The organism is Pseudoalteromonas sp. AWM4_233 (assembly GCF_056158285.1).
The window spans coordinates 1-57,671 of the sequence record NZ_JBSWSZ010000001.1; the positions used below are offsets into that span (position 1 = coordinate 1).

At 43.5% G+C, this 57,671-nt stretch carries 45 protein-coding genes, 4 tRNA genes and 3 rRNA genes (1 of these 52 running past the window's edge); 24 read left to right on the forward strand and 28 right to left on the reverse strand.

The features are described from left to right. Nucleotides 1-435 precede the first annotated feature (435 nt). From ACXAC4_RS00005 to rrf, 5 genes are all read left to right on the forward strand, one after another. Nucleotides 436-1,968: ribosomal RNA gene (locus ACXAC4_RS00005) — 16S ribosomal RNA — on the forward strand. A gap of 75 nt (nt 1,969-2,043) precedes the next feature. Then, nucleotides 2,044-2,120: transfer RNA gene (locus tag ACXAC4_RS00010), tRNA-Ile, on the forward strand. 43 nt (nt 2,121-2,163) lie between these two features. Continuing rightward, nucleotides 2,164-2,239: transfer RNA gene (locus tag ACXAC4_RS00015), tRNA-Ala, on the forward strand. A 269-nt stretch (nt 2,240-2,508) separates the two neighbouring features. Next, nucleotides 2,509-5,389 (forward strand): 23S ribosomal RNA (locus ACXAC4_RS00020). Nucleotides 5,390-5,507: 118 nt separating this feature from the next. Then, nucleotides 5,508-5,621: ribosomal RNA gene (gene rrf, locus ACXAC4_RS00025) — 5S ribosomal RNA — on the forward strand. The 16S, 23S and 5S rRNA genes sit together here with 2 tRNA genes alongside, the layout of an rRNA operon. Nucleotides 5,622-6,405: 784 nt before the next feature. On the opposite strand, the gene ACXAC4_RS00030 is transcribed toward rrf, so the two are convergent. From ACXAC4_RS00030 to ACXAC4_RS00050, 5 genes are all read right to left on the reverse strand, one after another. After that, complete coding sequence (locus ACXAC4_RS00030) at nt 6,406-6,777, reverse strand: hypothetical protein (RefSeq protein WP_475158188.1); 372 nt, start codon at nt 6,775-6,777, stop codon at nt 6,406-6,408. Between the two features lie 11 nt (nt 6,778-6,788). Then, nucleotides 6,789-7,310 carry a hypothetical protein gene (locus ACXAC4_RS00035; protein WP_475158189.1) on the reverse strand — a complete coding sequence of 174 codons (522 nt, stop codon included), beginning with the start codon at nt 7,308-7,310 and terminating at the stop codon, nt 6,789-6,791. A gap of 244 nt (nt 7,311-7,554) precedes the next feature. Continuing rightward, a tRNA-Ser gene (locus ACXAC4_RS00040) sits at nt 7,555-7,647 on the reverse strand. 17 nt (nt 7,648-7,664) lie between these two features. Beyond that, nucleotides 7,665-7,755 (reverse strand) — tRNA-Ser (locus tag ACXAC4_RS00045). Nucleotides 7,756-7,919: 164 nt separating this feature from the next. Then, nucleotides 7,920-8,063, reverse strand: coding sequence for a hypothetical protein (locus ACXAC4_RS00050; protein ID WP_171040822.1), 144 nt, complete (start codon nt 8,061-8,063; stop codon nt 7,920-7,922). A 227-nt stretch (nt 8,064-8,290) separates the two neighbouring features. Here ACXAC4_RS00050 and ACXAC4_RS00055 point away from each other — a divergent pair, with 227 nt between their 5' ends. Then, the gene (locus ACXAC4_RS00055) at nt 8,291-9,109 is read left to right on the forward strand and encodes a diacylglycerol/lipid kinase family protein (protein WP_475158191.1); all 819 of its coding nucleotides are present in this window, start codon (nt 8,291-8,293) and stop codon (nt 9,107-9,109) included. A 61-nt stretch (nt 9,110-9,170) separates the two neighbouring features. Here the strand turns inward: ACXAC4_RS00055 and ACXAC4_RS00060 are convergent, their stop codons facing one another. Next, entirely contained in the window at nt 9,171-9,959 is a 789-nt protein-coding gene (locus ACXAC4_RS00060; protein ID WP_475158192.1) for a YggN family protein, read from the reverse strand. Nucleotides 9,960-10,230: 271 nt separating this feature from the next. Here ACXAC4_RS00060 and ACXAC4_RS00065 point away from each other — a divergent pair, with 271 nt between their 5' ends. Further along, on the forward strand, nt 10,231-10,413 hold the full coding sequence (locus ACXAC4_RS00065) for a PA3496 family putative envelope integrity protein (RefSeq protein WP_138480097.1): 183 nt from the start codon (nt 10,231-10,233) through the stop codon (nt 10,411-10,413). Between the two features lie 145 nt (nt 10,414-10,558). After that, a complete protein-coding gene (locus ACXAC4_RS00070) occupies nt 10,559-11,206 on the forward strand; it encodes a cytochrome b/b6 domain-containing protein (RefSeq protein WP_475158193.1) in 648 nt (215 codons plus the stop codon). Between the two features lie 73 nt (nt 11,207-11,279). Here ACXAC4_RS00070 and sthA read toward each other — a convergent pair whose 3' ends face one another. Continuing rightward, complete coding sequence (gene sthA / locus ACXAC4_RS00075) at nt 11,280-12,668, reverse strand: Si-specific NAD(P)(+) transhydrogenase (protein ID WP_475164000.1); 1,389 nt, start codon at nt 12,666-12,668, stop codon at nt 11,280-11,282. A 93-nt stretch (nt 12,669-12,761) separates the two neighbouring features. Continuing rightward, entirely contained in the window at nt 12,762-13,889 is a 1,128-nt protein-coding gene (locus tag ACXAC4_RS00080) for an acyl-CoA desaturase (protein WP_475158195.1), read from the reverse strand. A gap of 103 nt (nt 13,890-13,992) precedes the next feature. On the opposite strand from ACXAC4_RS00080, the gene fabR reads away from it, so the two are divergent. The 7 genes from fabR (at nt 13,993) to ACXAC4_RS00115 (ending at nt 20,922) form a co-directional block, all read left to right on the forward strand. Continuing rightward, nucleotides 13,993-14,619, forward strand: coding sequence for an HTH-type transcriptional repressor FabR (gene fabR, locus ACXAC4_RS00085; protein ID WP_058028411.1), 627 nt, complete (start codon nt 13,993-13,995; stop codon nt 14,617-14,619). A gap of 445 nt (nt 14,620-15,064) precedes the next feature. Next, nucleotides 15,065-16,612, forward strand: a complete 1,548-nt coding sequence (gene leuA / locus ACXAC4_RS00090; RefSeq protein ID WP_475158198.1) for a 2-isopropylmalate synthase — start codon at nt 15,065-15,067, stop codon at nt 16,610-16,612. After that, nucleotides 16,609-17,685 (forward strand): 3-isopropylmalate dehydrogenase, encoded by a 1,077-nt coding sequence (gene leuB / locus ACXAC4_RS00095; protein ID WP_138480089.1) that lies wholly within the window; start codon nt 16,609-16,611, stop codon nt 17,683-17,685. Before leuA ends, leuB begins: the two co-directional genes overlap by 4 nt. Nucleotides 17,686-17,736: 51 nt before the next feature. Continuing rightward, entirely contained in the window at nt 17,737-19,137 is a 1,401-nt protein-coding gene (gene leuC, locus ACXAC4_RS00100) for a 3-isopropylmalate dehydratase large subunit (RefSeq protein WP_475158199.1), read from the forward strand. Then, nucleotides 19,137-19,736: a 3-isopropylmalate dehydratase small subunit gene (leuD, locus tag ACXAC4_RS00105; RefSeq protein WP_390448628.1), complete on the forward strand. Its 600-nt coding sequence runs from the start codon at nt 19,137-19,139 to the stop codon at nt 19,734-19,736. The genes leuC and leuD overlap by 1 nt, the downstream gene beginning before the upstream one ends. 87 nt (nt 19,737-19,823) lie before the next feature. Beyond that, nucleotides 19,824-20,414: a hypothetical protein gene (locus tag ACXAC4_RS00110; protein ID WP_475158201.1), complete on the forward strand. Its 591-nt coding sequence runs from the start codon at nt 19,824-19,826 to the stop codon at nt 20,412-20,414. 91 nt (nt 20,415-20,505) lie between these two features. Beyond that, nucleotides 20,506-20,922 (forward strand): globin family protein, encoded by a 417-nt coding sequence (locus tag ACXAC4_RS00115; RefSeq protein WP_475158202.1) that lies wholly within the window; start codon nt 20,506-20,508, stop codon nt 20,920-20,922. Nucleotides 20,923-20,937: 15 nt separating this feature from the next. Here the strand turns inward: ACXAC4_RS00115 and ACXAC4_RS00120 are convergent, their stop codons facing one another. The 5 genes from ACXAC4_RS00120 to ACXAC4_RS00140 form a co-directional block, all read right to left on the reverse strand. Beyond that, nucleotides 20,938-21,297 (reverse strand): hypothetical protein, encoded by a 360-nt coding sequence (locus ACXAC4_RS00120; RefSeq protein ID WP_349285160.1) that lies wholly within the window; start codon nt 21,295-21,297, stop codon nt 20,938-20,940. 52 nt (nt 21,298-21,349) lie between these two features. Then, entirely contained in the window at nt 21,350-21,730 is a 381-nt protein-coding gene (locus ACXAC4_RS00125; RefSeq protein WP_475158204.1) for a hypothetical protein, read from the reverse strand. After that, a complete protein-coding gene (locus ACXAC4_RS00130; RefSeq protein ID WP_475158205.1) occupies nt 21,730-23,421 on the reverse strand; it encodes a S41 family peptidase in 1,692 nt (563 codons plus the stop codon). The genes ACXAC4_RS00125 and ACXAC4_RS00130 overlap by 1 nt, the downstream gene beginning before the upstream one ends. 88 nt (nt 23,422-23,509) lie before the next feature. Continuing rightward, a complete protein-coding gene (locus ACXAC4_RS00135; protein ID WP_475164001.1) occupies nt 23,510-24,121 on the reverse strand; it encodes an endonuclease in 612 nt (203 codons plus the stop codon). Between the two features lie 149 nt (nt 24,122-24,270). Beyond that, nucleotides 24,271-24,978 carry a hypothetical protein gene (locus tag ACXAC4_RS00140; RefSeq protein WP_475158206.1) on the reverse strand — a complete coding sequence of 236 codons (708 nt, stop codon included), beginning with the start codon at nt 24,976-24,978 and terminating at the stop codon, nt 24,271-24,273. Between the two features lie 242 nt (nt 24,979-25,220). Between ACXAC4_RS00140 and ACXAC4_RS00145 the strand changes: the two genes are divergently transcribed. The 6 genes from ACXAC4_RS00145 (at nt 25,221) to ACXAC4_RS00170 (ending at nt 31,958) form a co-directional block, all read left to right on the forward strand. Continuing rightward, a complete protein-coding gene (locus ACXAC4_RS00145; protein ID WP_475158208.1) occupies nt 25,221-25,601 on the forward strand; it encodes a hypothetical protein in 381 nt (126 codons plus the stop codon). Between the two features lie 256 nt (nt 25,602-25,857). Next, nucleotides 25,858-27,672, forward strand: a complete 1,815-nt coding sequence (locus tag ACXAC4_RS00150; RefSeq protein ID WP_475158209.1) for an assimilatory sulfite reductase (NADPH) flavoprotein subunit — start codon at nt 25,858-25,860, stop codon at nt 27,670-27,672. Nucleotides 27,673-27,726: 54 nt separating this feature from the next. Beyond that, a complete protein-coding gene (gene cysI, locus ACXAC4_RS00155) occupies nt 27,727-29,445 on the forward strand; it encodes an assimilatory sulfite reductase (NADPH) hemoprotein subunit (RefSeq protein WP_475158211.1) in 1,719 nt (572 codons plus the stop codon). A 45-nt stretch (nt 29,446-29,490) separates the two neighbouring features. After that, complete coding sequence (locus ACXAC4_RS00160; RefSeq protein ID WP_475158213.1) at nt 29,491-30,231, forward strand: phosphoadenylyl-sulfate reductase; 741 nt, start codon at nt 29,491-29,493, stop codon at nt 30,229-30,231. A gap of 384 nt (nt 30,232-30,615) precedes the next feature. Beyond that, nucleotides 30,616-31,146 carry a DUF4124 domain-containing protein gene (locus tag ACXAC4_RS00165; protein ID WP_475158216.1) on the forward strand — a complete coding sequence of 177 codons (531 nt, stop codon included), beginning with the start codon at nt 30,616-30,618 and terminating at the stop codon, nt 31,144-31,146. 35 nt (nt 31,147-31,181) lie between these two features. Beyond that, nucleotides 31,182-31,958: a class I SAM-dependent methyltransferase gene (locus ACXAC4_RS00170; protein WP_475158218.1), complete on the forward strand. Its 777-nt coding sequence runs from the start codon at nt 31,182-31,184 to the stop codon at nt 31,956-31,958. 27 nt (nt 31,959-31,985) lie between these two features. Here the strand turns inward: ACXAC4_RS00170 and ACXAC4_RS00175 are convergent, their stop codons facing one another. Beyond that, nucleotides 31,986-33,074, reverse strand: coding sequence for a metallophosphoesterase (locus tag ACXAC4_RS00175; protein ID WP_475158219.1), 1,089 nt, complete (start codon nt 33,072-33,074; stop codon nt 31,986-31,988). Between the two features lie 109 nt (nt 33,075-33,183). After that, nucleotides 33,184-36,210, reverse strand: a complete 3,027-nt coding sequence (locus ACXAC4_RS00180; RefSeq protein ID WP_475158221.1) for a TonB-dependent receptor plug domain-containing protein — start codon at nt 36,208-36,210, stop codon at nt 33,184-33,186. 330 nt (nt 36,211-36,540) lie between these two features. On the opposite strand from ACXAC4_RS00180, the gene ACXAC4_RS00185 reads away from it, so the two are divergent. Further along, nucleotides 36,541-38,625, forward strand: a complete 2,085-nt coding sequence (locus tag ACXAC4_RS00185; RefSeq protein WP_475158223.1) for a winged helix-turn-helix domain-containing protein — start codon at nt 36,541-36,543, stop codon at nt 38,623-38,625. A gap of 50 nt (nt 38,626-38,675) precedes the next feature. Here the strand turns inward: ACXAC4_RS00185 and ACXAC4_RS00190 are convergent, their stop codons facing one another. The 5 genes from ACXAC4_RS00190 to ahpC all read right to left on the reverse strand — a co-directional run bounded on the left by ACXAC4_RS00190 (nt 38,676) and on the right by ahpC (nt 43,829). After that, the gene (locus tag ACXAC4_RS00190; protein WP_475158225.1) at nt 38,676-38,906 is read right to left on the reverse strand and encodes a hypothetical protein; all 231 of its coding nucleotides are present in this window, start codon (nt 38,904-38,906) and stop codon (nt 38,676-38,678) included. A 74-nt stretch (nt 38,907-38,980) separates the two neighbouring features. Beyond that, a complete protein-coding gene (locus ACXAC4_RS00195) occupies nt 38,981-40,300 on the reverse strand; it encodes a trypsin-like serine protease (protein WP_475158226.1) in 1,320 nt (439 codons plus the stop codon). 249 nt (nt 40,301-40,549) lie between these two features. Further along, nucleotides 40,550-41,203 carry an XRE family transcriptional regulator gene (locus tag ACXAC4_RS00200; protein WP_475158228.1) on the reverse strand — a complete coding sequence of 218 codons (654 nt, stop codon included), beginning with the start codon at nt 41,201-41,203 and terminating at the stop codon, nt 40,550-40,552. Nucleotides 41,204-41,422: 219 nt separating this feature from the next. After that, nucleotides 41,423-43,000, reverse strand: a complete 1,578-nt coding sequence (gene ahpF / locus ACXAC4_RS00205; protein ID WP_475158229.1) for an alkyl hydroperoxide reductase subunit F — start codon at nt 42,998-43,000, stop codon at nt 41,423-41,425. A gap of 259 nt (nt 43,001-43,259) precedes the next feature. Further along, entirely contained in the window at nt 43,260-43,829 is a 570-nt protein-coding gene (gene ahpC, locus ACXAC4_RS00210; RefSeq protein ID WP_138480053.1) for an alkyl hydroperoxide reductase subunit C, read from the reverse strand. A 386-nt stretch (nt 43,830-44,215) separates the two neighbouring features. Here ahpC and ACXAC4_RS00215 point away from each other — a divergent pair, with 386 nt between their 5' ends. Further along, a complete protein-coding gene (locus ACXAC4_RS00215; protein ID WP_475158231.1) occupies nt 44,216-45,283 on the forward strand; it encodes a glycosyltransferase family 4 protein in 1,068 nt (355 codons plus the stop codon). A gap of 77 nt (nt 45,284-45,360) precedes the next feature. Here the strand turns inward: ACXAC4_RS00215 and ACXAC4_RS00220 are convergent, their stop codons facing one another. The 6 genes from ACXAC4_RS00220 to ACXAC4_RS00245 all read right to left on the reverse strand — a co-directional run bounded on the left by ACXAC4_RS00220 (nt 45,361) and on the right by ACXAC4_RS00245 (nt 50,558). Beyond that, a complete protein-coding gene (locus tag ACXAC4_RS00220; protein WP_475158233.1) occupies nt 45,361-45,915 on the reverse strand; it encodes a hypothetical protein in 555 nt (184 codons plus the stop codon). Then, nucleotides 45,905-46,126: a helix-turn-helix domain-containing protein gene (locus tag ACXAC4_RS00225; protein ID WP_475158234.1), complete on the reverse strand. Its 222-nt coding sequence runs from the start codon at nt 46,124-46,126 to the stop codon at nt 45,905-45,907. The genes ACXAC4_RS00220 and ACXAC4_RS00225 overlap by 11 nt, the downstream gene beginning before the upstream one ends. Nucleotides 46,127-46,128: 2 nt before the next feature. Further along, the gene (locus tag ACXAC4_RS00230) at nt 46,129-46,623 is read right to left on the reverse strand and encodes a hypothetical protein (protein WP_475158235.1); all 495 of its coding nucleotides are present in this window, start codon (nt 46,621-46,623) and stop codon (nt 46,129-46,131) included. A gap of 107 nt (nt 46,624-46,730) precedes the next feature. Continuing rightward, entirely contained in the window at nt 46,731-47,747 is a 1,017-nt protein-coding gene (locus tag ACXAC4_RS00235; protein ID WP_475158236.1) for a metal-dependent hydrolase, read from the reverse strand. 59 nt (nt 47,748-47,806) lie between these two features. Next, nucleotides 47,807-49,162: a sigma-54-dependent transcriptional regulator gene (locus ACXAC4_RS00240; protein WP_475158237.1), complete on the reverse strand. Its 1,356-nt coding sequence runs from the start codon at nt 49,160-49,162 to the stop codon at nt 47,807-47,809. Next, entirely contained in the window at nt 49,155-50,558 is a 1,404-nt protein-coding gene (locus tag ACXAC4_RS00245) for an ATP-binding protein (protein WP_475158239.1), read from the reverse strand. Before ACXAC4_RS00245 ends, ACXAC4_RS00240 begins: the two co-directional genes overlap by 8 nt. Before the next feature lie 323 nt (nt 50,559-50,881). On the opposite strand from ACXAC4_RS00245, the gene ACXAC4_RS00250 reads away from it, so the two are divergent. Next, a complete protein-coding gene (locus tag ACXAC4_RS00250; RefSeq protein ID WP_475158240.1) occupies nt 50,882-51,484 on the forward strand; it encodes a hypothetical protein in 603 nt (200 codons plus the stop codon). A gap of 234 nt (nt 51,485-51,718) precedes the next feature. Here the strand turns inward: ACXAC4_RS00250 and ACXAC4_RS00255 are convergent, their stop codons facing one another. Both ACXAC4_RS00255 and ACXAC4_RS00260 read right to left on the reverse strand, forming a co-directional pair. Then, nucleotides 51,719-55,009 (reverse strand): methyl-accepting chemotaxis protein, encoded by a 3,291-nt coding sequence (locus tag ACXAC4_RS00255; RefSeq protein WP_475158241.1) that lies wholly within the window; start codon nt 55,007-55,009, stop codon nt 51,719-51,721. Nucleotides 55,010-55,267: 258 nt separating this feature from the next. Continuing rightward, nucleotides 55,268-57,671 carry the 3' portion of an amidohydrolase family protein gene (locus ACXAC4_RS00260; RefSeq protein WP_475158242.1) on the reverse strand. The gene runs 950 nt beyond the window's last position, so 2,404 of the gene's 3,354 nt are visible here — the last part of the coding sequence; the start codon falls outside the window, past its right edge — the gene reads right to left on this strand; the stop codon is at nt 55,268-55,270.

The window sequence follows — 57,671 nt, forward strand, 5'->3', positions numbered from 1 at the left end:
AGTTTCGTTCAAAATACACGCGAACAGTCAGTTTTTTGCATTTTTCTTTAAAAAAGGGGTTGCGTAATTTTCTGCTCTCCCTATAATGCGACCCCACTGACACGGGGCGAGACGCTGAAAAGCAAATCAAAACGATGTCGAGTCAAATAAAACTTAATCTTAAATAACTTTTTAAAATTAAGTGTTGACATAAAAAGTGAAGCCGTTATTATGGCGCTCCACTTCGCAGCAAGGCTGCGGTAACTAACCAAGCGTTAGTTACACTGTTCTTTAAAAATATGAAGCAATCATCTGTGTGGGCACTCGTACAGATTGAGTTCTAACAGCTCTTGATTCAGGAGCGAAAAAATTTAGAGTCTCAATTTCTTATGAGTGACTATATAGTCAATTTATACAGAATTCATTGGGCACGAATCTTCGGATTCAAAAAACTTTTAATTGAAGAGTTTGATCATGGCTCAGATTGAACGCTGGCGGCAGGCCTAACACATGCAAGTCGAGCGGTAACATTTCTAGCTTGCTAGAAGATGACGAGCGGCGGACGGGTGAGTAATGCTTGGGAATATGCCTTAGGGTGGGGGACAACAGTTGGAAACGACTGCTAATACCGCATAACGTCTACGGACCAAAGGGGGCTTCGGCTCTCGCCCTTAGATTAGCCCAAGTGGGATTAGCTAGTTGGTGAGGTAATGGCTCACCAAGGCGACGATCCCTAGCTGGTTTGAGAGGATGATCAGCCACACTGGAACTGAGACACGGTCCAGACTCCTACGGGAGGCAGCAGTGGGGAATATTGCACAATGGGCGCAAGCCTGATGCAGCCATGCCGCGTGTGTGAAGAAGGCCTTAGGGTTGTAAAGCACTTTCAGTAAGGAGGAAAGGTTAGTAGTTAATACCTGCTAGCTGTGACGTTACTTACAGAAGAAGCACCGGCTAACTCCGTGCCAGCAGCCGCGGTAATACGGAGGGTGCGAGCGTTAATCGGAATTACTGGGCGTAAAGCGTACGCAGGCGGTTTGTTAAGCGAGATGTGAAAGCCCCGGGCTCAACCTGGGAACTGCATTTCGAACTGGCAAACTAGAGTATGATAGAGGGTGGTAGAATTTCAGGTGTAGCGGTGAAATGCGTAGAGATCTGAAGGAATACCGATGGCGAAGGCAGCCACCTGGGTCAATACTGACGCTCATGTACGAAAGCGTGGGGAGCAAACGGGATTAGATACCCCGGTAGTCCACGCCGTAAACGATGTCTACTAGGAGCTGGGGTCTTCGGACAACTTTTCCAAAGCTAACGCATTAAGTAGACCGCCTGGGGAGTACGGCCGCAAGGTTAAAACTCAAATGAATTGACGGGGGCCCGCACAAGCGGTGGAGCATGTGGTTTAATTCGATGCAACGCGAAGAACCTTACCTACACTTGACATACAGAGAACTTACCAGAGATGGTTTGGTGCCTTCGGGAACTCTGATACAGGTGCTGCATGGCTGTCGTCAGCTCGTGTTGTGAGATGTTGGGTTAAGTCCCGCAACGAGCGCAACCCCTATCCTTAGTTGCCAGCGATTCGGTCGGGAACTCTAAGGAGACTGCCGGTGATAAACCGGAGGAAGGTGGGGACGACGTCAAGTCATCATGGCCCTTACGTGTAGGGCTACACACGTGCTACAATGGCGCATACAGAGTGCTGCAAGCTCGCGAGAGTTAGCGAATCACTTAAAGTGCGTCGTAGTCCGGATTGGAGTCTGCAACTCGACTCCATGAAGTCGGAATCGCTAGTAATCGCGGATCAGAATGCCGCGGTGAATACGTTCCCGGGCCTTGTACACACCGCCCGTCACACCATGGGAGTGGGTTGCTCCAGAAGTAGGTAGCTTAACCTTAGGGAGGGCGCTTACCACGGAGTGATTCATGACTGGGGTGAAGTCGTAACAAGGTAGCCCTAGGGGAACCTGGGGCTGGATCACCTCCTTAACGATTTAGAACAGATTTGTTCGTAGTGTCCACACAGATGATTGTTGAATAGAATTAGAGAACAAAACATTGTTTGGGTCTGTAGCTCAGCTGGTTAGAGCGCACGCCTGATAAGCGTGAGGTCGGTAGTTCAAGTCTACTCAGACCCACCACTTTGCTTAAAGTCGGTCATAAACAATGTATTCCTAGTAATGTGGGGCTATAGCTCAGCTGGGAGAGCGCCTGCCTTGCACGCAGGAGGTCAGCAGTTCGATCCTGCTTAGCTCCACCACTTTACTACTTACTCCTCATAGATAAACACTCTTACCAAATAATTGGTCAACTGAGAGTTTTTAACTCTGAGAAGTAATTCTCTTGCTCTTTAAAAATTTGGAAAAGCTGATAATTAATTCTTTTAGAAGAAATTCTAAAAAGAGTTTTCAAAAGTAAAACAATGCCGATAAACATTCATTTGTTTATTAGCGTCTACTTTAGTATTCAATATTAACTTCTGGCGAAGTTAAAACTGTCTTTGACGATACAAACCATTTTGGGTTGTATGGTTAAGTGACTAAGCGTACACGGTGGATGCCTTGGCAGTTGGAGGCGATGAAGGACGTACTAACTTGCGATAAGCCTAGTCAAGCCAGTAAGAGGCGCTTGAGACTAGGATTTCCGAATGGGGAAACCCACCTGTTTACAGGTATCGTTAACTGAATACATAGGTTAACGAGGCGAACGCGGAGAACTGAAACATCTAAGTACCCGTAGGAAAAGAAATCAACCGAGATTCCGAAAGTAGCGGCGAGCGAAATCGGACTAGCCCTTAAGCTTTAGTGTAGTTAGTGGAACATTCTGGAAAGTTTGACGATACAGGGTGACAGTCCCGTACACAAAAACTTATCTAAAGTGAAATCGAGTAGGTCGGAGCACGTGAAACTTTGACTGAATATAGGTGGACCATCATCTAAGGCTAAATACTCCCAACTGACCGATAGTGAACCAGTACCGTGAGGGAAAGGCGAAAAGAACCCCTGTGAGGGGAGTGAAATAGAACCTGAAACCGTGTACGTACAAGCAGTAGGAGCCCTTCGAGGGTGACTGCGTACCTTTTGTATAATGGGTCAGCGACTTATATTTTGTAGCGAGGTTAACCGTTTAGGGTAGCCGTAGCGAAAGCGAGTCTTAACTGGGCGTTGAGTTGCAAGGTATAGACCCGAAACCCGGTGATCTAGCCATGGGCAGGTTGAAGGTTGAGTAACATCAACTGGAGGACCGAACCCACTAACGTTGAAAAGTTAGGGGATGACCTGTGGCTTGGAGTGAAAGGCTAATCAAACCGGGAGATAGCTGGTTCTCCCCGAAATCTATTTAGGTAGAGCCTCGGACGAATACTTACGGGGGTAGAGCACTGTTAAGGCTAGGGGGTCATCCCGACTTACCAACCCTTTGCAAACTCCGAATACCGTAAAGTAATATCCGGGAGACACACGGTGGGTGCTAACGTCCATCGTGGAGAGGGAAACAACCCAGACCGTCAGCTAAGGTCCCAAAGTGTATGTTAAGTGGGAAACGATGTGGGAAGGCTAAAACAGCTAGGAGGTTGGCTTAGAAGCAGCCATCCTTTAAAGAAAGCGTAATAGCTCACTAGTCGAGTCGGCCTGCGCGGAAGATGTAACGGGGCTAAACATACCACCGAAGCTACGGCTGCATACTTTGTATGCGGGGTAGGGGAGCGTTCTGTAAGCGGCTGAAGCTCAATTGTAAAGTTGGGTGGACGTATCAGAAGTGCGAATGCTGACATGAGTAACGATAATGCGGGTGAAAAACCCGCACGCCGGAAGACCAAGGGTTCCTATCCCATGTTAATCAGGGTAGGGTAAGTCGACCCCTAAGGCGAGGCTGAAGAGCGTAGTCGATGGGAAACGGGTTAATATTCCCGTACTTGGAATAATTGCGATGGGGGGACGGAGCAGGCTAATCAAGCATGGCGATGGTTGTCCATGTGAAAGGCTGTAGGCTGGTGACTTAGGAAAATCCGGGTCGCTAAGGCTGAGAGTCGAGACGAGCTACCACGGTAGTGAAGTTGATGATGCCCTACTTCCAGGAAAAGCCTCTAAGCTTCAGATTATTTCGAATCGTACCCCAAACCGACACAGGTGGTCAGGTAGAGAATACTAAGGCGCTTGAGAGAACTCGGGTGAAGGAACTAGGCAAAATTGTACCGTAACTTCGGGAGAAGGTACGCTCCTATCTGTGATGAGATTTACTTTCTAAGCGGACGGGAGCCGCAGTGACCAGGTGGCTGGGACTGTTTATTAAAAACACAGCACTGTGCAAAATCGTAAGATGACGTATACGGTGTGACACCTGCCCGGTGCCGGAAGGTTAATTGATGGGGTTAGCTTAGGCGAAGCTCTTGATCGAAGCCCCGGTAAACGGCGGCCGTAACTATAACGGTCCTAAGGTAGCGAAATTCCTTGTCGGGTAAGTTCCGACCTGCACGAATGGTGTAACCATGGCCACGCTGTCTCCACCCGAGACTCAGTGAAATTGAAATCGCAGTGAAGATGCTGTGTACCCGCGGCTAGACGGAAAGACCCCGTGAACCTTTACTACAGCTTGGCACTGAACATTGAGCCTACATGTGTAGGATAGGTGGGAGGCTTTGAAGTGGCGTCGCCAGATGTCATGGAGCCATCCTTGAAATACCACCCTTGTATGTTTGATGTTCTAACATAGGTCCCTTATCGGGATTGTGGACAGTGCCTGGTGGGTAGTTTGACTGGGGCGGTCTCCTCCCAAAGAGTAACGGAGGAGCACGAAGGTTGGCTAAGTACGGTCGGACATCGTACGGTTAGTGTAATGGTAGAAGCCAGCTTAACTGCGAGACAGACACGTCGAGCAGGTACGAAAGTAGGTCATAGTGATCCGGTGGTTCTGAATGGAAGGGCCATCGCTCAACGGATAAAAGGTACTCCGGGGATAACAGGCTGATACCGCCCAAGAGTTCATATCGACGGCGGTGTTTGGCACCTCGATGTCGGCTCATCACATCCTGGGGCTGAAGTCGGTCCCAAGGGTATGGCTGTTCGCCATTTAAAGTGGTACGCGAGCTGGGTTTAGAACGTCGTGAGACAGTTCGGTCCCTATCTGCCGTGGGCGTTTGAGAATTGAGAGGGGCTGCTCCTAGTACGAGAGGACCGGAGTGGACGAACCGCTGGTGTTCGGGTTGTGATGCCAATTGCATTGCCCGGTAGCTACGTTCGGAATCGATAACCGCTGAAAGCATCTAAGCGGGAAGCGAGCCTCGAGATGAGTTCTCACTTTAACTTTAAGTTAACTGAAGGGCCGTTGGAGACTACAACGTTGATAGGCTGGGTGTGGAAGTGTAGTGATACATTAAGCTAACCAGTACTAATTACCCGTGAGGCTTAACCATACAACGCCAAAGTGGTTTTAGCTCAGAAGCTAATATGAACTAGAGTAGAAGTTTTAGAAATTATCAGATTTTTTCCAGATTTTAAGTTAATTGCGAAAGCGATTAGCGCACCGAATTTCCTGGTGACTATAGCGTTTTGGAACCACCTGACCCCATGCCGAACTCAGAAGTGAAACGAAACAGCGTCGATGATAGTGTGGGCTTCCCATGTGAAAGTAGAACATCGCCAGGGCCTAATTAAAGAAACCCGTTGCAGCAATGCAGCGGGTTTTTTGCTATGTGCAGAATTTTTGCATCGATATGTAAGAGTCTCAGCGCTTGTTAAAATGGATTAATTCACCTTGCGCAAAAGAAGCGCTCTCACTGCGTTCGCTGTCGCTAATTTTGCACCATAAGCGCAATGTGAAGTGAGCAACCTTCACAGTAGTTACGCTCTTTATTCTGAAACACTTTTCACACGAGTAAATAACTAAAGCCTCAACTCCAGCTAAACTGGTTTATCTCACCTTGCGCGAAAAGAATGTAAGCGCAAGGTGAGATAAACCTTTCGCACTATAATTGCGCAAAAGAAGCGCACTCACTTCGTTCGCAGTCGCTAATTTTGCACGATAGCGCAAGGTGAAGAGAGTAACTTTCACAGTAGTTACTCTGTCCATTTTGAAACACTTTTCATAATTGTTAGTAAATAAGCCCTCAACTCCAGTTAAACTAGCTCACTTCACCTTGCGCAAAGCAAATGTACTCGCTTTGCTCGCAGTCATTAACTTTGCACCTAATTTGAAACAAGCTTAACTAATGGCTATGCTTAAAAGGTATTTAGAAAAGGTTTGATGTGTGTCGCTATACTTAATTTATTTACTTGTTATGTTTGCTTTATTCGGCACATCAGCGAGTTATTTTGCGCGTTTTATTTATCGCTACTGGGTTCATAAAGATATGGATCAAACGCTGATTTATAAAGCTGGAGGGTGCGCCCTATTGATAATGACATTGTCAGCAATAGGGGCTTTGCTATTTTAGTTACTTATTGTAAAGCTCTCACACTTGCTCTTAATACAGAGAGATTGAATAGGAAGTACTTGTTTGCAAGTTTCATCAGGGGTTTGTCTTTCGTTCAGTATTCGCTCTTGTGTAGTTTCAGCATCAGCCAAGCGTTCTACTTCATTTTCATCAACATTCTTAGTCGAAAACACAACATAATTACTTGGGCCACCACACGCTGCTCTCTCACCTACACCTATTACTTTGCATTGAAAGCTCGCATCACAGCTTAGATCAGCTACATAAGCTTTCAGGGTGTTGCTCTCTTCGAACTGAGTACCTGTTGGGGACTGACAGCCTGATAACATGAGCAGAATTGATATAACTAGGGCCAAAACTGTTTTCATGTATGTTCCTTTTATTGCGCGATATAAGTACTGTCGCTTAGTGTAACACACTTGTTATTGATACATTGTGTCGTAGGCTTAGTTAACATGGCGCAGATGCTTTGCATACCTGATTGCGCATTATAAAGACTCTCGTACTTTGTCAGTTTATCTGCAACAGTTTTGGCTGTCTCACCAGTTGTAGTTTTAGTTGAGTAAAGCATATAGTGGCTAGGACCACCGCAAGCTCGGTTGCCAGCTGCTATCACCTTACATTGTGCATTGGAATCACACTCATTGTTTTTCTCTATTGCGCTTATATCAGCTCTAAGGGAGTTTAAAGTTTCTTGAGATACCTTTTCTAAACCTAGCTCAGTTTTATCTACGTTTGAAAGCTCGGTCACTTTAGGTGCAGACGCAGGCTTATCTTCCGTTGTAGAGCTCACCTTTTCAGCGCTCTGTGGCTTTGCCTGTTCGGTATTATTCGTTTCATCAGTTTGACCACAGGCTGATAAAACGAATAAAACAGCTGTGAAGACAATGGCTTTTTGCATAACGTGTTTCGCTCTTTTTTCAATCAGTTTGCATCTTATTGAAAATTTATTCAAGCATATTGAAAATGAACCTGTTATGTAGAACAGTGACTTAATACATTAATAAAGCACTTTCTGTTTAGTCGCTTTACTCACGTTAAAATAGCTTATTGAACAAAGAAGGAATATCAATCGTTTATGGATTTAATGTGACTAAAATTCAGGCATAAAAAAACCGCTGTTAAGCGGTTTTAATACAAGTTAATGGCGGAGAAGGAGGGATTCGAACCCTCGATAGGGCTACAAACCCTATACTCCCTTAGCAGGGGAGCGCCTTCAGCCACTCGGCCACCTCTCCGGCGCAAACTTTAAATGTGGCGGAGAGATAGGGATTTGAACCCTAGATACGCTATTAACGTATGCCGGTTTTCAAGACCGGTGCTTTCAACCACTCAGCCATCTCTCCATGGGCAAAGATAATACTCAGCGATTATGCCGCTGTAAATAGCTTTTGATTTGTTTGCCTAAAAATTAACCTAAAATTAAAGAAAAAATTCTTTTTTTTAGCTTAAATGGCCACATCGGTTAAATTGTGTATAGTGAAATCAAAAAGATAAGCGCTTTAAACGGTTACTTATATTGAGCCATATGAGCTGTTGACAGTTTTTGCGCGCAGACTGCAAAAAGAGACTGCCAGCTAAAGCTTGGCTTTTTAATCGTTGATTTCTTTAAGCGAGGTTGCGTGTTGCTGCACGCCGCAGCTGTCTGGATCATGATGAGCTCCTAAGTTATGTAAGTGAGTAATGCTTGATTGAGTGTATTTTGCATTCGATTTGGTTAATTTAAAAACAATAAAAATTGCTGTTTTCGGATAAGTTTTTCTAATGGATTGTGTTTTATATTATTGTTCTTGAATAGTTATTCTTATCTATTTTTCATGGTTTAAGGGCTTTCTCGGTTCTTTGTGAATAATTATTTAATAAGCTAGGTTAATTAATTTTATGCTCGTTGTTGTAAAACCAAGTGATTCGCCTTTTATAGAAGCGCAGGTTAAATGGTTAGAAGAAGAATGTGTAAAAAGAGGGCTCAAAAATCAATGGTTTTTTACATCAGGGTGTTTTGAGACAGATGTCACCGCTATCAAGAAAAAGCTAGCAGAAGTAGAAACGGTTGTTGCAGTTGGTGGTGATGGGACATTGCATTTGGCCGCGAATGCATTGGCGAATTCACCTGTTTCGCTTGCTGTGCTGCCAGCTGGCACGGGTAACGATTTTGTAAGGCAGTTCGGGTATTCTACACAGCAATGGCGAGCCTTGGTCTTTTCTGAATCTTATAGGTTATTAGATTTGGGTAAAGTCAATCAGCGGTTTTTCATTAATGTTGCTGGTATAGGGTTTAATGCTGCAGTTGTAAAAGATATTAATACGTTTCAAACCCGTCATAAGCTGAGCTATATTTTTGCAGGCATTAAGCATTTGTTTAGCTTTAAACACACTTCATCGCATGACCCTTCTTTGATGCGTGTATTTGCAAATGGTCAGTTTTTTGCTGCAGGCCTAAAAGTGGCGCCGAGTGCTAGGATTGATAATGGTAAGCTATTAATGTTGCATTTTAGGGCTGAGTCTTTACTGAGTAGACTTTGGAGCTTTTTACTGATGCTAGTACATCAGCATGAAAAGTCATCTCATCTTGAGGTCAGTGAGTTGATGGAGTATGAAATCTCTGATCCTGATCTGTTAGTTGAAGCTGATGGCGAAATGATAGGAGAGACACCCGCAGTCGTTAAAGTCTGTCGAGGCGCACTTAAGATGAGGTTATAAAAGAGAGCTGACATTAGTCAGCTCATAAAGGGAGATAATTAATACTGTAATCTAATAATGCTTATTTAGATTTAAAGTTGAAAAGCTGATAGCCATTCATTGCTGGGATCTGTGCAACTAAATTAGTTTCTGCATGTGCAATACCTTCAAATTTATCGCATAAGCCATTTGCTTGTTCTTCAATTTGCTTTGCTTGTAACTGTACTTTTTCTTCAATTTGTTTGCCCATGTTTTCCATGCGCGATTCAAAGCTTTCCATGTCGCCGCCTGAGCTGACCATTTCAGAGCCGACCATCATTAAGATACTGCCGATTGATTCCATCATGGCTGACTCGACGGCCTCTTCTATGTGAGTTTCAAAGTGATTATCAAAATTTTCACCGAACTCATGAAAGGTCTTTTCGCCCATGACAAATGCACCTTGTTGATAGAAGGTATCACTGATCTCAACGTGTAGTTCATCCATCAGACCGTTAAGAGACTCTAGTCCTTGTAGGTTGAACGCTTGCGCTACTTCATCCAATGCAACACCAGCAAGCTTTACGCCGTCAAGAGCGATATTTGCCACTTGTGGTAGTTGTACTCTGAGTGAGTCCGCATAATTCGCTAAGGCGTCTTTTTGTTCATGGGTTAGTGTGATTGCTTGTCCATCAACATAAAGCTCACCATAGCTGTCAATCGTTAGTTGTTTATTATTCTCTGCAGTGATCTGTAGTTGATTTGGCGTGATGCGAACATCATTCTGGAAATCGACTTGGCACTGGTCGCTGCTAATTTGAATACCATGATCTTCATGTGCGATTGCTGAAGTACTTAAAATTAGCGTTGTTGCTAGCATAAACTTTTTCATAATTATCATTCCTGTTGATAGACTCGATGATTACTTATCAAGATGAATGCCAAAAATTAAAGTTATTTAAATTCATATTGTTACGTTTTTTTATTTTCTTTTTGTAAGTGTACTTATAGCTAAATTAAAAATAAAAGTGGTTTATTTAACCAATTATTACGATTTTTAACATTGTTGTCTCCATGCTAAGTCGCATCGTAAAGTTTGCAAACCTAAAAAATCGAGCTAATTATTAATTCAGTATTGTGCTTATAGTCATGAGGTTGTCACCATGCGTAATTCCTTTTCTGAAGATGCGCCTATTGATGATGAGTTTGGAGCGGAGTTAGATGATTTAAATACAGAGTCTTCTAGCATTCAAAAGCGCCGTGCTCGAAAAAGGTTAGAAGATTATTTTGAACAAAAACGCTTACGCGAATGCTTAGGTGATGATGAGTTTGGAGATATTGATTAAACAAAGCGGGCTGTTTTTAGCTAAGTTTCTTCGCTTAAGTCAAAGTCAGGGCTAGAAGTAACTCTGCGTTAAATCTCAACTATCTAGACACGCTCTTGCAGTACGTCATAATGGTGCGCATGGCATAAAATAGTTTGAGATTAATATGGGCAAAGTTAAGGTTTGGGATGGCTTTATTCGTGGCTTTCACTGGTTGTTGGTCATTGCGTTAGGTGTGCTCTATATCAGTGGAGAAGAAGGCTGGTTAGAGTTGCACTTTGTTACAGGTTACGTGTTGTTAGCATTGATGTTAGCCCGATTAATTTGGGGTGTAATTGGTAGTGAAACAGCTAGGCTAAGCAAGTTGATTAATCATCCTACAAAGGTTGTTAATGCATTAAAAGGCAAAGAAGACAGAGTTGGCCACAATGCCGCAGGCAGTCTGATGGTTGTGCTGTTTTTTGTTTTGATCCTTCTACAACTCGTCACAGGGTTATTTACCACAGATGATATTCTTGTGGATGGCCCTTTGGTACAGTATGTCAGTTATGATCTTGTTGAGTTAGCAGGGTCAATACACCACAGTAATATCGATTATATAATTGCCGCAATTGCATTACATATCTTGGCTATCATTGCCTATCGTTTTAAAGGTAAAAACCTCATCAAAACGCTTTTAACAGGAACCGTAGAATCAAGCTTGCAACAGCCAAAAATGAAGGCTGGTTGGATAGCTTATATCATCTTTGCTCTGTTCGCTGCGGTATTAACTTTCTTGTGGGGTATGGAGCCTTTAAGTCAATTGATGGCATAAGCCAAAACTTGAGTGAATAAAAAACCCGATAAACTCAGTTTATCGGGTTTTTGCATTTTTATGTGTGAGTTACTTAGTCACTCAAGCGGTTTAAGCCATTTAACGCTGCTACACGATAGGCTTCTGCCATGGTTGGATAGTTAAAGGTGGTATTAACAAAGTATTCGATGTTATTACCCGGGCCCTTTTGTTCCATAATTGCTTGGCCGATGTGAACGATTTCTGAGGCACGCTCACCGAAGCAGTGAACACCTAAAATCTCTTTAGTTTCTGAGTGGAATAACAGCTTCAAGCTACCCACTTGTGTGCCTGTTATCTGCGCACGCGCAAGGTGCTTAAACTGGGCTCTCCCGACCTCGTAAGGGATTTTAGCTGCTGTTAGCTCTTGCTCTGTTTTGCCCACTGAACTCATTTCAGGAATGGTATAAATACCTGCAGGAATGTCATTGATCAGCTTCTCGCTACAATCGCCTGAAACAATGGCTTTAGCTGCGATACGGCCCTGGTCAAATGCGGCACTGGCTAAACTTGGATAACCAATCACGTCACCAACGGCATAAATGTTATCGATTTCGGTTTGGTAGCTATCGTTAACTTTTAATTGTCCACGGCCATCGGCTTTTAGGCCTACAGCGGCAAGATTAAGCTTATCCGTATTACCGGTTCTGCCATTGGCAAATAAAATGCAGTCGGCACGTACGCGTTTTCCTGATTGCAGATGCAGTACGACACCATGCTCATGTGGTTCAACTTTAGCAAATTCTTCATTGTGACGAATAACAATGCCGCTATTCCAGAAGTGGTAACTTAGCGCATCAGAAATCTCCGCGTCCATAAACGCCAGTAATCTATCGCGGGTATTGATCAAATCAACTTTAGCACCAAGCCCTTTAAAGATAGAGGCATACTCACATCCAATAACACCGGCACCATAGATTAAAACGCGCTGAGGGTCATGCTCTAGACTTAAAATGGTGTCACTGTCATATATTCTAGGATGAGAGAAATCGACACCAGGTGGACGATATGGACGTGAGCCTGTGGCAATCACAATAATCGGTGCCGTGATCACTTCATAAGAGCCATCTGTATGAGTCACCTTAATTGAGTAACGGTCAATAAAACTGGCATCACCTTGAAATAACTCAATGCGGTTTCTGTCATAAAAGCTGCTGCGCAGATTTGATTGCTTAGAGATCACATTACTGGCATGGCTAAGAATATCGCCAAAGGTTAAACGCTGTGGCTTTTCAGTGAGGCTGAAAAGTGGGTTTTGTTTGTATTCAATTAAGCGACTAACAGAGTGTCTGAGTGCTTTTGAAGGAATCGTGCCCCAATGAACGCAACCCCCACCAACCGCTTTATGGCGCTCGATAACGGCAACACGTTTGTGGCTTTTAGATAGGTTCATGGCGGCACCTTCACCGCCAGGGCCTGAACCTATAATAATGGCGTCATACATAAATGACGCCGGTTTGTCTGTATTTGATTCTGCTTTTTGTTTGGCCACAGCCCCTCCTCAACTTGCGAGTTGGCTATCACCGAACAAATCATTTTAGGCGTTCGATAATAGCCTTGCATTAAGTGCTAACCATGCCTGTTTTTGAGCCTGCCAAGCCGCTTCTAGCTCTTTATATTGCTTAGCGATGGCCGACATATCATATTGTTCACGCATGGAATCAGCTTTTGCTTCTAATAACTGCTTTTGTGCCGCACAAAAGGTTTGTAACTTTTTTAGAAGCAAATCATATTCTTGTTGTAACAATGTAAGCTGATCTTGGGCTAAAGGCAATTTTGCCAGCTTAACTTTAGTCTTAAGTAACAAGGTTTCAGCTTTGGCTTTTTCGATACGCTCGACTGGTGTGCGTTTGAGTTTGCTGGCAAGGCCGACTGCCGCAAATGCACGGATCATCCATTTTGTTGGGTCGTAGTGGTACCAACGAATACCATTGCGATAGTCACTGGCAAAAATATGGTGGAAATTGTGATAGCCCTCACCATAGGTGAACAACGCTAAAAAGCCATTATCACGGGCGGTATTTTTTTCAGTATATGGGCGAGAGCCCCAAATATGCGCCAGTGAGTTGATAAAGAAAGTAAAGTGCTGACTTAATACCAGTCTTAATACACCTGCCAATAATAACATACCAATAATGTCACCAAACAGTGCACCTAGTAATAATGGAATACCCACATTCGTTAGTAACACAAGTTTCATGTAATGACGGTGTTGAAACATCACGATAGGGTTGCGTTGTAAGTCTCTCGCATTGCTGTAGTCGCCATAGTTTTTACCTTGGTAGTCACGCAACATCCAACCAATGTGGCTATACCAAAAGCCATTGGTTGCGGCATAAGGGTCTTTGATAGGGTCATCAACTTGACCATGGTGAACACGGTGGTCGCTACTCCAATGTAATGCGCTATTTTGCAGTGCGAATGCGCCACCTAGTGCAAATACCCATTGCACTGCTGGGTGAGCTTCGTATGTTTTGTGCGCCCATAAACGGTGGTAACCGGCGGTGATTGATAAACCGGCATAAAACATACAGGCAACAAAAGCGATCCAAGTGCTGGTTTCAAAGCCATGGGTGAATCCATACCACGGCACTAGGGTAATGGCTGCCAAAAATGACAGGGCAAAAAATAAAACATTTGTCCAAATGAGAGGGGGTTTTTTCATCTTAAAAAATCTCAGCGTACACTTGTACGCTAAAATAGTATTTCATTCTCATCACGTCAAGTATTAGACTGCACAAGTTATCGATAAACTCTAGGGAGAAAATATGTCAGGTGTTCGTGCACAACAAAAACAAAAAACCCGACAAGCCTTGATTGTAGCTGCATTTAACCAGCTCAGTGCGGAGCATAGTTTTTCTAATTTGAGTTTAAGAGAAGTGGCAAGAGAAGCGGGTATTGCACCAACTTCGTTTTACCGACACTTTAAAGACATGAATGAACTCGGTTTAACCATGGTTGATGAAGCGGGTTTAACACTGCGTCAACTGATGCGCCAAGCACGGCGTCGTATAGCGAGTGGCGGCAGTGTGATCAATACTTCTGTGCTGACTTTTATGGAGTTCATCGATACGTCGAGTAACCAATTTAGATTGTTGTTAAGAGAGCGCTCAGGCACATCAAAAGCATTTCGTGCTGCAGTCGCTCGTGAAATTCAGCATTTTATTTTAGAGCTTGCGCATTATTTAGAAGCTGAAACCCCTTGCGATGCGAATCATGCTTATATGCAAGCTGAAGCCATGGTTACCTTGGTATTTAATGCTGGTGCAGATGCACTTGATCAAGACACACAACAACGAGAAGAATTAACCGAGCGCCTGATTTGGCAGTTGCGTTATATCGCCAAAGGTGCGAACCATTACGGCACACATCAAGTAAATTCAAAGCCTTCATAAAAAAATCATATAAAAATTAATCTACTCGATTGTTTACTGTTCAAATTTAAAAAGACCCTTAACCTTTATGTTTAAGGGTTTTTTTATTCCTAATTATAACTTTTTTGGCTTTTGTGTTTCTTTGTTGATTCTTTTTATGCTGTTTGGTTGAATTATTTATGCTTGATTTCATGTGTGGAGGCATGTTAAAAATCGCATCAGTTACAGCATAAATACAAAACATGCAGATAAAGAAATGAAAAAGTTCACACAATTGTCACTGCTATTAAACCTCTTACTGATCAAGTATCGGTGTGGGGCGGTGTGCGTGTGAAATGCAGCATAACGAAAACCCCGCACATTGCGGGGTTTTTTGTTTTTACGTTGTTATCTAATGACTGATTAAAACTATTTGCTTATAGCGATGGTGTTCAAAGGGCGATACAAAGGGGTGAGGAGCTAAGGTATGAATGATAAAGTTTGGATTTTTGATACAACATTAAGAGACGGTGAGCAGGCGCTAAAGGCGAGCTTAACTGAAGATGATAAAGTACAGCTTGCACATGCCATCAGCCGCCTTAATGTGGATGTTATGGAAGTGGGTTTCCCGGTTTCAAGCCCCGCAGATTTTCGAGCAGTACAGCGCATCGCCACTGAAATTAAAGGCCCTGCGATTTGTGGTTTAGCCCGTGCTGTGGCAAAAGACATCGAAGCTTGCGGTGAAGCATTACGTCCAGCAGAGCAAAGCCGTATTCATACCTTTATTGCAACCAGCCCTTTACACCTTGAACACAAGTTACGCATGAGCCTAGATGATGCGACTGCGATGGCGGTGAAATCAATCAAGCTAGCCCGAAATTACACCGATGATGTGGAGTTTTCGTGTGAAGATGCAGGCCGTACTCCGCATTGGGATTTATGTCGTATTGTCGAGCAAGCGATTAAAGCAGGCGCTTCAACCATCAACTTACCAGATACCGTGGGCTATGTGACGCCTGATGAGTATGCGGCGATGATCCACCATTTAATGAATAACGTGCCAAATATCGACCAAGCGCGTTTAAGTGTGCATTGTCATAACGACTTAGGTTTGGCGGTGGCAAACTCAATTGCTGCAGTACAAGCCGGTGCGCGACAAATCGAATGTACGATTAATGGTATTGGTGAGCGAGCGGGTAACTGTTCGTTAGAAGAAGTGGCGATGATTATGAAGATGCGTCACGACCATTTAGGTGTTTACACCGATATTCGCAGCGAAGAGATTTACCGCGCTTCGCGCCAAGTTGAGACCATTTGTAATATGCCTGTGCAGCCGAATAAGGCCATTGTCGGTGAAAACGCCTTTGCTCACAGCTCAGGCATTCACCAAGATGGCGTGTTAAAAGCACAAAACACCTACGAGATCATGGCCCCAGAAACCGTGGGTGTACCAAACAACCAATTAAATATGACCTCGCGTTCAGGTCGCCATGTCATTGAGCATCGCTTAGAAGAATTAGGCTATCAAAAGTCTGACTATGACATGGATAGCTTATATGACAGCTTCTTAGCGCTAGCGGACCAAAAAGGCACGGTCTATGACTATGACCTAGAAGCCATGATCTACTTTAATCAGATCAGTGATAAAGACGAAACCTACCAACTTGAGTTTGTAAACTCAGCGTCAAACTCTCAATCGGTCGCCAGTTCGACTATTGGCATGACAGTAAGCGGGCAATCAAAGCAAGAAGCTGCCACAGGTAATGGTCCGGTCGAAGCCTCATTCAAAGCCATTGAACGTATAACGGGTATGGCAGTTGAAGTGATTGAATACAACTTAGATGCCACAGGCCAAGGTGCAAGCTCACTTGGTCAGGTAAATATCATTGCTAAATACGATGGTCGCCAATATCACGGCGCCGGCCTTGCTGCCGACATCGTAGAAGCCTCAGTACGCGCCATGATCCGCGTATATAACTTAATTGACAGAGCACAAAAAGTGTCTGACTTAAAACAACAAAGGAAAGCAGGATGAGCCAACAAAGTTACCAAGTCGCCGTTTTAGCTGGAGATGGCATCGGCCCTGAAGTCATGTCTGCCGCCGAGCAAGTATTAGATGCGGTTAGCGCGAAGTTTAATTTTACGCTACAACGTGAGCACCATGCCATAGGTGGTGCTGCCATTGATGAATTTGGTGCGGCGCTTCCTGACTCTACTTTAGCGGCATGTGAAAAAGCGGATGCCATTTTATTTGGCTCAGTAGGTGGCCCTAAGTGGGAGCATTTACCACCGAACGAACAGCCAGAGCGTGCATCTTTACTGCCACTTCGTAAGCACTTTGGTTTGTTCTGTAACTTGCGTCCCGCACAGCTATTACCTGCACTGAGCGCCGCGTCTCCTCTACGAGCAGATATCAGTGCGCAAGGCTTTGATATTTTATGTGTGCGTGAGCTAACTGGCGGTATTTATTTTGGTGAAAAAGGCCGTGAAGGCGAGGGGGCGAGTGAAGCTGCATTCGACACGCAACGTTATTCTCGAGCTGAAATTGAGCGTATCGCGCGTTTTGCTTTCGAAGCTGCGAGACTTCGCAGTAACCATGTTACTTCAGTTGATAAAGCTAATGTATTGGCATCAAGCGTACTATGGCGCGAAGTTGTCACCGAAGTCAGCAAAGACTACCCAGAAGTAACGCTTGATTATATTTATGTAGACAATGCAGCAATGCAGCTTGTGAAGCAACCAAGCCAGTTTGATGTGTTACTTTGCGACAACTTGTTTGGCGATATCTTGTCAGACGAATGCGCGATGATCACAGGCTCTATGGGCTTACTGCCATCGGCTAGTTTAAACCAGTCAGGCTTTGGTTTATATGAGCCTGCAGGTGGCTCAGCGCCAGATATTGCGGGTAAAGGTATTGCAAATCCGATTGCACAAATTCTGAGTGCAGCACTCATGCTACGTTATTCACTTGGGCAAGATGAAGCAGCACGCACCATCGAAAAAGCGGTAGCTGAAGCCGTCGCTGCAGGTGTGGGTACACCAGATATCTACCCTCAAGGCGGTTACACCACGCAAGACGTAGCACAAGCAATCGTTTCACGTATTTAATTTTGGCTGATGGCTGCACCGTCATGCGGCCAAGATAAGAGGATGTAGCAAGTGGCTCAGACCTTATACGATAAAATTTGGCAATCTCATGTGGTTGCACAAATCAACGAACAAACCGATTTACTTTATATTGATCGTCACTTAGTACATGAAGTGACATCACCACAAGCATTTGCGGGGCTGCGCGAGAATAACCGCAAAGTACGTTGCCCTGAGAAAACTTTTGCGACCATGGATCATAATGTTTCGACCAAGAGTCGTTCGCTAGATGCCGCAAGTGAAGTGTCTAAAAACCAGTTAATGGCGCTAGCACAAAACTGTAACGACTTTGGTATTGAGTTGTATGACTTAAACTCGATTAACCAAGGCATAGTGCATGTCATGGGTCCTGAACAGGGGATCACCTTACCAGGGACTACAATAGTATGTGGTGATAGCCATACCTCAACACACGGTGCATTCGGTGCGTTAGCACATGGTATTGGTACTTCTGAGGTAGAGCACGTATTAGCAACGCAAACACTGCAGCAGAAAAAAGCCAAATCATTGAAGATCCAAATTAATGGTGTGCTGCGTCCAACCGTGACCTCAAAAGATTTAATTCTAGCTGTGATTGGCAAGCTAGGTACTGCTGGTGGTACGGGCTATGTGGCAGAGTTTTGTGGCGAAGGTATCGAAGCGTTGTCAATGGAAGCGCGTATGACGCTTTGCAATATGAGTATCGAAATGGGCGCCAAAGCGGGTTTAATCGCGCCAGACGAGACGACGTTTGATTATCTAGAAGGGCGTCCGTTTGCACCAAAAGGGGATGATTTCAAAGCCGCCGTTGAATATTGGCAGACACTGAAGTCAGATGAGGATGCACAGTTTGACTTAGTCGTTGAGCTAGATGCGCAAGATATTCAACCACAAGTAACGTGGGGCACGAGTCCTGAGCAAGTTATCGGCATTAATGAGCGAGTACCAAACCCAGACGAAGAAGCCGATTTAATCAAAGCCGATGCCATGCGTGCCGCGTTGAAGTACATGGGTCTTGAAGCGGGCCAGAAGTTATCTGATGCAAAAGTCGATACCGTATTTATCGGTTCTTGTACTAACAGCCGCATTGAAGATTTACGTGCAGCCGCTGAAATTGTCAATGGCAAGCAGGTTGCGACTGGCGTTGAAGCCTTGATAGTGCCGGGTTCTGGTCTAGTAAAACAGCAGGCAGAACAAGAAGGCTTAGCGGATATTTTCAAAGCAGCAGGGTTTGAATGGCGTGAGCCAGGCTGCTCTATGTGTCTTGCAATGAACGATGACAAGTTGGGCGCTGAAAAGCGCTGTGCTTCGACCTCTAACCGTAACTTTGAAGGTCGTCAGGGACGCGGTGGTCGCACGCATTTAGTGAGTCCTGCGATGGCGGCAGCAGCGGCGATAGCTGGTCATTTTACAGATATTAGAGGAGCGGTGTAATGGCGGTTTATCATCAAGGTTTATTGGCACCTTTAGACAAAAATAACGTCGATACCGATCAAATTATTCCAAAGCAGTTTTTAACTTCAACCAGTCGTGATGGCTTTGATAAAGCATTGTTTTATGACTGGCGCTATTTAGATGACGGCAGTGCGAATCCTGACTTTGTGTTAAACGCTGACTGTTATCAAGGCGCTTCAGTATTATTAACGCGTGACAATTTTGGTTGTGGCTCATCTCGTGAGCATGCCCCTTGGGCGTTAAAACAGTATGGATTTACTGTGATCTTGGCACAAAGTTTTGCAGATATTTTCTTTAACAATTGTGGTAATAACCAAATGTTGTGTATCGCGCTATCGGCAGACACATTGGATAGCTTGTTTGCGATTGCCGAGCAGCATCAAGATATTCAGGTTGAAATTGATTTAGAAAATCAGCAGATCCGCAGTCAGTATTTCGATGCCATCGACTTTGATGTGCGCTCAGATATCAAAGCGCGTTTATTAAGTGGCTTAGATTTTATTGGTGAGACAGAGCAATTGAATGCACAAATCGATGCGTTTGAAGCTAACTTATCCGCTGATCGCCCTTGGCAGTAAAACTAACAACTCAGCGTTAATCGCGTTTTTTTGCATACAACCAGAGAGCTAATTACTCTCTGGTTTTTCTTTTTCAGGATAACCATAATGAAAAAATGCCTAGCCGTTCTTGCGCTACTTGTTAGTGGCTCAGCCATCGCGCGTCCAGCGCCACTGGTATCAATTCCAACCCATGATGCATTTTTCGATAAAATTGCCGCGCATTGTGGTAAAGCCTACCAAGGTAAAGTAACCCTGGATAACCAAGGCCCGAGCAAGTTTAATGAATCCAAGCTTGTGATGCACGTGCGTCGTTGCAGTGAAAAAGAACTGCAAGTGCCTTTTCACGTAGGAAAAGATGCGTCTCGTACTTGGATCATTACCAAAACAGGCAGTGGTTTAAGTTTAAAGCACGACCACCGTTTAGAAAATGGCGATGATGATCCGTCAACCATGTATGGCGGCCATACCGTTGATGCAGGCTTTGCAAACGTGCAGTCTTTCCCTGCTGATCAGTATTCAAAAGAGTTATTTGTCAGCCAAGGTATTCCTCAATCAATGGGCAACACTTGGCAGATGTATATTTACGACGACAAGTTTACTTACCGTTTAGTGCGTGAAGGTCGCGAGTTTAGAGTTGATTTTGATTTAACGAAACCGATCGCACCACCAAAAGCACCTTGGGGTTATAAAGACTAGTCTTAATTCGCTTTTTGACACTATTGCGACTAGCTTTAGAACTATCGTGATGGTGTCGAATGATTCGGCATCTGCCAACATGAGGTTAGTTATGTCGATCACCGAAAGGCAAAAAAAGCTAGTACAACGTAGCTTTGTGCAAATAGAGCCCCATGCAGAAGAAGCCGCAGAGCTTTTCTATCAAACCCTTTTCCAATACGATCCGTCACTTAAACAACTATTCAAAAGTGATATTAAAAGCCAAGGGCAAAAGCTAATGATGACCTTGCGTGTGGCAGTGAGAGGGCTTGATGACATTAATGCGCTGGTGCCCGTACTTCATCAGTTGGCTGAACGGCATGTGGGGTATGGGGTGCAGGCCAAAGACTTTACTCCAGTAGGCAATGCGCTTTTATATACTTTAAAAATGGGGTTAGGGGATGCTTGGACACCTGAATTGCGCCAAGCATGGGTTGATACGTTTCGAATGATTGCAACCGTGATGAAGGCGCATGCTTTTAATCACTAAGCGCAGTAGAGCTTATTATCTAGGCACGCATTTTACTTCGGCTTGCAGATCTGGCTGATAAGCGCGAGGGTGAGTCGGTAACCTTTCAAAGTCTTGCACACCTTTTTGTAAGGTCAGTTGTGCATTCATACCTTGGCAAAGCTTTTCTGAATGTCTTAATAAAAATACGCTCTGTCGGGTGAAATGTGCGTAATCATCTGAGCGGATCTTTAAGAAGTAGTGGTCATCGCTGAATTTAGTTTGTTCATAGTGGATTTTGTGATCAAAGTCATATATTTTTTCAGGCTTACCTAATGGTGTCGGCGTGTGATGACAAGCGGTGAGCAGCCCGGTTAATGCCCCAAAAGCCAATAATTTAATCCATTGTATTTTCATAACAGCCCCAAGATTGATGAGTTGGCGAGGTCCATACGCCTCTAAAAGCAGGTTATTCTACCATGGGTTGGCAAGGAACGCTTTTTAGTAATACAAATTGCGCAGTCTTAGGGTAGAAAAGCACACAGCCTGTTTCTCTTAGTTGTAGCACAAATCGCTGAACAGTCAGTGAATGTGCACCGAGAATAGGGTTTCCTGCATCATCAGTTGAGCGGCCATGCTCGAGCAATAATTCGCTATTGTTCAGGAAAATTGTATCAGACAACAGCGGTGCGACTCCGCCTTTAAGTGAAACGATAGCTTGCTGTAATTCCGCTTTCATGGTCGGGGTGGTGTGTTTTATAACCGCTGGAATAGGTTTTGTTGGTTGAGTGTGTGTACACCCAACCAACAATGTTACGCCCAAAAGTAGGGTAACGAGCTTGCAGTGCATTACTGCTCTTTCACCTTGATATCAACCATGCTATTGCGCATTGGGTGGAATGGCTGAGCGATATTAAGACTGTCATCTAACACTGCTTTCTGCATGCTTGGCGCACGGTTAGCGGTTTCTTTTGCCGCAACAGGACAAGCGCCAGTTTCAATATGTGTTAGCGCCGCAGCTAGCATACCTTCTTGCTTGTCACCAAGCTGTTTAGAGAAGTCATCGGCGACATTACAGCCAGGCACTCTTGCAGATAGGCCTGCTTCAGAGTTTTCGTTTTCAACTGGGATAAAGCCGTCAGCGTAATCACCAAACTCTTTGGCGTTTGCGCCTTTAAATTGCACTGTATAGTAAACTTCGCCACAGTTTGGAGTTGGGGTAAAGCCGTATGGCTTACCGCATGTTTGTCCACCAATCAGAACCACATTTACATCAATACCGCGCAAGCCATTGATCAATGATTCACTCGCAGAACAAGTGCCTGCACTTGAAAGTATATACACGGTATCTAAGCTGACGCTTGGTAAGATTTGGTTGGTATATACGCTCGCGTTCCAATCGATTTTGCGATTTTCAAACGTATAATAATCTTCTTCAGTGCTAGCAGCTTCAATTTTGTCGTTGCGCAGCGTACGGCTGAACACCTTGGCATTATTTTGAGCGCTCTTAGCAGCTCCGTTATTTTCACTCGCTCTTGTTTGCTCTTCACCGGCTACCATGTAACCAAGCTGAGCAGACATCACAACTAAACCGCCACCGTTGTAGCGCATGTCGAGTACAAGCTCATTGATGTTTTCATCTGAGAACTGCTGGAATGCTGCAACGAGCGGATCTTGACCGACAGAAATAAATTGGTTGAATTGTACATAACCCACTTTTTTGTCAGCGTGTTGTATCACTTGTGCATTTTGAACAGGGGTTGATTGTACATCACCTGCCGTCATTACAATCTCGATAGGGTTCTCTTCACCTTCACGCTGAATTGTAAAGGTGTGTTCTTCTCCGGCTTTAGGCAGTAAACCTGCATTTAGTTTATCTACACCTGCTGAATCAGAGGTATTTATATCTGTGCCATTAATAGCTATAACTGTGTCACCTCGAAGCAGGCCTGCTTTGTCAGCTGGAGAGCCGTCTTGTGTGAAAGCAGCTCTAAGTACACGAGGCGGGGTGGTACTAATGAACGCCCATCTTACGCCATAACCAGATACTACGCCTGATTGTGCTTCTTTTTTAAAGTCATCGTAACTTTCAGAATAATGGAATTGGTCTTTTGCCTTACCTGAGTCGGTAATCGCGGTCGTTTTTAACTGTGCGAAATACTCACCAACTGAATCAAATGATTTAGGGTCGTTGTCTTCTACTTCGTCATACCAAAGATAAGTTTCGTTGGTATACGAGCGTAAGAACATTTTTTCATGCATTTCAGTCCCTGCTTTATCAGGGTAAGGTGCGTTTTCGTATGGATCCGTGCCAACGCGAGGCGTTTTACATTGATTAACAAAACTGCTCGAAGGATCGTACTTATTTAGCGTCCAAGTTGGCTCTGTTACCGTTCCACCTGTACTTCCTGTATTTGTTGAAGGCGTTGTAGGTGTTGCTGTTTGTTGATTATCGTTATTTGAGCTACCACCGCCACAACCAACCAATACTGTTGCAGATAAAGCAAGCGCAATGCTGAAGCTTAATGTATTTAGTTTCATAATATATTCCTATCACATCGTGTGTGATCAAAATACCAACAAGTGTCTGTAAACACAATTGGTACAACTTGATAAAGCGAATTTAATGCTAATTGTACCCGTCCTTTTTTTGCCAAGTTGTAAATAATTGTTGCTGTTTTTTAGATAACTTCAAGCCATAAGTGCTCTGCATATAAAAGTAAGCATCTGCAATACGCTTTTTGGCAAAATCAGGCGGCTCTACTGTGCGCGCTTTAAAATCGACTTTAACAGGGCAAGCACCATGCTTTAATACGGCATTAGGCAACATACCAAAACGATAGTTACTTCTATCACCGTTTATTTCACCAATAGCAGGTGCTAAATTGTTAATATCAGCTTCCATTTTTCGAAATTTAGCGCTGACCTTTCTGCAGTTTTTCCTACCACCGTCTTGCCAACACTGCAGCTGGTGGCCAAACTCCCAAGCCGACACAATATGTTCCCATTCAATACGCGTGGCGCGGCTATTTGGTTTGCCTGCATGGGTATAGGGTTTTCTCGGCTCATAGCCACAGCTGTCTGCATCAGGGATGAGCTTCTTGCCTTTGCGCTTGATCTTACAACCGCAATAAAGCGTTGTGGCATCTTTAGGTAAGGTTTTATTGAGATATTTTTTTGCTTGTGAAAAGCTTGAAAACTCTTTGCCAGTAGTTGGTGGGCTTAGCAACAGCAAAGCCATTAACGCGAATAGCGGGCGCATTTCTCTCACCTAAGTGGACTACAGAAAAATGCACTATATCACCGCAATAAAGGCTTTGAAATTATCTTGTTGATTGCAATGGTTTTTACAAAAGTTCATGTCCTAGAAAATATAGGGCGCATGTTCCGTTAAGCTGGTTTTGGTCTGCGCTTACGCCAAGGTGGTGCTTGAAATAATAAGAACATGCCAGAGAGACAAAACAACACACTGACGACAGAAAAGCTAATGAGTAGTGGGTTATTGAAGTCTTCTCGCTCGTCATAATCCATAATGTGTAGCATCCAGAAAAAATCAAAAATACGCCAAATGGTGCTTCTTACTGTAATGATTTGCCCGCTTTGCGCCTCTAAATAGAGTGTCGTACTACACCAGTCGTTGTAAGTGACTGCCCAGACGTTTTCTCTATAGCCAATCTCTCTTGTGCCTTTAGCTAACAATTGAACAGCACTGATTTCGCCATTGCCTAAATAGTGAGCGTCGGCTTGCTTTCTAATTAAAGTTTCAGTTGGTGCAGCAAGCGCTTCGCCTGTTCTGCCGTTAAACCAAGCCGCGTTATCACCTTGCACTTTAATAATAGGCATCTCTAATAGGTGTTTGAAAGCAATGTTTGAGAGTGCATCTTGGCTTTTTATAATGACATTTAAATTAGCTGAGTAATCGGCTCGCTTAAATGGATTATCGAGCTGACGGTGAGCTAAGTGTTTGCCATGTACTTTTTCTAGTGGGATAGCACTCATGACAAACCCGCCTAATAACCAAGCGAATATTTGAATAGCGAGTAGGTAGCCAAGCCACTTGTGTATTTTTCGAATGGGTTTAAATGCTGTTTTTGTCATTATTTTTATCCAAGCAAATGAGAAAAGTGCTCAGTGTACCTAAAAAGGCTTTTCTGTCACTGCGACAAATTGTCTCAGCCTAAAAGTAGTATTAAATCTGTTTTTTCGATATTGAACAAGATTTGTTCAGTTTTAAAATGCGTTAGCGGTAGCAACCATTCGGTGAGTTAGTTACACTTGTCTATATTCAGTATCGCTTTGTTACACCTTAAAAAATATAGCTTAAAAAGAGAACAGTCATAATGTCAGAAATCCAATTCTTAAATGTAGACCTAGAGCTTGAATCAAAACAGGATATTAGTGCCTTGGTAGACGATTTAAAGAAGAAGGCTATGGTGCTGCACTATGATAAAGACGACTATCGTCATTTAGCGCGTATTGAAGCCGACGCTGATGTGGTAAGTCCTGATAAAGCGATTAATCATTTATGCGAGTTAATCGAGTCTTGTTCTAAAAGCGCGCTTAAGCAATGGTTATCTTGCTCTAAGCGTACCTTTGATATTGGCTTTAACTCAGGTACTGAACCTAAGTGTTTTTCTCAGCCAATCAGTGCCGATACATTACTGAGAATTTCGGCGATTGGTGCGGGGATCGAAATCACCATTTACCCGGTTGAAGGTTAAGCTAGCATTGATTTAACAAAAAACGCGATCTTGGGTTTCCAAGATCGCGTTTTTTTGTTTTTGAGCAAAATTTTCTTAAAACTGTTTTTAATGGTGTTTTTGCTCTTTGATAACCAAATGGAATAACAAAGCAGATCTAATTCTTTATCCTTGGCAACGCAAATCAGTATGCTTCAGCCTTAGAAAACCTTACTTCGAGTAGAAGTAATTCAGCAAGCAAACTAAGCAGACGGTTTAGGGTTAGGGGATAGATTCCATGTTGTTAAGTCAACTTAGTGCCGCGGCAAGCCCGCTGACACAAGAGCAAGTGCAAAAATTACAAGGTTTAGTGGCCGAGCTAAACCCAATTCAGCAAGCTTGGGTAAGTGGTTACCTAGCTGCAAATGCAAATACAGCTGCATTAAGTGGTGTAGTGGGCGGTCAAGCGCCAGCTGCAGGCGAAGCGGCTGCACTCACCATTCTATATGGTTCGCAAACTGGTAATGCCAAAGGCGTTGCTAGCCAGCTTAAAGCGGCTGCAGAGGCTAAAGGCCTTGCGGTTAAGCTGGTGAACATGGCTGACTACAAACCTGCTCAACTTAAGAAAGAAAAGTTTATTGCTGTTGCTGTTTCTACTTATGGTGAGGGTGAGCCGCCAGAAGACGCAGAAAACCTTCACGCGTTCTTAGCATCGAAAAAAGCACCTAAACTAGATGGCGTTAAAGTAGCGGTTATCGGCTTAGGTGATTCAAGCTACGAATTCTTCTGCCAAACGGCGATTGATTTTGAAGAGCGCTTTAAAGCACTAGGCGCAGAAACGGTTGTTGCTCGCGCTGACTTAGACGTTGATTATGAAGACCAAGCAACAGCTTGGATCGGTGGTGCAGTTGATGCATTCGAACCTGAGCTAAAAGCACAGTCACAAGGTTCAGCACAAGTTATTCCTATGGCTGGCTTCGGTGCAGCACCAGCGCAAAGCCAATACACTAAGCAAAACCCATTTGCGGCTGAGCTAAGTGTGGTACAAAAGATCACAGGTCGCGATTCAACGAAAGACGTACGTCACATTGAAATCTCACTAGAAGGCTCTGACATTACTTACCTTCCGGGTGATTCTTTAGGTGTTTACTTCTTAAATGACGAAGCACTAGTAGATGAAACACTGGCATCATTAAACATTGATGGCGCAACAGAAATCACATTAGGTGAAGAAACGCTATCAATTCGTACAGCACTTATTGAAAAGCTAGAGCTAACTCAGTCTTATCCGGGTTTTGTTGAAAAGTACGCACAAGCAACTAACAACGCTGAGCTATTAAAGCTAGTTGAAGACAAAGCGGCAATGCGTGAATACATCGAAGCACGTCAAATCTTCGATATCATTAAGCAAAACCCAAGCGATATCAGCGCACAAGATTTAGCAAATAGCCTACGTAAGCTACAAGCGCGTTTATATTCAATTGCGTCAAGCCAAGCTGAAGTGGAAGAAGAAGTACACTTAACTGTTGGTTTAGTAGAGTTTGATGCCTTTGGTGAAAAACACTTTGGTGGTTGTTCTGGTTACCTTGCACACCGTGCAGAAGAAGGCGTACAAGTTAAAATATTTAGCGAGCATAACGACAACTTCCGTTTACCAAGTGATGATAACACGCCAGTTATCATGGTAGGCCCAGGTACAGGTATCGCTCCATTCCGTGCATTCTTACAAGAGCGTGATGCACGTGAAGCTGAAGGTGAGAACTGGTTATTCTTCGGTAACCCACACTTCACGCAAGATTTCTTATACCAAGTAGAGATCCAAGGTTATGTGAAGTCTGGCCTACTAAACAAAGTAGACCTAGCATTTAGCCGCGACCAAGCAGAAAAAGTATACGTGCAAGACCGACTTCGTGAGAAAGGCGAAGAAGTATTTGCATGGCTAGAAAAAGGTGCGCACTTCTATATTTGTGGTGACGCTAACCGCATGGCGAAAGACGTTCACCAAGCACTTATCGACATTATTAAAGCCCATGGTGGCAAAGATGACGAGCAAGCTGAAAGCTATCTAAAAGAGCTTCGCAGCAACAACCGTTATCAAAAAGACGTGTACTAGTAGCAAGTGCTAGTACACCACACTGACCGTCACAGTAGAATTTTAGGATAAGCCATGAGCACAGATTACAAACCTAACAGCAAGCTAGACCCAAATGCCAAGTTTGCTGATAACGAAAGACTAAAAACACAAAGTAACTTTTTACGCGGCACCATCACAACGGATTTAAAAGACCAACTTACAGGTGGCTTTACAGCGGATAATTTCCAGCTGATCCGTTTCCATGGTATGTACCAGCAAGATGACCGTGATATTCGTCCAGAGCGTACTAAGCAAAAACTTGAGCCAATGCACAATGTGATGCTTCGCGCACGTATGCCAGGCGGTATTATCACGCCTAAGCAGTGGTTAGCGATTGATGAGTTTGCTGGCGATAAAACCATTTATGGCAGTATTCGTTTAACAACGCGTCAAACATTCCAGTTCCACGGTGTGTTAAAGCCGGGTATTAAAGAAATGCACCAAATGCTAAACAGCGTAGGCATTGACTCTATCGCAACTGCCGGTGACGTTAACCGTAACGTACTATGTACGACTAACCCAGTTGAGTCTGAGTTACACCAAGAAGCATACGAGTGGGCTGCGAAGATTTCTGAGCACTTGCTACCACATACCAAAGCGTATGCTGAAATTTGGTTAAACGGTGAGAAGACGGAAACAACAGAAGAGCCAATTTTAGGTTCAACTTACTTACCACGTAAGTTCAAAACCACAGTGACGATTCCACCAAACAACGAAGTAGATGTTCACGCTAACGACCTTAACTTTGTTGCGATTGCAGAAGACGGCAAACTAGTTGGTTTTAACGTACTCGTTGGTGGTGGTCTTGCGATGACTCACGGTGATGTAAACACATACCCGCGTAAGGCTGACGACTTTGGTTTTATCCCGCTTGAGCACACTTTAAAAATTGCTGAGCACGTTGTTTCTGTTCAACGTGACTGGGGTAACCGTGTTAACCGTAAAAATGCAAAAACTAAGTACACGTTAGATACATTTGGTAGTGATGCGTTTAAAGCAGAAGTTGAAAACCGCGCAGGCGTTAAATTTGAAGACAGCCGCCCGTATGAATTTAAATATCGTGGCGACCGTATTGGCTGGGTAGAAGGCATTGATGGCAAGCACCACCTAACGCTATTTATCCAAAGTGGTCGTATTTTAGATTTCCCGGGTAAGCCACTTAAAACCGGTTGTCGTAAGATTGCTGAAATTCACCAAGGTGACTTCCGCATGACCGCAAACCAAAACTTAATTGTTGCCGGTGTACCAGTTGATCAAAAAGATATCATTGAGCAGATTGCCCGTGAGCACGGTTTAATTGACGATTCACACTCTGAACAGCAAAAGAATTCAATGGCGTGTGTTGCATTGCCAACATGTCCGCTGGCGATGGCTGAAGCAGAGCGTTACCTACCAGAGCTTATCGAGAAGACTGAAGCGATTTTAGCTAAGCACGAAATCCCGAATGACGACATCATTATGCGTGTTGTTGGTTGCCCGAATGGCTGTGGTCGTGCGATGTTGGCTGAAATTGGTTTTGTAGGTAAAGGCCCAGGTAAGTACAACGTTTACCTAGGCGGTAACCGTGAAGGTACGCGCGTACCTAAGCTTTACCTAGAAAATGTAGGTGAAGATGTGTACCTACCAGCATTAGACGAATTAATTGGCCAGTGGGCTAAAGAGCGTAACGAAGGCGAGTGTTTTGGTGATTTTGCTATCCGTAAGGAAATCGTTGCCGAAGTGAAAGTCTCTAAGACAGACTTCCACGCTTAAGAAATCATTGAGTTGGCAGGCAGGCCTGCCAACCTAGGAACAAGCATGAGTAATTTTAAACAATTATTAGAGTTAGAAGGCGATGCGCAAAAAGCGCTACTTGCCGAAGCGAATGCTTTGTTAGAGCCAATGACACCGCAACAGCGTGTGGCATGGGCACTTGAAAACTTGCCCGATACGGCATTTTTATCTTCAAGCTTTGGTATTCAAGCGGCAGTTATGTTGCATTTAGTTTCAACCGAAAAGTCAGATATTCCAGTGGTATTAACTGATACTGGCTACCTGTTTCCAGAAACCTACCAGTTTGTAGATTACTTAACAGAGCGTTTAGACTTAAATCTAAAAGTATATCGTTCACCAATGAGCCCAGCTTGGCAAGAAGCTAAGTACGGTAAACTTTGGGAGCAAGGTCAAGAAGGCATTAAGCAATACAACACCTTAAATAAGGTGGAGCCCATGACCCGTGCTATCGAAGAAATTGGTGCAAAAACGTGGTTCAGTGGTTTACGTCGTGATCAGGCATCAAGCCGTGCCGACAAGCAAGTGCTTGAGATCAGCCGAGGTACTGTAAAAGTGTACCCGATCATCGAGTGGAGCAACCGCGACGTGTATATGTATTTAACCAAGCATGACCTACCTTATCACCCACTTTGGGACGAAGGGTATGTGTCGATGGGTGATGTGCATACTACCCGTAAGTTAGAGCCAGGTATGACAGAAGAAGAAACACGTTTCTTCGGCCTTAATCGTGAGTGTGGTCTACACATTGACGGTGACGGTATTTAAAAGTTCTTATTTAACCTGAACTTTGGTTAAGAGATTTACCTGCATATGGATATTGGAACTGTGGATGTAATTTAAGTCTGAAGCCGGAAACTTTTAGGGATAACAAGGCGAATTTACGCGTCAATAGCTAGTCTATTGCAAGTAAGTTCAACGCCGTTAGCGTTGAAAGTGGCCGCTGGAGATAGATTTATTATCCAAAGTTCAGGTTATTTAAATGGCGAATTGTTAGAAACTAGTCTAAACATAGAGCCATTAATAATTTTGCCTTGATGTAAATAAAAAGCACAGGTCTCAAAGCCTGTGCTTTTTTATTCCACATTTCCTATGTAATATTCCTAATTAGCAAACTAAAATAATAAAGAGCCGATACGACGGAGTGTTCTCGTGGGTTATAAAGCATATATGATGATTATGGTGATGCTGATTGGTGTGGCATCATTGTTTGTAATTAAGCGTCCTGACGGTCAACCATATCTGTCTATTGATGCAATCTTCAATAAAGTTGAAAACGATACGCAAAGCTTATTAGACGAGTCTAAACGCCATTTAAATAAAGCGGTAGACTACGCCAAACAAGCAACTGCTGATGAAAACCAAACCACAAAACAGCCAACCATTTATAAATGGCAAGACGAAAACGGTAACTGGATTTACTCAGACCAACCTAACCCGAAAGGCAATAGTCAAACTCACCAGCTTGACCCAAGCAAAGTCACTATCATGGCTGCTGAAGACACGTCAATTTTATATAAAGACAAACAAACCGCTGAGAGCGAATCATTGAAAGCCAATTCGATGAATCCGCAAGATGTCAAAGAGCTGATGAAGAATACCAAAAACATTCAAAAGCTAATGGACGACAGGCAAAAGCAACTCGATGCAGTGACCGAAGGTAAGAAAGAAAAAGGAAATTAGGCTTTGTTGCATAACTTATTTGGTCGCCCTTAGCTTTGTTAATTTTAGAGTTAGAAAAGCGAACTGACACCAAGCACTGTATTACTGTTATTGATAATGGCGGCACAAAACTGTGTGTATATGAGGCTGAGGATTTCCGCTGGTTAACCTTCGGTGATACCGTGATTCAAGGAGTTATGTCAGTTTCTCGCCCTGAGTTGCTTCTTTCGCCTGTGTCTCAAGCTTTTCTTATGTGCTTCTTACAGGCGAAACCCCATTACTCCATATTAAATTTAGGGCTGGGCACAGGCGCCATTGAAAGAGCTTTCCAATACTTATGCGATAAACAATTGATAAATCTATCAGCAATGAAGAGTATTGAGTTGAGTCCGACAGTAACAGAGTGCGTACAAAGATTTTTTCATCTACCATCAAGTGATATCGAGATAGCTGATGCGCTTAGTTATATCAATACAGTTACCCTGCAATATGATGTGATCTTATTAGATTTCTGTTTTGATAATGCAGACGATGATTTTTTGTTACAAGGTGACTTTCTTAAGCAAGCTTCAAGCGCACTTAGTGAGTCGGGAGAGCTACTCTTTAATTATTGTCCATATTCAGAAGCTGCTTTGGTAGAACTTTTCAAGCTTTTGAAGCGTGACTTTATTTCAGTCACTGTGGTTGAGTTTTATGATCTCAAAAATATTGTCATTAAAGCATGTAAGACACCGAGTCGTGCATTCAGGCAGGAAGAGTTCGAATCGCACCCTGTTACAAAAGCGGTAACAACAGGCAAGGGAATGGGCATTCGAAAAATTTATCAGTTCTGATAATTGAACACCCTTATAAGTATTTGGCTAGATCTTCAAAGGCTTTCGGTCACCTTTTAACGTACCACGCTCATGTTTGCCATTTTCAATAAATAACACTTCGCCATACTTGCCGCGTTTAATACTGCTGTCGATGGCAATTACTTTACCTTTAAAGCGGGTTTCAATTTTTTTCTGAGAAGTGTGGCCAACAACGATGTGATTCACATCGAAATGCTTTAATAATAAATCCAGTTCTTCAGCAGTAGCACCGTCGTCTTTAAAGTAGCCGCGATACCAAATTGGGCCATGGGTTTTATGTAAGTAACGGGCGAAGCCTTCACGTTTCTCCAGCAGTTCTTTTTCAACAAGGTGTGACTTAAAGGTTTTGTTTATAGTGTCTAAGGTAACCTTATCTTCAGCGAGCTGCGGATGAAAACCACCATGGGCATATAAGTGGTCGTTGATTTTTACCAGCACAGGCTTACTACGCAGCCAACGACCTAAAATGGTATCTTGATTAAATAACTGGTCGAAAGGTGTCTCTAGCAGCTTTTCTGCTTTGACATATTTAGGATGTAAATAACGCAAGTCGCCATTTAAAACCATGACTTCATGGTTACCTAGCAGGAGATGAATTTTACCGCCGGCTTGCTCGGCTTGCTTTTCTAGGCCGTGAATAAACCAAAGGATTTCAGTTACCTTTTCGCCACGGTCAAAAATATCGCCGGTTATTACAAAATGGCCATCACCGAACGCCCACTGGTTTTGCGCGTTAATGATGCCATTATTTTTAAGTAAAGTGAGCATCAGATCATACTGTCCGTGTAAATCACTGAGGGCCGCTACGCGTTTAACACCTTGGAACTCAATTAACTGCTCATCAAAAGTTAGCTGCGAAGTGTTTGCCGTTAAACCGCAATCAGTAAATCCATAGGGCAGGGAGACCCCTTCAAGATTGACCTTTTTGCGTTTAACATGGTCATTGCAAATCCAATTGACTGTTAATGCACTGGCGTGCACGTCAATGTATGGACCGTCAGAAATGACTTCTTTGCTGGTCGATTCTGCAGCGCTGATTTGTGAAGCAAATATCAGTGAGGCACACAGTGTGATGCGAAAGCGGCTTTTTATCATTATTTTTGTCCTGTTCAAATTGGCGAGTGTCAGTTTTTTTCTTAGAAAAGAAGCAGCCTTGATTACACGCTCTTTGAGGCTATCAAGGCTGCTGTTCTCAAGCTAACAATTAAAACTTAATTTCTGCGCCTAAGTAACCAAAGCGACCCATACCAGTGCCATAGCGGCTGTAGAAGTTCCCACGACCGCCCGGCATAAAGTCACCTTTGTCATCCAGTAGGTTGTTAATACCACCAAACACGCGTAACTCTACGTCAGCCGCCAAGTCTGTATTATATGACACAGATACATCGTGACGCATATAGCTACCATATTTGTGATATGCCAGCGCTTCAGGGCTAGCGATACAGCCATTGTCTTCTTCAGTTGATGCACAACGCTCAGCATTTCGCTCTAGTGCAGCGGTGTATTCTCGCTCACGGCTTAGGCTATCAGTAAATGACCCTAAATATTTCATCGCATAACGAACGCGCCACTCATCTAGACGCCAAACTACTGAGGCTGATAATTTGTCTTTTGAGCTACCATAGCCTGCATAGTCATCGGTCTCTAGGCCATCTAAACCAAGGTAAGTGGTTGAGCTTTCAAGGATATGGTTATAGTCCGCTTTAAAAGATAGACGTCCTAAGCTTTCAAAGTCGTATTTATACTCGATGGCGACATCGATACCACGGCTACTGACTTCATCTAGGTTATCTTCACGCTGTACGATTTCGGTAATGTTACCTTCATCATCACGGCTGATTTCGTTACAGAATGGGTTACTGCTACCAAATGCAGCACTTGAATCGTAACACTCTTGTAAGATGCGCTCATTAGAGATCACCGAGATAGCACCTTCAATGGCAATATCATAATAATCAACGGCAATTTGCAGATCTTCGATGGCACTTGGTGCCATAGTAAAACCGAAAGTGAAGGTATCAGCGGTTTCTTCTCTTAAGTTAGCATTGCCCGCATTCGGTGAGTATTTACTACCTGAACTTGGATCGAATTCAAAGTCCGGGTCTTCAGCAAGTAAAGCCGCGAACACAGGATCTTGACGACATTTATCATGCCCCGCATTGGTCGAAGTTGCCGTTAGGCCCTCACAAATGTCAGTAAAGCTATCGTAGTCACCGCGAGCAGGAGACATTAGCTCAGTGATAGTTGGAGCACGTTGCGCACGGGCAAAGTTAGTACGGATAGTCAGATCTTCAATTGGTTGCCATAAAACTCCTAACTTATAGCTTGGCACTGTGCCTACGGCATCTATGCTGTATTTTGCTAAACGTAGTGAGGTTTCGAGAGAAAGGTTTTTCGCTAGTGGTGCGTCTTTAAGTAGTGGCACATCAAACTCAGCAAAGCTTTCATAGACATCGATAGAACCTTCGAATTGTGGCACAACATTAAAGGTAATACCGCCTTCGCGCATACCAATGCTGGTTTGTAGATCTTGCTTATCTTTACGATATTCACCACCAAATACCGCCGACACGGCACCGGCTGGTAGCTCGAACAGCTCACCTGTCATGTAACCAACAATGTTAGTTTGATCAATATAGGTATTGATTTCAGGATTAACGCGGATCCAGTCAGCCATTTCTGGAGTGATAGAGCCCTCACCAAATAGATTGATTGGCACACAACCAGCTGCACGTGCTGCCTCGTCTTTACATTGAATGGTTCCATCAGCAAGCTTTTCAGCATTTAGGGCATGGCTTAGTTTACGCACATCGAGTTCGTTATAGCGCAATTGCTCTTGGTGGAATTTACCTAGACCGACTGATACATCCCAATCCCACTCTCCGTCGAATGCAGTGCCTTTCAAGCCAGCCCATGAGCGTATAGTTGTACGTGTGTTATCGGTGGCAATATTACCGACTTCATTGAAGCGTCTGTCCCAATAAATACGATCTTTGTAAGGTTCACTATCAAGAATGGCTTGTGGAACGAATGGGTTATCTAGCGGAATATAACCAGGTTTAATACGGCCTAAGCGTTCTCCGGTTTCTGGATCATAAATGGTCTGGCTTGCACCTTCATACTCATCTTCTGGTGACTTGTCGTTGAATGATTCATCGATACTGAGTTGTACCTGACCATAAAAGCTAACATCATCAGTTAGTTCATAATCAACCTTACCTGCGATAGAAAAACTGTCATTTGGTACTTTTAACATCACATATTGACGTGTATTGAGACCGTAAATTTCTTCGTTGTCTTTCCAGTCGTCGCGCAATGTTTGACCGTCATACCAAAATTGTTTGTCGTTCTTCGAGTTTTCTAAGAATACGCCACCTGGAATGCCGTCACTCTTACTTACCCAATCAGCCTGAGTGATGTCACGCATACACTGGTAACCTGTTGCGGTCTGCATCTGGTTACACATTTCGCTTTCACTGTAGCGGTATGCATCTTCAATTTGAGCGCGTTCGCGATCGAAGAAGCTCATACCAAATTGTCGATCCCAGTTCGCACTGACAAAAGCATAGCCACGACCATCATCAAAGCTGCTACCAAAATCAAAATCTAGCGTGAACTCTTTGCCGCCGCCATCAAATGACTCACCAGTACGCGCCTTAAATGTTGCGCCTTCTTTGTCAGTTTGTGTGATGATATTTACAACACCGGCAACCGCATCGGCACCATAAGTGGCTGATGCACCGCCACTGATCACCTCAATGCGTTGTACCATACCACTTGGAATGGTACTTAGGCTGACCACGTTACCGCTGTAACTGTTTGATACGACGCGGCGTCCATCAATAAGGGTAAGTGTTCTATCTGAACCTAAGCCTCGCAGGCTGATAGACGAGATACCCGTCGACGCCACACTCGATTGGCTGGTGGTGTTACTGATAGAGGCATTAATTGAAGGAATATTATCGACTAGAATTTCAGACAGAGAGCCTAAGCCAGTATCTGAAATTGCATCTTTATTCATAGTCACTAGTGGTGTGGCGACACTAAAACTATCTCGTTTAATACGTGAACCGGTGACAACAATCTTCTCAACTTTCTCTTCTTCTTGTTCTATTGTCGTTTGGTTTTGTTTTACTTTTACGGCATCTAAATCATTTTGCTGTGCATGGGTGCTGAATACGGCACCAAATAGGGCGGCTTGCACGGCAACGCAAAGTTGCTTCTTGTTCATGGTTGTTCCCGTTTTGATGAGTTAACTTGTTAAAGTGATGTCTGTTTTTGTGTTGTGTTTCTTATACCTTGATAATCAAGGACACATGAGACTTGATAAATTGCCCTCCTAACTCAACCTCGGGAACATCCGATTTATCTCTTTTTTATATCTTTTTATTATTTTTCATAATCTTGTGAATTGTTAAGTAAAATTATTTGTTGCAATTAAATAACTCTAGCTACTCCCTGTTTTTTATAAATAAGGTAAGATAAAACTATTCGCCCGCACTGAATAAATATGAATAAAAAGTAGCGGTTGCAAGTAGAGTGGTTAAGTAGAGCGAAGAACATGCAGTATGAAAAGTCGTTTCAGTTGGGTCCGTATCAGGTGTTTATTGATGAACACTTGGTGGTGCTGAATGGCGAAAAGGTAGCGGCTCAACCGAAAGTGATGGAGCTATTACAAGTTCTAGTACAACGATACCCTGAAGTTGTGAGTCGCAATGAGCTGATTGAAGGGGTATGGCAAGGTAATGAAATCATTGGTGAAAAAGCCCTCACCAATACAATTTGGCAGCTTAGACAATTGTTTGCTCATCCAAGTGCACCCCTTGATGTTGTTGAAACGATCCGTAAAAAGGGCTACAAGCTGACACTAACACCTGAGCCTCTTAGCTTATCCTCAGAAACAATTAAACCAGCGTCACTGATTGAGAAAAAGTTTTACAAATATCAAGTTGCTTTTGGCTTAGTGTGCATCATGATGGTTTTAGTGGCTTGGTCCTTCTTGAAGTCTCCCATTGAAGCGCCTGCAAAGTCACCCTCTCAAATAGATGAAATCACGAAAATGCCGGGCAGTGAATTGCGCCCGAGTCCTTCACAAGACGGTAAACAGTTAGCGTTTATTTGGCAGCAGGGGCAAGACAGTCAGCTTTATTTAAAAGATTTAACCCACCCCAACGTACCTATTAAGCAGCTGACCTTTTCAGATAAAAGACCTTGGAAAGCAGTCTGGAGCCCCGATCAGCAATATTTATATTTTGCTCAGAAGAATAGCCAAGCGTGTGAAATTGTTCGACTCTCTTTAGCTGATTTAGAGCAGTTGGTTTTGACCAGTTGTCCGACTGACTCAGGCTATAACTATATTGCGATCAGTCCAGATGGTAAAACCTTGGCGTTTAATGGCAAAGCACCTTTGGCGTCGCAAGATGGTATTTACTTGCTCGATTTAAGCCAAGACGACGCAACACCTGAGCGGCTGAGTTGTGATACAGAGTGTGACTTGAGAGATCGAGATGTAGCTTTTTCGCCTGATGGACAGTATTTAGCGATCACACAGCGTAAAAGCACGTCAGAAGAGCGCTTGAGTCTTTATCATCTAGGCAAGAAGGAGTTCCAAATATTGGACTCAAGTCATGCAGATATCGTTGGTATGAGCTTTCATCCGAATGGTCAATACTTGGTATATGGTGCACAAGCTGCGGATAAACGTCGTGGCTATGTCGTTGACTTAGAGACTAAAGCACAAACCAAGTTGGCTCCGAGAGGCTTTAGCTACCCCCATTTTGATGACTCTGGGAACCTGTATTACCAGAAACGTCGAGAGAATTATTTTATCGCCAGTTTTGCATTAGACAGTGAAGTAATGTCTATGCCATCGCCACTGATTGAATCTCACTATTCAAATCAGTACCCGTCTTTATCGCGCGAGCATGAAAAATTAGCATTTCTGTCAAATGAATCAGGGTATTATGAGCTATGGCTGGCGAACTTAGATGGCACGGGTCGAGAACAAATCACCCAGCTACATCGTAACTTACGCTACCCAAGTTGGTCTTTGCAAGGTGATAAACTACTCGTCGTGAGTTCAGATGAAGCCGATGGCCACGATAAGCTCTATGTGTTCGATTATGGCTCGAAGCAATTACGGCGTCTTGATTTATCTTTTGGCAAAATAGGCCGACCGTTTTGGCATGGTAACGGGCAAGATATCGTGATCCGTCAATCAACAGATGTAGGGTGGCAACTATTTCGCCTAAATGTTGAAACCATGGCACTTTCAGCTCTGTTAACTAAACCAGCCCGATCCGGGCAGTATATTTCTGAGCATGAACTGCTGTTTGTTAATGGCAAAGGTTTATGGATAAAGCAAGGTGAGAAGCAGGCGTTGTTAATTGCAAAAGCGCAATTTAATACCCGATATGCTTGGCTAGCGACGCCAGAAAAGGTCTTCTATAAGCACTTGGGCGACGACTATAACTTTATTCATGCTTACGATTTAAATAGTAAAACCACTGAAAAGTTATTGCGATTGCCTAAATCAAGTTTCAGTAAAGCGGCTCCGTTTGTCTTTGATGAGACAACACAAGCACTGCTATTTACCCAGAGTTTAACGCCACAATCAGACATTAGCCGTCTAACTATAAAAAACTAAGGCGTGAATGTATGCACTTACGCCTTAATTGACTGTTCAAAGTGTTCTAATTAAACACCCTGACACTGACCTTGCTTACATTGCTGTAGCAGGTAGTTGTAGAGACCTTGGCTTGATGCACAAGCTGAGCCGCCACCTACACGGGCACAAAATGACAGTTGTTGTTGCTTAGCCCATGCACTGCAATTACTTGAGCAAGGCGTTGCAGCAACAACTGCAAGTGACGCTGTGGCGATAAAACTTAAGCTAGCAGCGGCAATGAGTTTGGTGATTCTAGACATGATCTTTCCTTATTTGTCAGTAGATTTAACTTGGTTTTATATCAAAAGGGGAGCGCACTCCCCTCGGCTTACGATTACTTACAGTTCGGATCGTTACCGATCAGTTTCCAAACTTGTGAAGAGCCAGGCTTTTCATCTAGCGTCCACCACTTTGCTTCGTACACTTTGCCGTTGTATGTTACACGGTCAGGCTTACGATAAACGGTATTGGCATCCCAAGAGCCTGCACATACAGGAATGTCAGTTGCTTTTGCAGAAATAGATCCTGCGTGATTAGTGTTGCTGCCAGCTTCTGTAAATTCAAAGGTCACGCCAGCAGTACCAGACTGAGTGGCTGTGAATTCAACATTGACACTACAGTTACCATTTTGGCCCAGTGTGCGGTTGCTACATGTATCAGAAGTCACAACCAGGCCACTTGTTACACCACTGCCGCGCACTGTAACCGCATTAAGTGCTGATGCTTCACTGCCTGTATTACTGATGTTAAAGCGGTGCGAAACAACTTCATATAATGTGAAGTCAGCTAAGGTTTGGCTTTGCTTATAAACTAGGTTTGAGCCGCCGCCAGCAGATTTAATTTCGTCGATCCAACCACTCAGTGCTGCCACATCGGCATATACACCGTATTTACTTGGGCGTGCACAGCCGATCCCCCAACTGACTGTACCTAGTTGTACAATCTCGCCACCGCGGTTGATCACGATAGGGCCGCCGCTGTCGCCACTACATGAATCCTTTTGACCTTGTGGGTAGCCTGCGCAAAACGCGACGCTACCCACATTGGCATAGTTACCACCTGATTGGTTACAGATAGCGTCAGAAACTAGTGGTACGTCGACTTCTTGAATGAATGAAGGACGGCTACCGCCTTCTGATAAACGACCTAACCCGGCGACAGATAATAAGTCACCGCTGCGGGCGTATTGGCTTATAGACCCCGTTGCTAGACGAACGGCTTGCCCTTGTGTTGGCGTGCGCTCAAGTTTTAATAGCGCGATGTCATAGTTCAACGTGCTGCGGTTATATTGCGGGTGCACGTACTTTTCAACAACGCCAATGCGGTCGCCATCTGTGCCACCGAGTCTAAAACCGGCCACTTTTACATCGATAAAGCGGGCCGCTTTACTGCTTACACAGTGCGCGGCAGTCAATACATAACCATCTCCAATGTAACTACCGCCACAAAAAGCGGTTGTGCCATTCGAGTTCAAGATTTGAGTGTAGAACTGCCAGTTCGCAGTATTTGCAGGACCACCACCAACAATTTGAGGAGTGATTTCAGCAGTATCCTGTTCAGGAATAAATGGCAAGGTGTCGCTTTGTGCTTGGGCAGCAAATGCACTTGAAAGCGCAATCGCTAAACTTGTTGTTAATAGGTTGAGTTTTTTCACAACGGGTGTCCTTGTTGTTTTTTTAATCGAGTGGTGATTATGGGTACTGCCAAGTTAAATGCAAATGAAATGTTAATGATTATTTTTCAAGTCAAAAAGTGTTTTTCAGTTTAATCAATACTTATAAGGGTTTAATGGCGGGAGGTAAAAGAATGTAGAAAGTGGTCTAATTTGATTTTGTTTACAACTTGGTAACGTAAAAGGTTTTGCAAGTGACTTACGTCACCTGCGAGAATTGATAAGTAACTGTTATAAGCTGCGGCCACACCAGACAATGCGACCCGCCACGCCGTGTTGCTCGGCATTTTGGCTATCAATTTGCCAGCTTGGGTAGGCATTGTTATCTGATATCACAGCAATATGATCTGATTTTTGCTTTAAGCGCTTTGCCATTAAGCCGTCTTGGGTTTGAATGACATACACACCTTCACGACTGACTTGTTGCTGACTTAAATCAACCAGCACCATGTCGCCATGCTCAAGGGTTGGCAGCATACTGTCACCGCGAATAGACACGAATGCCAAACGATCACTGTGCACGCCAAGTTGTGAGCTTAACCAGCGTTTATTTAACGCAAATTGCTCGGTGACATCTTCACTGCCGCCCATGCTACCAAAACCCGCACTGGCCTCAACGTCGAGTTGCGGCACCATTAATAGTTCATCTTGGCTTGATGAAAACGGTTTATCGACGGGTTGCTCACCAGTTAATAGCCAGTTTAAGTCGATACTAAATAGGCCATACAGGTGTTCAAGGTAGGTCATTGAAGGGCGACTTAAACCACGACAAATACGATAAATATGCGAAGGTGACTTGCCTGTTAAAATAGCAAATTGGCGTTTGTTACCGCCAGCAAATTGCTCAACCAGTTCCATAAAACGACGAGAAAAAGCCGTGCTCATAATACATCACCTCAACATCTTTGATTTGGCCGCACAGCATAATATCTGGCCTGACACTTGTATAGCCAAGTAAAGTGCAACTGCGGAATAAGTAGACAGGTTTGGGTTAAAAATAAAGAAAGCGGCTTGAAACCGAGGTTAAAAGCCGCTTTGACTTGCTGGGTGTAATAGCAAGTATTAGGAGTAAATTGGTTGCTTGGGCGAAGCTATGTCTGTCACTTACGCTGCGCTTGCTTCATCCTGTGTTTCATCGCTGTGGCGAATAAGGTAATCAAAAGCCCCTAAGCTGGCAGTTGCACCTGAACCCATAGCGATAATGATTTGTTTGAACGCTGAGTCAGTCACATCTCCCGCAGCATACACACCGCTCATGCTGGTGGCACCGTGTTTATCAACTTCAATTTCACCAAAGCGGCTTAGTTGTACGTCGGTCTCTTTTAAGAATTCACTGTTCGGGATTAAGCCGATCTGTACAAAAATACCGGCTAAGTCGACTTGGTGTTGCTCACCTGATACGCGGTCGGTGTAGCTTAATCCTGTTACACGTTGACCATCGCCTAGCACTTCGGTGGTTTGTGCATTCTTGATGATGGTGATATTTGGCAAGCTGTTGGCTTTGCGAATAAGCACCTCGTCAGCACGTAATGTGTCGGCAAATTCTAATACAGTGACGTGCGAAGTAATGTTTGCAAGGTCAATCGCCGCTTCAATACCTGAGTTACCGCCGCCGATCACCGCAACTGGCTTGCCTTTAAATAATGGGCCGTCACAGTGTGGGCAGTAAGCAACACCTTTGCCTTTGTATTCTTGCTCGCCAGGTACATTCATGTTTCTCCAGCGTGCACCGGTTGCCATGATCACTGACTTGGCTTTTAACGTCGCGCCTGACTCAAGGGGCACTTCGATGTAGTCACCACGAGCAATACCCGCAGCGCGTTGGCCTTTCATAATATCGACATCGTATTCTTTAACGTGCTCTTCAAGTTGTGCAACCAGCTTTGGCCCTTCAGTGGCTTTGACTGAAATAAAGTTCTCAATGGCGAGGGTATCAGCAACTTGGCCACCAAAACGCTCGGCAACAACACCGGTGTTTAAACCTTTTCGTGCCGCATAAATAGCTGCCGATGCACCCGCAGGGCCACCACCGACAACCAGTACGTCAAATGGGTCTTTTTCATTGAGCTTCTCGGCTTGTTTGGCCGCTGCGCCAGTGTCTAGCTTATTGAGAATATCGCTCAGCGATACCGCGCCTTGTGAGAATTGCTCACCGTTTAAAAATACACTTGGTACAGCCATGATATTGCGTGCGTTCACTTCATCTTGGAACAGTGCGCCGTCGATCATGGTTGCTTTGATATTGCTGTTTCTGGCCGCCATAGTGTTGAGTGCTTGTACCACTTGCGGACAAGTTTGGCAGCTCAGAGATATATAGATTTCAAAGTTTAATGGCTCAGTAATGCCATCAATAATGCTCAGCTCTTCTTCAGAGGCTTTGCTTGGATGTCCACCTGTTTGTAACAGTGCCAATACCAATGAGGTAAACTCATGACCCATCGGAATGCCAGCAAAATCGATATGTGTGTTACGCTTAAGTGAGCGCACAGACATGTTCGGTGCACGGGTCGCATTACTTTGTTCAGACACTGTGATGTGCGTACTTAATGAACTTAAATCGTTTGCTAAGCTTTTTAATTCGTTTGATTTGTTGCTGTCATCTAGGGCAAGCACTAGCTCGATAGGATCGGTAATGGCAGCAAAGTGGCTTTGTAATTGCGTTTTAATGTTTTGGTCTAGCATGGTGATTGTCCTATTTTTTACTCGTCGTCTTTTAATATGCTCGGGTGTTGGCGGAGCCAAAGAGCTTATTAACGTGTGTAAAGTAAAGTGGTTCTAAAGGCTGCTGCCGAAGCAGCCTTTAGCTGAATAAGTTAATATCCAATAGATTTTGTGCTGCACGTAGGCGGCAAGCTTATGAATCCCATGAGCATAGTTTTACTATGTGATTGGGAAGAAGAAGCGTAGCCAACACCCGTACAGTACGAAAGATGAAGGATATTTAGATTTTGCCAACTAGGTCTAATGACGGTGCTAATGTCTCTTCACCTGGCTGCCAAGAAGCAGGACATACTTCACCGTCGTGGTTTGCAATGTACTGAGCTGCTTGTACTTTACGAACTAATTCATTTGCAGCGCGGCCAATGCCTAGGTCGTGTGTTTCAACTACTTTGATTTCGCCTTCAGGGTTGATTACAAAAGTACCTCGAAGTGCTAAACCTTCTTCTTCAATCATTACACCGAAGTTGCGTGTAATACGACCTGTTGGGTCACCAATCATTGGGAATTGGATTTTCTTAATTGTGTCTGACGCATCGTGCCATGCTTTGTGTGTGAAGTGTGTGTCAGTTGATACCGAGTAAACTTCAACGCCCATGTCTTGAAGTTTTGCGTAATGGTCAGCAAGGTCACCTAGCTCAGTCGGACATACAAATGTGAAGTCAGCTGGGTAGAAGAATACGATTGACCATTTACCTAGTAGGTCTTTTTCACTTACTTCAACGAAGTCGCCATTGTGGTAAGCCGTTGCATTGAATGGTTTGATTTGTGTGTTGATCAATGAAGTAGTCATAATATTTACTCTCTTAGTTTGTATTTACATCATTTGGGGCATCCTGTTGCTGTGCCCCTTTGCTTGGTAACTAAGATAGTGGGTTTGGTTTTTTAAATAAAATGGATTGTTTTGATTGGTTCAATCGATTTTTGTGAATGTAGCTTGAAATGCTTTATGCCTCATTAATTTAAAGCTTTGAGTTTAAACTGATCAGAAAGAGCACATTGGTTTTCTTGATTTAATAAGGTGAGATATACTCATTTTATTTGATTGTTTGGCTCTAAAATAAAAACACAATATCGATGAGTGTATTGTGTTTAGCTTTGAGACCTAATTTCATTATTTTGCAAAAGTAACATGGCTTATAGCCCAGATGTCATCAACGTGAGGAAGCTCTGTCTACCATGAAAAAACTAAACATATTGCTGATTACTAAAAACTTCCATATGGGTGGTGCAGAGGTTCATGTATGTGATCTCGCAAATCAGCTAGCAGAGTCTGGACATCATGTTGTTCTGATATCAAACGCGGGGGGGCAAACTGAGCATTTGGTACCTCAGGTGAAACATCATGCGCTAAAAGTGAATGATATTAATTATCTGAAAAACTTATTTTTTATTAAAAAGATAATCAAAGAGCAGCAAATTGACATCGTTCACGGTCATCAAAGATTAGGTATTTCACTCGCAGTTATGGCGTCAAAGTTAACAGGCACGCCGAATGTTGCAACGATACATGGTCAGCTCAAATATGATATTCGTTCATTTATGATACGTCGTTGGGTTCAGCAGTTAATTTGTGTGCGCAGCAATACCTATGAGCAAACTAAGAAATACCCAAAGCTACATCAAAATTCGTCGCTTATTTTAAATGGTGTACGTCCTTACCCTCTTAGCAAAAATAAAGAACCTTTTACCTTAATGTATGGAAGCCGTATCGATAAAAGACACTTTGCGGTTTTGACTATGTTGATCAACGATGTCTTGCCAGAGTTATATCAACAAAATAATGACGTAAAGTTACTGGTTTTCGGTGAAGGGAAGTTTTCGTCAGAATTAAAAGAACTAATAGAGCAAACTAACTCTTCATTAGGCAAGCAGGTAATTGACTTTAGAGGGTATACATCTGAACTTGGTTTAGAATACCAGCAAGCTGGTCTTGCACTAGCCTGCGCTCGTTCCGCGATGGACGCATTATGTAATAATACGGCTGTATTGCCTGTCAATGTTCATAATCTTGGTGAGCCAATCACCACGAAAAACTTTTCGGCCTTGATGGCAAATAACTTTGAACCCACCACTTTTCCAGCACCTACACCTCAAGGTTTGATCCAACAAATTTCCAAATATCTTGAAAACCCGGCTTATTATCAGCAGCAAGTAGAGCTTTTACAGCAAGATATTTCTGCTAACTTAACCTTGCAAGGTGCCGTTGAGAAAACACTAAACTTGTATCAATCATCGTTAGTCTAAAGTAACAACGCGTGTCTAATACACACAATAATGGATGGCACTGAGTCAGCACCATCCATATCGCTTTCTAGTCATTTTTAGTTTAAATCAGATGTTTTTTGTTGTGAGCTTACTATTTTAAATTGTTTTGAAAGCCGATAAGCAATCTCTGTGCAGGCGACAACTGCCAGACCTATACACCCATAAAATGTCACCTGATCAGGCCAAGTTGCCTCTATGGGTGACTTTTCTAAAATTTGGCAAAGTAGAATCGGGGCAATAAGCAAACCATACACAATAAACTGTGGTGGAAACTCAATTTCATCTTTCCAGTTATATTCTTCTGGTGTGAATCGAATGCCATCATTGAGTTGTTGCTGTTCAAGCTCGTACATTAGGTCAACGGTTTTCGATTCAATTAGCCTTTTTTCATTGCTTAACTCAATAATTAATGGGCCAGTTAGCTGGGAGACAACTTTGAATCTTATCTCTAGTTGTTCTTCATCAACTTGAATTAAGTGGCGACCATTTGATGAGATGTTTCTTTGCTCAGATACCTTTTCGCCATTCAGATAAATAACCTCTTTGCCAAACATGTTTGCTTCAATGGCAATGATATGAGCGCGGTAATTAAACTCAGTATTAATTTTCACGGGTGTTGTCCTTTTGAAATTCAATCAAATCACCAGGCTGACAGTCCAGTGCATCACAAATAGCCTCTAGGGTGCTAAAGCGAATGGCTTTGGCTTTGCCACTTTTTAGCACGCTGAGGTTTTGCGGCGTAATGCCGACTCGTTCGGCGAGCTCGCTAGATTTCATTTTTCGTTTTGCGAGCATAACGTCTAAATTGATGATGATAGCCATAATTAAATCGTCAACGCTTGTTCTTCTTGGAGGTCTTGGGCGACTTTATTGTTGGCACAAAATACATGCAGTATGTATCCGGCGGTAGCGAGTACGATCTCAATATTGGCAAAGTAATGCATGATGCTGATCTCAATATCGAAATAAATCATTTCAAGTATGATGCTCAGCAAAGGCTTAGCGATAAGTGCATAGAGTAAGATAACTCTGGCGATGAGTAAGTTGGTTTGTAAGCTGATAGCATTAAATACTTGCTGACCTTGCTCATAACTCTTGAGTAATCTAGAAAACACTAGTAGCAGTCCAAGTGCTACTAACCCATCTGCACCTAGCTGAAGTGCATTTCTGACTTCAACATATAGGTTATCTTGTGGCTCTAGACCAGTGATCAAAAAAACAATTGAGAGCAGGCCGAGAAAACTCCAAATTGCCACTAGGAAGATTGAGCTTTTTAATTGCTTGCGCTCTCGCGCCATATATTTTTTGAATGCGTTCATGTTTTATCCTTAATAAGTCACTGTTACAGGTAAAGCATAAACGTGTTAAATCTTAAAAACAATAAAAAGTTATCGTTTTTCGGTAATTTTTTATTGTTTTATATTTTTTACTCAGTTTTAATTTGTGATAAATCGATATTTGGATTGGTGATCCTATCGAACACTAGGCTTGCTCGATTAAGTGGAGGACGATTTTGTAGCTGTCTGAAATCGCTGAGTTCGATGTTGTTCTCAAACGGTTTGGCTATCTCGAAAGAAAACACATAAAAGCCTTCTAAGCCCATTCTTAAATCACTAAAAACGTAGCTTTGCTCTTGTTGATAAACCCCATATAAGCCCTTGGTAAAGTTCTGTAGCAAAGCAATACGTTGGTCTTCTAAACCTGTAAGGATATGATTTTCAGTTTTGTAAAAACGGATATCAATCTCATCAACGGAATCAAAGACTGATGCGTATATTTCGTAGTGGCCTTGCTCTGTGGTCGCCACGGCGCGCCAAAGCAGAGTATTAAACGGCGAGGGGGTACTTTCGAATTGTTTAAAAGTGATGGCTTGCTTGTCAAATGCCTCTAGTATTTTGCTGTCTATAAACCATTTGGCACTCAGGCTCCAAGTCAGATAGAGCGAGCTCAATACCAGTGCGGTAGTGTTAATTTTACTAGCATAGGGTTTTGTAAAAGCAAAGCACAGAGCGACAAACGCAAACAGTAAAGGCAGGCTATACATGGGGTCGATGATAAACACACTGGAAATACCAAACGGATAATTGCTCAGAGGCCAGAGTAATTGTGTGCCGTATACCGTAAAAGTATCGAGCAGCGCATGGGTACTCATGATTAGAAATATGGCAACAGACCAGCGTGTTAGCGACACAGATTTTGCCCAGTGCATTTTTGCAATGAGCCATGCAATGATTGGACTCAATAGCAATTGAATAATTAAGGAGTGGCTAAAACTGCGGTGATAAACAAAGTTTTCGACGTCACCACCGAAGTTTATCAACACATCTAAGTCGGGGAGAGTGCCAAATGCAGCTCCGACAAGTAGAGACTTTCGGCCGAGTTTATTGCCTAAGGTGGCGAAGCCCACGGCACTGCCAAGTAAAATTTGCGTGACTGAATCCAAGTTGTTACTCCCAATGAACTTTGTTATTAATAGTGCTGTGGTGCGCAATACGATCTGTTTTAATTTAAATTATGCTTTTCAAGACGATATAAAAACTGCTTGTAACTAATCCCTAATAGCTTGGCGGCTTGGGTTTTATTGCCACCTTCTCGGTTGAGGGCTTGTTGTAAGCAGTCTTTTTCAAATTCATCCCAATTTAACCCCTCACTTGGTAAGGTAAACAGCCCATTCTTTTGTGACGTGTTAGCCGTGTTGCTTAGGTTTTCCTTTAGTTCATTTTCATCCTGCAGAAGCACAAATTGCTCCAGCGTATTTGAGAGTTGGCGCACATTTCCGGGCCAATTAAAGTTAAGGAGATGCTTTAGTAGTGTGCTGCTCAGTTGGGGGGCTTCAATAGCATATTGCTGACTAAATCGTTTTAAGAAGTGTTCTATTAATCGCGGAATATCTTCTTGGCGTTCTCGCAGTGGTGGCATATGTAACGGAACCACATTCAAGCGGTAGTATAAATCTTCTCTGAATAAGCCATCTTGCACCATTTGCTGCAGGTTTTTATGACTTGCTGCAAGCACTCGGACATCGATATTATGCTCTTTGGTATCACCTACCGGCGTCACCACACCTTCTTGTAATAAGCGCAGTAGTTTAGTTTGTACATTTAGGCTCAGCTCTGCCACTTCGTCTAAAAAAATCGTGCCCTTGTTGGCTGCTGAAAATTTACCGAGTTTGTCTTGGTTTGCCCCGGTGTAGGCCCCTTTGAGTGCGCCAAAGAGTTCTGATTCTGCTAGATTCTCAGGAATAGCCCCACAGTTAATGGCGATAAAGGGTTGTTTACTACGATTTGAGAGCTGATGAAGCGCGCGCGCAGCAAGCTCCTTACCCGTGCCGCTTTCACCACTGATTAACACCGTGGCGCTGGTAGCACTGACACGTTCTATACGTTGAAAGACTTTCTGCATACATGGAGCATGACCAATGATATCGACCAACTTATTTTGCTCGCTTATTTGTGAGCTGAGCTGCTGGTTGGCAAGGCGTAATTGATTAGCCTTATTGGCTTTAGCAAGTGCCAACAGTAGCTCTTGGCGCTGAAAAGGCTTACTCAGGTAGTCATCGGCACCGAGCTCGATAGCTTCAACGGCGTGCTCAATTGAGCCATACGCGGTGGCAACGACAATACCAATGTGCTTTTGTTGTGCCCGCACGTATTTGATCAAGTCCATGCCCGACAGGTTACCTAGTTTCCAATCGGTAAAGATGAGTTCGATATTTGCATGGTTTTTAAGGGTGACGATGGCATCTTCAACGCTAAAGGCGCTATAAACGTGATAGTTCGCGGCACTTAGCATGGCGCTGATCAGGGTATTCTGCGCTTGGTCGTCTTCAACCAATAAGATAGGTTGGGGTTTAGTCATGAACTGCTCCTTCTTCAGGCGATGACTGCGCTAATTGCAAGGTAACACGTGCGCCATTTTGTGTATTTTGAACTTTTATATCACCCTCATAGTAAAGTTCTGCTAAACGTTTAGCTAAATACAAGCCCATACCTGCGCCATCCGCTTTGCTGCTCACATGGGGATTAAATAACTGAGCAAGAATATGCGCTTCAAAACCACCGCCATGATCTTCAACTTCCACAAATAATATGTTTTGCTCAGAATAGGCCTTCACCTCAATCGCTTGAGTGTTTTGATTGGCTTGTTGCGCTTCAATGGCGTTGACCAGTAGGGTATGTAACATAGCGCGGATCTCCGATTCAGCTCCTTGTATAGACAAGTTATCAGCTACTTGAATATTAAGGTCAAAATCAAGTTGGCCTACTTCGAGTTGAATATCTTGTAAAACGGCAGAAATTGGCACAGCTTGCGCTCTAGAAGAGTCCTGATTACTGAGCTGCAACAAAGCGCTGATACTCTTATTTAAATGCGCGATTTTATTATCCGCAATGGTTTTTAAGCTGTCCTTGAGTTGGCTGTCTTGGCTTTGCCAAAATTGCTCAAGCGTGAGGCCCAAAGTATGTAAAGGGTTTCTCAGAGAGTGGGCGATAGCGCGACTGAGTTCGCCGAGCTCCGCTAATTGTTTTTGTTGTTGTAATTGTTTTTCAACTTGGTTCAGTTGTTCGAGCTTAGTGCTGGTGGCATTAAAGCTGTCAATGCAGGTTGCAATTTCACCCACGCCCTGTGCTGGCAGTTGAGTACCAAGGTGACCGTCAGATAAATCATTAAAGCCTTGCTTGAGTGCAGTGATTGGTTGGGTAAGGCGGTGCACAAAGTACAGCATAAGCCCAATGGCAATCAGTGTTGATAAGGCGATGCTCCATAAAATGAGTGACGTAAATCTTTCAAAGCTTTGGCTTTGGGTGTTGCTGTAATGTTCGGTGCTGATCACGCGCTTAATATGGCTGTCATCTTCAAAATGGAAAAACACGGAATTAACTTCATTTTGCAGTGCTTCAGCTTTAATCGTGATAACAGGCTTTACCGGTTGAGGTGATGTAGGTGGTTTACTCGGCTCGGGTGCTTTGGTTGGAGAAGGTGACTTAGGTGGTGGAGGTGGCAATTGCTCTGAATTAGAAATGGTCACCTTATCAGATAGCACCACTACTTTAGGAGTGTCGCCATCTAATTTGTGAATGATTTGATTGATATCTTCTCGAGCTTTACCAATCAGTTGCTTAGTTATCACCTTTGATTGCTCTGTGATATCTGCACTGACTTGTGATTTGAAATGCAAGACCAGCAAGGTTTGGCTCACGGCAAGTAAGAGAAATATCGCCAAAATGCCTAAAATAAAATAGCGCTTAATCGTCACACCTTCTCCCAAATAGATCTTTAAACCGCTTCTAAATCACTTATTACAAGATGCATTCCAAAGTGCTAAATCGCAAGTGGTTTGTAACTCTATGAAATTATGTAAATTAATCAGTGCTTTTTGTAGCTATTAGATTTTACCAACTAAGTATTCCCGATATCAGCCTTTCTATATCCTGATATCAGGATATTTTTCATTGGCTTTTACAAGAAATATTAGTAAAGGCATGAAAATACAATAAAAAGTTACTTGGCATGCCTTTTTCTATACCTAGGTCGACATTTTATTTTAGCGTGTATAAATCGCACCATAAGGAGAAGACAATGTTTTCAACCATTAAGTATAAAAAAATCGCCAAAGCACTTACTGCTGTAGGCCTTGTTTTTGCGGCCAGTAGCTACGCAACGGATAAAGAAGCACTTCATGTGATTAAAGTTAAACAAATTCATGATGATGTAAAAGTGATGGTGAGTGAAGACCACAGCAGTGATGTTCGAGTTATTAAGCTTGATAAAGCAGACCTGAACAGTGAAGTGCTAGTTGAAAAGCTCGCTGATTTACCTGATGAAACCCGAGAGAAAGTAGAGGAGGTGCTGTCGCAAATCAGTACAAAAGGTGAAGATGGCGTGTTTCTCTTCTCAGACAAAGTGGTGCAGACCTTTGCTGATGATGGAGAAGGCAAGAAAATGGTGTTTGTACATGGTGGCGAAGATTTTGCGCTTCACCTCCCACCAGAGCCACCGTTACCGCCAGGTGCCCCAAAACCTACTAAGCCAACTAAAGCGCCTAAAGTATTGAAGTTCTCGTTTGGTGCAGACGGCGAAGGTGACCATGAATTTAAGTTGATTACGTCATTACTAAAAGAAACCAAGTTAACACCAGAGCAAATTGATGAGTTGCAGACTCTGCTAAATGAAAAGTACTAATACCAATCCTCAATAATACTCAATCATTTTGAGGGACTAAAACTGACGCTAACTTCGTTGAAAATTTCTTATTTAGAACAACTAAATAGCAAAATTTCGCCTCGTTATCGACAAGTTTTCCTTGCCTCAAAATAGATCGCTTAATCAAGAGGATTGGTATAAATGAAAAGTATCAACTGAGTTTGATAAAAGAAACGGCCCTAAGTGGGCCGTTTTCATGTTTATTGTAAAGTGTTATCGGTTGTAGTGATGCACCAGCAGAGTGGGTTCTGCATTGTCGCTTTCACCTAAATTGAAATACTCCAATGAGCGACGCATATTATGCGCTTGGTCTGCCATTTGCTTCGCAGCAGCCATGGTTTCTTCTGTGATGGCCGAGTTTTCTTGAATAAGGTGAGTCAGGCGTTGTACAACCGTGTCGACTTCACGAATAGCCTGCTGCTGAGTCATAGTCGATTGGTTGATTTTCACAATCGAGTGATTTACTTGTGCAACCGCACCAACAATTTGTTCAAGCTTTTGGCCTGAACTGTTGGCAAGCTCTGTGCCTTGTTCAACTTTGTCATTTGAGTTGGCAATGATGTCTTTGATCTGTCGAGCTGAAGATGCGCTACGACCTGCGAGTTCGCGAACTTCGTTGGCGACAACGGCAAAACCGCGACCATTATCACCGGCTCTTGCCGCTTCTACTGCTGCATTAAGGGCAAGCAAGTTAGTCTGGAAAGCAATGCCGTCGATAACAGACACGATTTCATTAATGTCTTTGCTCGCCGTGTTAACTTCGTCAATGGCCAATACCGTATCGTGCGATAATGTGCCACCTTCTTTGGCAATGGCTTCGGCGCTTTCTGCTAGTTGCACTGCAACACCTGATTGGTCGGCAACTTGTCCAATTTCATCAAGCATATTGCTAGTACTGGCACTGGCTTCTTCAAGGTTGGCAGCTTGTTCTTCGGTACGTGAGCTGATCTCTGTATTACTATTGGCGATTTCTCCGGCACTTTGTGACACTTGATTTGCAGCAATTTGAATGCCTTGGATCACCTCTGTAAGCTTCGCAATCGTGCTATTCACATCATGCTTCAGGGTTAAGAATACCCCCTGGTAATCACTATTAATTGAGTGTGTTAAGTTACCCTGAGCCACTGCACTAAGCACTTGTGTCACTTCATTGATGGCATCAGAAATAGTATCGGTTGAGCCATTGATGTCTTCTTTGAGCTGTAATAACTGACCTTGTAGGTCTGACTCAATCTTCTGAGTGAAGTCACCTTCAGACATCGCCGCCATAACACTTGCTAACTCTTGAATCACTTGATCTAAGGTCAGTACTGAGCGATTGATGTCTTGTTTCAGGGTATTTAGCTGTCCTGTCATTGGAGATTCAATGGTGCGGTCGAAACGACCATGGCTGATAGCCATCATCACCGCAGAAATTTCGCCCATTGCTTTATCTAGGTTGTTAATCGAGGCGTTAATATCTTGCTTGAGTTGGCCAAGCTCACCTTCAGCGTTACATTCAACGATATGTTTGAAATCACCTTTATTCACCGCTGCCATGACATTGCTGATATCACTAATGATTTCAGCTAGGTTGGCAACACTGAAATTGATATCGTCTTTCAATGATTCAAGCTGACCCTGAAGTGGTAAGTTAACACGCTTAGAGAAATCACCCTGACGAATGGCGCCCATCACCATATTAATCTCGGCAACGGCACCATTGATGCTTTTCACGGAATCATTCACGCTAATTTTTAGCTCGTTTAATTTACCCTGTGCTTCAACTTGAATAGTGTCAGTGAAATTGCCTTTAGCCACATTAGCCATAGTCTCTACAATGGCATTCATGGTCTTATCGAGTGAGTTTAAAGAACAATTAATGTTGTCTTTAAGATGCGCAAGATCCCCTGACATAGGCGCTTGTAATTGTTGGTCGAATTGACCTTGAGACATGGCTCCGATGACATGGTTAATCTCACCAATCGCCACATCTAAACTATTTGCACAGTTATTGGTTGCTTGCTTAAGGGTGTTTAGTTCACCTTTACATTCAACCTTAATACGGTCATGGAATTTACCGTCAGCCATTTCATTAAGCACGCGATTCGATGCGCTAATTGAAGTTTGCAGTGCTTCTAACAGTGAATTAAACGCCACTGCACAGCGACCAATTTCGTCTTTAGAAGAAACAGGAGCACGAAGCGAGAAATCCCCTTCTTTTTCTACGCGGCGCATCGTGGCCATGAGTTCATGCACTGGCTGTGTAAGTGAACGAGCAAAGAAAATAGCGACAGCGACAATAAAAGCGATGGCAACTGCCAGAATTCCTAACAGTACATTTCTTAATAATGTGACAGCTGAGAAAGCTTCTTGTTCGTCGATTTCAGCCAGTAACGCCCAATTATTGCCAAATACATCAATATTCCTATAAGCAGATAGCACAGGTTGGCCATTGTAATCGGTGATGACTTTTTCACCTTCTTGACCTGACATAGCCAATTTAAAAGCTTCGGTATCGACATTGCCTTTTGATGGGTATTTGAACGAGTTTACGACAGAGTGATTCTCCGGGTCTAAATAAGAGTCTGAACGCATTAAGCCATCAGGGCCAACGAGGTAGGTTTCGCCAGTTTCACCTAAACCTTCACGCTCAGTCATGATGCTATTTAATGCGTCGATTGATAACTGAAATACCAGTGTAGCTTGTGGCATACCATCATAGATAATCGGGGCCGCAATAAAACTGGCCGGTGCATTATACGAAGGTAAGTATTGCTGATAATCGACAAACGCAAAATCAGATTGGCTGAATAAGTCTTTGGCTTCATTAAATACTGAGGCGAGATTACTATTTGCGTATGGGCCGTTATTAAGTGAGGTCGCAAAGTCTAGCTCTTTATAAACAGAGTAAATAACATAGCCGCTTTGATTATCGATAATAAAGATATCGTAGAAATCGTAAACATTGGCTACTTCACTGAAAAAACCATGAAATTTTTTGTGTGCTAGGTCGTATGCATCATTGTGACCAGTTGATTCTAGCGCAGACTTTTCACCTAACGGATGCGGATTGTCAGCAATATAACGAGCCTGTAATTCTAGTGCTCTTGGACTAAGACCATCTAAAATTGAGCTTGGTATAGAGGCATTTGGGTTTTCAGTCCTGAACTTGCTACTGAAATCTTGCTGATAGTAACGCGTTAAGCTTTGTGGTTTGCTATTTAGCCCTTCAAGCTCATTGAAACTGGCAATAAATGCTTTTGAGGCATCAGCGGTTTTTTGGCTGATTGCTAGCGTGTATAAATTATCTTTGACGCTTTCGAAATGCCTAGAAACCGCACTTTTTTTTATCTCACCCACTGCAGCGAGTTGTGAGTAGGCTTGTTGTTCTAACGCGGTTGAGGCCTTAAACACTGCGATTGAAATAATCACAATAATGGGCAACAGGGCCACAGTTAAAAACGCGGCGATAAGCTTTCTGCTCAAATTTAATGAGCTGAAATACTTCAATGGGCTAGTCATAGCGCATTCCTTTTTTAATAGATTCATCTTGCACAAGATGAGAGCACGAACGACGACCTAAGCTAAAAAGTATTAATTTATAGGGTTTAGGTACAGATGCAAAGTTTAGAACAATTATTAGTTGCGTCTACAGTTATCGTCCAATTTTGTTGCAGATTTAGGTGATTTTTTTATGAATGTAAAAAAGGCCGCTGATTTGCGGCCTTTTGACGTTTTTACACTACATCAAACTGTAACAATTAATCTGAGCTCAGGTTATTAATGCTTCCAGTGATATTTATGTGCTTTTTCTTCCATGTAGGCTTCGGTTGCTGAGTGCATAGGTGCTTTGCTGCCGTTTTCGAAGAAGAATGGCTGACGTTGACGGTTGTAGTTACCTACTTCGTTCATGGTTGCAGCATCATAGATACGGCCATTAAGTACTGTGTAAGCGACTTTTTCTGACTGACGAATATCGTTTAGAACGTCACCGTCGATGATCACTAAGTCAGCTAATTTGCCTTTTTCAATGGTACCTATGTCATTGTCTAGCGCTAGGTATTTAGCACCATCAATTGTACCACTTCGTAGCGCTTCCCATGCTGTGAAGCCACCTTGTGCCATTGACCATAACTCCCAATGCGCACCTAAACCTTCACGCTGACCGTGTGCACCAATGTGAACTGTAACGCCTTTATCGCGTAACTGCTTCGCAGATTTAGCGGCATTGATGTGGTTATAGTGGTGCTCTGGTGCCGTAGGACGACGAATTGAGCGTGGGTTTAGAATATAGTCAGGTACGAATGCTTTTAAGCGCTCGTTTTTCCATACTTCTGTTTTGTCGTAGAAGTAATCTTCCCCTTTAATACCACCGTAAGCGACGTTAAACGTTGGTGTAAAGCCCGCTTTGGTTTGGCTCCACATTTGCACTACGTCTGAGTAGATGTTTGGAATTGGAAGTGCGTGCTCAAGACCAGTGTGACCATCGATGATCATATTCATGTTCTGTTGGAACTTAGAGCCGCCTTCAGGCACGACCATGATTTCCATTTCTTTCGCTGCTTCTAGCACTTGCTGGCGTGTGTCACGACGAGGATGGTTGTAGCTCTTCACTGAGATCGCACCGGCATCCTTTAGACGTTTAACGTGGAACTGTGCATCTTCAAGATTGTTGATCGGCGTTTTATAACCCGGCGCATTACCTGCGTATAAAATACGACCTACAGAGTAGATACGAGGTGCAACCGTTAGACCAGCACGCTGAAGCTCAGCCATTGAGAACACTTCGTTTGAATCATTCGATGGATCGTGGATGGTTGTAACACCAAAGCTCACGTTAGAGAACTGGTTCCAGTTCTGCTCAGGCTGTAAGTTGCGACTACCATAGCTGCCGTGTGCGTGTGCATCAACAAGGCCTGGGATCACAGTCTTACCTGAGATATCCATGACTTTTGCTTTGTTAGGAATAGTCACATCGCCGCGCGTACCTACTGCGATAATGCGGTTATCTTCGATCAGTACCACACCGTCTTCGATGATTTCTTGTTCTTGCTCTGCGTTACGCATGGTTACGACTTTACCGCCAACTAGGGCTAGTATGCCTTCTGGCTTATCCGCTTTTTTCTCAAAGCTTAAGTCGATGCCTTCAGCCGTTAGCTCGCTGACATCATCTGCTGCGCCTTCTAAGAACGCAAATGTATCAGTTAGCTTGCGTTGATAAAGGTTAGGACCAAACGCCCAAGTTAATGCGCTGCTGTCAGCTTTCCAGTTTAAGAAGTCACCAGAATACTTAGACACTTGCTTAACAGGGAATGATTTAGTGCCCTTGTTAATAGATAGAGTTTTACCTGTGCTTGTGAATGGCGCTACAAAGGTATTGAAGTTTTCAATGAAGGCCACGTATTTGCCGTTTGGTGATACGCGGTAGTCAAAGATGTACTCACCTTTGAAGTGTGAGCGCTCTTGCTGACCGTTTAAGTCGACTGATTTAAGTTCACGGCTAGTTTCGCTGCTTGCAACATTGAAGAAGATACGGTCGCTGTCAGCACCAAAGTGTGGGTTGTCACCACGTTTGATGATGCGCTTTGCTTCACCGCCCTTAACACTGGTTAAGTAAATGCCCGGCTCCATTGACCAGTCACCACTGAGTAAGTAACCACCGGTTACTTTGCGGTAAAGTACTTTTTTACCATCTGGTGAGAAGCTTGGGTTGATGTAGTGACCTGGCTCTTGCGTGATCACTTTACCTTTACCACCTTTTGCAGATACCACGCGAACCGCGCCTAAATCTTGGTCATCCCAGCTTGTATAGACAATATATTTGCCATCACGAGAGAAGCTAGGGTAGAACTCAAAGTGGTCGTTTTGCTTAGTCACACGCTTTACTTTACCTGACGCGATGTCTTTGGTGTAAAGGTGACCAAGTGCTTGAAATAGGGCTGTTTTACCATCTGGAGAAATTTGTGACCAACGTGCCAGCTTCACTTTGAATGTGTCAGGGGCAACGTCTACTGCAAACTTCAGCGCTGGCGTGATTTGCTTTTCAGCCACAACACGCGTTGGGATCACTTGCGCTTGCTTGCTAGCAATGTTTACTTTGTGGAATACACCACCTGACCAGAACACTAATGCTTTACCGTCTGGCGTATAAGCAAATGCTGGCGTATTACCTTGTGCGCCATTT

What these genes read in the sequence shown, in the direction of transcription:
- ACXAC4_RS00030 (WP_475158188.1), bottom strand. Translation starts at nt 6,777, where the DNA reads ATGAAAACAGTTTTGGCCCTAGTTATATCAATTCTGCTCATGTTATCA.
- ACXAC4_RS00035 (WP_475158189.1), bottom strand. Translation starts at nt 7,310, where the DNA reads ATGCAAAAAGCCATTGTCTTCACAGCTGTTTTATTCGTTTTATCAGCC.
- ACXAC4_RS00050 (WP_171040822.1), bottom strand. Translation starts at nt 8,063, where the DNA reads ATGATCCAGACAGCTGCGGCGTGCAGCAACACGCAACCTCGCTTAAAG.
- ACXAC4_RS00055 (WP_475158191.1), top strand. Translation starts at nt 8,291, where the DNA reads ATGCTCGTTGTTGTAAAACCAAGTGATTCGCCTTTTATAGAAGCGCAG.
- ACXAC4_RS00060 (WP_475158192.1), bottom strand. Translation starts at nt 9,959, where the DNA reads ATGAAAAAGTTTATGCTAGCAACAACGCTAATTTTAAGTACTTCAGCA.
- ACXAC4_RS00065 (WP_138480097.1), top strand. Translation starts at nt 10,231, where the DNA reads ATGCGTAATTCCTTTTCTGAAGATGCGCCTATTGATGATGAGTTTGGA.
- ACXAC4_RS00070 (WP_475158193.1), top strand. Translation starts at nt 10,559, where the DNA reads ATGGGCAAAGTTAAGGTTTGGGATGGCTTTATTCGTGGCTTTCACTGG.
- sthA (WP_475164000.1), bottom strand. Translation starts at nt 12,668, where the DNA reads ATGTATGACGCCATTATTATAGGTTCAGGCCCTGGCGGTGAAGGTGCC.
- ACXAC4_RS00080 (WP_475158195.1), bottom strand. Translation starts at nt 13,889, where the DNA reads ATGAAAAAACCCCCTCTCATTTGGACAAATGTTTTATTTTTTGCCCTG.
- fabR (WP_058028411.1), top strand. Translation starts at nt 13,993, where the DNA reads ATGTCAGGTGTTCGTGCACAACAAAAACAAAAAACCCGACAAGCCTTG.
- leuA (WP_475158198.1), top strand. Translation starts at nt 15,065, where the DNA reads ATGAATGATAAAGTTTGGATTTTTGATACAACATTAAGAGACGGTGAG.
- leuB (WP_138480089.1), top strand. Translation starts at nt 16,609, where the DNA reads ATGAGCCAACAAAGTTACCAAGTCGCCGTTTTAGCTGGAGATGGCATC.
- leuD (WP_390448628.1), top strand. Translation starts at nt 19,137, where the DNA reads ATGGCGGTTTATCATCAAGGTTTATTGGCACCTTTAGACAAAAATAAC.
- ACXAC4_RS00110 (WP_475158201.1), top strand. Translation starts at nt 19,824, where the DNA reads ATGAAAAAATGCCTAGCCGTTCTTGCGCTACTTGTTAGTGGCTCAGCC.
- ACXAC4_RS00115 (WP_475158202.1), top strand. Translation starts at nt 20,506, where the DNA reads ATGTCGATCACCGAAAGGCAAAAAAAGCTAGTACAACGTAGCTTTGTG.
- ACXAC4_RS00120 (WP_349285160.1), bottom strand. Translation starts at nt 21,297, where the DNA reads ATGAAAATACAATGGATTAAATTATTGGCTTTTGGGGCATTAACCGGG.
- ACXAC4_RS00125 (WP_475158204.1), bottom strand. Translation starts at nt 21,730, where the DNA reads ATGCACTGCAAGCTCGTTACCCTACTTTTGGGCGTAACATTGTTGGTT.
- ACXAC4_RS00130 (WP_475158205.1), bottom strand. Translation starts at nt 23,421, where the DNA reads ATGAAACTAAATACATTAAGCTTCAGCATTGCGCTTGCTTTATCTGCA.
- ACXAC4_RS00135 (WP_475164001.1), bottom strand. Translation starts at nt 24,121, where the DNA reads ATGGCTTTGCTGTTGCTAAGCCCACCAACTACTGGCAAAGAGTTTTCA.
- ACXAC4_RS00140 (WP_475158206.1), bottom strand. Translation starts at nt 24,978, where the DNA reads ATGACAAAAACAGCATTTAAACCCATTCGAAAAATACACAAGTGGCTT.
- ACXAC4_RS00145 (WP_475158208.1), top strand. Translation starts at nt 25,221, where the DNA reads ATGTCAGAAATCCAATTCTTAAATGTAGACCTAGAGCTTGAATCAAAA.
- ACXAC4_RS00150 (WP_475158209.1), top strand. Translation starts at nt 25,858, where the DNA reads ATGTTGTTAAGTCAACTTAGTGCCGCGGCAAGCCCGCTGACACAAGAG.
- cysI (WP_475158211.1), top strand. Translation starts at nt 27,727, where the DNA reads ATGAGCACAGATTACAAACCTAACAGCAAGCTAGACCCAAATGCCAAG.
- ACXAC4_RS00160 (WP_475158213.1), top strand. Translation starts at nt 29,491, where the DNA reads ATGAGTAATTTTAAACAATTATTAGAGTTAGAAGGCGATGCGCAAAAA.
- ACXAC4_RS00175 (WP_475158219.1), bottom strand. Translation starts at nt 33,074, where the DNA reads ATGATAAAAAGCCGCTTTCGCATCACACTGTGTGCCTCACTGATATTT.
- ACXAC4_RS00180 (WP_475158221.1), bottom strand. Translation starts at nt 36,210, where the DNA reads ATGAACAAGAAGCAACTTTGCGTTGCCGTGCAAGCCGCCCTATTTGGT.
- ACXAC4_RS00185 (WP_475158223.1), top strand. Translation starts at nt 36,541, where the DNA reads ATGCAGTATGAAAAGTCGTTTCAGTTGGGTCCGTATCAGGTGTTTATT.
- ACXAC4_RS00190 (WP_475158225.1), bottom strand. Translation starts at nt 38,906, where the DNA reads ATGTCTAGAATCACCAAACTCATTGCCGCTGCTAGCTTAAGTTTTATC.
- ACXAC4_RS00200 (WP_475158228.1), bottom strand. Translation starts at nt 41,203, where the DNA reads ATGAGCACGGCTTTTTCTCGTCGTTTTATGGAACTGGTTGAGCAATTT.
- ahpF (WP_475158229.1), bottom strand. Translation starts at nt 43,000, where the DNA reads ATGCTAGACCAAAACATTAAAACGCAATTACAAAGCCACTTTGCTGCC.
- ahpC (WP_138480053.1), bottom strand. Translation starts at nt 43,829, where the DNA reads ATGACTACTTCATTGATCAACACACAAATCAAACCATTCAATGCAACG.
- ACXAC4_RS00215 (WP_475158231.1), top strand. Translation starts at nt 44,216, where the DNA reads ATGAAAAAACTAAACATATTGCTGATTACTAAAAACTTCCATATGGGT.
- ACXAC4_RS00225 (WP_475158234.1), bottom strand. Translation starts at nt 46,126, where the DNA reads ATGGCTATCATCATCAATTTAGACGTTATGCTCGCAAAACGAAAAATG.
- ACXAC4_RS00230 (WP_475158235.1), bottom strand. Translation starts at nt 46,623, where the DNA reads ATGAACGCATTCAAAAAATATATGGCGCGAGAGCGCAAGCAATTAAAA.
- ACXAC4_RS00240 (WP_475158237.1), bottom strand. Translation starts at nt 49,162, where the DNA reads ATGACTAAACCCCAACCTATCTTATTGGTTGAAGACGACCAAGCGCAG.
- ACXAC4_RS00250 (WP_475158240.1), top strand. Translation starts at nt 50,882, where the DNA reads ATGTTTTCAACCATTAAGTATAAAAAAATCGCCAAAGCACTTACTGCT.
- ACXAC4_RS00255 (WP_475158241.1), bottom strand. Translation starts at nt 55,009, where the DNA reads ATGACTAGCCCATTGAAGTATTTCAGCTCATTAAATTTGAGCAGAAAG.